We start from the raw sequence: 56,083 nt of genomic DNA on the forward strand, positions 1-56,083 counted from the left end.
CGCCGGAGCGCTTGACCACCATGAGCGAACACGTCTCCACCGTGGTGAAACGGCGGGCGCAGTCCGTGCACTGCCGGCGGCGTCGGATCGACGTGCCGTCATCGGTGGTGCGACTGTCCACGACCCGGCTGTCGGGGTGCCTGCAGAAGGGGCAGTGCATCGGTTACGACCCTCTTCCTCACGGCACGACTGAACAGCCTCGCGCGGCCCGTCAAGGCCCTCGAAGCGACCACCAGCATAGGCGATGGCAGGAGCCCCGGCAGACCGGGGACCACTATCCCTGGGTGGCCGATGACATCCAACCACTAGATCTTGGGTTGGGGCCGGTGCGACGCCCCCGCGTGTCGCGGGGACCCCGGAGCCGCGCCCGTGCTCCGCGGATGGGAGACTGGGAGGGCGCGCCGGGACCTGGGAACCCAGCCGCGAAGGCTACCGTAAGGGCGGCTCCCGCCTCCGGGGGCCTGCTCCCCATACACCCCCACCCGCACACCCGTAAGGCAATCTGCGGATTTTCACTCGAACGTGTGTTTGGCGCAACCTTTCGAAAGCTACTACCGTTGTGCCAGCCAGGGAGACCATTCGAGAGGGGCCGACGACGTGACCACCACCGCAGACAGCGCCACCATCACCGCCCAGGACCGCTCCCAGGGCCGACTCGAGCCGGTGCACGCCATGACCGACACAGCCATGAACGGCGAGGAGCCCGGGCGCCCCGCCCGCGCCCTCCCCGGACGGCCTCCAGGCATCAGGGCCGACAGCTCCGGCCTCACCGACCGCCAGCGGCGGGTCATCGAAGTCATCCGCGACTCGGTCCAGCGGCGCGGCTACCCGCCGTCGATGCGCGAGATCGGCCAGGCGGTGGGCCTCTCCAGCACGTCGTCGGTGGCCCACCAGCTGATGGCCCTGGAGCGCAAGGGCTTCCTCCGCCGCGACCCGCACCGCCCCCGGGCGTACGAGGTCCGCGGCTCCGACCAGCCGAGCACCCAGCCGACCGACACCACCGGCAAGCCGGCGGCGTCGTACGTGCCCCTGGTCGGCCGGATCGCCGCCGGTGGTCCCATCCTGGCCGAGGAGTCCGTCGAGGACGTCTTCCCCCTCCCCCGGCAGCTCGTCGGCGACGGTGAGCTCTTCGTCCTCAAGGTCGTCGGCGACTCCATGATCGAGGCCGCCATCTGCGACGGCGACTGGGTCACCGTCCGCCGCCAGCCCGTCGCGGAGAACGGCGACATCGTCGCCGCCATGCTCGACGGCGAGGCCACGGTGAAGCGCTTCAAGCGCGAGGACGGACACGTCTGGCTGCTGCCGCACAACGCCGCGTACCAGCCCATCCCCGGTGACGAGGCCACGATCCTCGGCAAGGTGGTCGCCGTTCTGCGACGGGTCTGACCCACCTCGCCGGCTCCGACCGGGCCCCGGGATCCACTGCGCCGGTCCCGGGGCCCGCTCCACGTCTCACACATCTGGCTCGCCTCGGCCCCGGCACCCGCCGGGGCCGAGGCGCGTCCGCACCCGGACGACGTCAGGCGCCGTCCGCCTTGGCCGCCGCGTCGATCGCCGCCAGCGACCTCCGGACCTGGTTGCGGTCGGTCGTGTACCAGAAGTCGGGCATGGACGCCTTCAGATAGCTGCCGTACCGGGCGGTGGCGAGCCGCTGGTCCAGCACGGCCACCACGCCCCGGTCGCCCGTCGCCCGGACCAGACGGCCCGCGCCCTGGGCCATCAGCAGCGCCGCGTGCGTCGCCGCCACGGCCATGAAGCCGTTCCCCCCGGCCTCCTCGACCGCCCGCTGGCGGGCGCTCATCAGCGGATCGTCGGGACGCGGGAACGGGATCTTGTCCATGACGACCAGCTGGCAGCTGGCCCCCGGCACGTCCACGCCCTGCCAGAGCGACAGGGTGCCGAAGAGGCACGTCTTCGGGTCGGCCGAGAAGTTCTTGATCAGCTCGCCCAGGGTGTCCTCGCCCTGGAGCAGGATCGGGAACTCGGGGATACGGCTCCGCAGCTCCTCCGCCGCCAGCTGGGCCGCCCGCATCGAGGAGAAGAGGCCCAGGGTCCGGCCGCCGGCCGCCTGGATCAGCTCCGTCAGCTCGTCCAGCATGTCGGCCCGGTCGCCGTCCCTGGCCGGCTTGGCCAGGTGCTTGGCGACGTACATGATCCCCTGCTTGGGATAGTCGAACGGCGAGCCGACGTCGATGCCCTTCCAGACCGGCAGGTCGTCGCCCGTGGTGCCCTCGGGCGCGAGCCCCAGGGAGGCGCCCACCCCGTTGAAGTCCCCGCCGAGCTTGAGCGTGGCCGACGCGAGGACGACGGAGCGCTCGGTGAAGAGCTTCTCCCGCAGCAGCCCGGAGACAGAGAGCGGCGCGACCCGCACCGAGGCGCCGAAACGGTCGTGGCGCTCGTACCAGACGACGTCGTACTCGGAGCCCTGGGTGATCCGCTCCGCCACGCCGTGCACGGTCTCCACCGAGGCCATCGCCTGCTTGCGGACCGCGTCCTCGTCCTGCACGGAGCGGTCCCGCGTGTTCCCCAGCGCGGTGATCACGGCGCGGGCCGCGTCGCGCAGCGCCCCCAGCGCGTACGCCAGGTCCTCCGGAAGCTTCTCCAGCCGGCCCGGCAGCGCCAGCTCCATGACCCGTTCGAAGCCCTCCGCGGCGGTCTGGAGCTGGTCGGCGACCTTCTCGTCCACGAGCTTGGCGGCCCGGCGCACCGCCCGGTTCACCTGGCCGGGCGTGAGCTCCCCGGTGGCGACGCCCGTCACCCGGGAGACCAGCTCGTGGGCCTCGTCGACGATCAGGACCTCGTGCTGGGGCAGCACGGGGGCGCCCTCGATCGCGTCGATCGCCAGCAGGGCGTGGTTCGTGACGACGACGTCCGCGAGCTTGGCGCGCTCGCGGGCCGCCTCGGCGAAGCACTCCGCGCCGTACGCGCACTTGCTCGCGCCGAGACATTCCCGGGAGGAGACCGACACCTGGGCCCAGGCCCGGTCGGAGACGCCGGGCGTCAGGTCGTCCCGGTCGCCGGTCTCCGTCTCGTCCGCCCAGTCGCGCAGCCGGATCAGGTCCTGGCCGAGCTTGCTGGTCGGCGCGGCGGCCTCGAAGGGGTCGAACAGGCCGTCCTCCTCGTCCTGCGGCACCCCCTCGTGGAGGCGGTGCAGGCACAGGTAGTTCGACCGGCCCTTGAGCATGGCGAACTGGGGGCGGCGGCGCAGCTGCGGGTGGAGCGCGTCGACCGTCCGCGGCAGGTCGCGCTCGACGAGCTGGCGCTGGAGCGCCAGGGTGGCCGTGGCCACCACCACCCTCTCCCCGTGCGCGAGCGCCGGCACGAGGTAGCCGAGCGACTTCCCGGTGCCGGTGCCCGCCTGGACGAGCAGGTGGGAGTTGTCGTCGATGGCCTCGGCCACGGCCTCGGCCATGGCGACCTGGCCGGGCCTCTCGGTGCCGCCGACGGCGGCGACGGCGGCGTGGAGGAGGTCGGGGAGGGATGGCTTCGTCATAGCGTTCCCAGCCTACGGGGCCGCACCGACAGCGGGAGCACTCCCGGAGATCACGCGAGGGGGTTGGGAACGGTCCCGTGGACGGCGGCGTGCGGGCGGTCGGCGCGGTCCCGGTAACCGTCCAGGTGCAGCCGGTTCCGGTTGAGGCAGAGCCGTTCGATCCTCGGGGTGAGCAGGTCGAAGAGCTCGAACCGTTCCTTCAGCTCGGGGAACCGCTCCTGGTGGCGCAGGATCTCGGCGCGGACGAGGCCCCAGAAGTCCGCCTCGGGCACGTCGAGTTGCTCCTCGCACAGCGGGGCGAGGTAGCGGAAGACGCCGACGAAGAGCCCCGAATGGATGAACTGGGTGAGGAACTCCGGCTCCTCGGTGAGGAGGACGGCGCGGACGTCGTCGGGCATCGACGCGTGCTCGGGGAGCGGGTGGGCGCTGATGTTGACGTCGTCGACGAAGTCCTTGATCGCCAGGCGGACGGGGACGTCCTGCTCGTCGTAGACGACGATCGCGTTCTCGCCGTGCGGCGAGAAGACCGTGCCGTAGCGGTAGAGGAAGTGGAGCAGCGGGGGCAGCAGGGCGGCGAAGAGCCGCCGCAGCCAGGTGGCGGGGGCGAGGCCGGAGCGCTCGACGAGCTCGGCGACGAAGGCGCGGCCGTCGGGGTCGGTGTGCAGCAGCGAGGCGAGGGTGCGGGCGCGTTCGCCGGGGGGCAGGCGGAGCGGTTCGCGCCAGATCGCGCCGAGGAGTTCCTTGTACTGGTACGGGACTTCGGGCAGCCGGTCGTAGAGGGGGTGCTCGACGGTGACGGAGGCGACCTCGCCGAGGAGGATCACGCCGCACTCGCGGTGGAGGAAGGGGTCGGCGTCGCGCAGGCCGTGGACCCAGGCGGTGACGGCCGGGGCGGCGAGGGTGCGCTCGGTGGGGAGGCCGCGCCAGACGAGGGTGTTGAGGACGGAGAGCGGCAGTTTGACGGTGTGCCGGTCGGGGCGGCTGGTGTTGAGGAAGGTGCGGATGGACTGCTGCGGCAGGCGGAGGTCTCCGTCGGCGGGCAGGGGGACGATCTCCGCGGCGGCGACGGCGGGGGCGTAGAGGGGGAGGAGGATCTCGTCCCACTGCCAGGGGTGGACGGGCAGCAGCAGGTACGCGTCGGGGTCGAGTCCGCGGGCGGTGAGTTCGGCGCGGAACGCCTCCCGGACGGGCGGGTCGAGCTCGCGGGCGTAGAGGAGGTCGGGGGTCTCCAGTCCGGTCACGCCGCGGTAGGCGGCGAGGCGGTTGCTGACGGCGATCCACGGGAGGCGGGTGGCGTTGCGGGCCTCGGGGGCCCAGCGGGCGGCGTCGCCGGCGGAGAACCCGATGCGGCCCTTGTTGAGGACCAGCCAGGGGTGTCCGGTCTGGTGGCCTTCGAGCGCGGCGTACGGGAGGTCGGCGAGGCGGTGCGCGGGGAGCGCGGTGTGGTCGAGCCGCGCCTCGGCGGCGAGGGTGGCGGAGAGTTCGCGGATGAGGTGGCCGAGGGTGGCGCCGTCGAGTCCGAGGAGGCGGCGGGCGCGGACGAGGAAGGCGAGGGGGTCCGTCAGCGGCCGGCCGTCGAGGGTGATCGTGTCGGGGGCGACGCGCCAGCCGCCGTAGGCGCCGCGGCGGGCGGTGAAGGCGAGGGGGGCGCCGTCGTCCAGGGTGAGGACGTACCGGTCGGGTGCGTCGCCGCCGGCCGGTACGGGGGCGAGGATCTCCTCGTACGCGAACTCGCCGAGGGCCTTGGCGAGGGTGCGGGCGGAGGCGCGGGTCCAGGCGGCGGGGTTGAGCTCGGGGGGCGCGAGCAGGACGGGGGCGGCGGTCGCCGCCGGTCGTGCGGAGTCGTGGGGTGCGGGGGACATCGTCACAGAAAGACTCCTCGAAGGGGGAACCGCTGTGGGTCGAGCGGTGTATCAAAGACAGAGAACGGTCACAGGGCGTGACGAAGGAACCGGTCGCGGATCATGAGCGCGGCCCGTTTGCCGGGCAGTTCGATCTCTTCCGCGTAGCGGAAGCCGGCGCTGAGGAACGCGGAAACGGAGGGGGTGTTGCGGATGTCCGGTTCGGCGAGGACGCGGGTGCAGCGGGGACGGTGGGCGAGGACGAGGTCGGCGACGGCGCGCAGGAGTGCGGTGCCGACGCCACGGCCTCGGTCGGTGGCGCCTCCGAGGAGGAGGTGGATACCCGTGTCGTGCGGACGGGCCTCGTAGGCCCGGGCGAGCGGGTCCAGGTCTGCGCGGTAGAGCTCGAAGTAGCTCATCGGGGTCGAGTCGAGCACGCCGACGCAGGGGACGCTGCGGCCGTCGCCTTCGAGCTGGGCGCGGAGGTGGTCGGCGGTGACGGGCTCGGGTCCGGCGAGTTCCCAGAAGGCCGCGACGGCGGGGTCGTTCATCCAGCGGGTGAGCAGGGGCAGATCACGTGCCGGCTGGACGGGGACGAGGCGGAAGGAGCCGAAGGGGGTGTCCGCCGGCGGCCAGGAGGCGACCGAGTCGAGCAGGTCGCCGTCGTGGTGGCCGGCGGAGGGGCGGGGTCTGTGGTCCGGAGGTATGGACATGGAGTGGGTCTTCCGGGGTCGGGGCGTCCCCGCGGTGGGTGGACGGGGGACGTGCGGAGGGACGCGGGCCGGGGGCGGCGGTGGTGGGCCGCCCGCGGGGGTCAGGGGCGGAGCGGGTTGGTGATGGTGACGTAGACGGACTGGGTGTCGACGGGGCCGACGAGTTCGTCGAGGCCGTGGAGGCGGGTGAGGAGGTTGGCCTTGCTGCGGAGGGTGGCCGCTTCGAGGAGGCGGTGCGGGAGCGGGGAGCCGAGACCGGTGGCGGAGGTGAGGAAGGAGCGGAAGGCGGCGAGCAGGATCCGCTCGTCGGCGAGGTGCTGGGCGCCGAAGGCGCCGATCAGGCCGAGGACGTTGTTGATGCCGAGGTAGTAGGCGAAGCGCTCGTCCGTGACCTGGTCGGAGACGAAGGTGTCGCTGTGGGCGCCGATGCCGGGGAGGCGGGCCTCCAGCTCGGCCCGGTGGGACTCGCGGAAGTAGTAGCCCTGGTTGTCGCGGTACCGGCCGCCGACGGGCCAGCCGTCGGGGTCCAGGAGGACGAGGGTGTTCTGCTGGTGGGCCTCCAGGGCGATGCCGGCGTGGCCGTCGAGCCAGAGGACGGGGCGGACGACCTGGTCGAGGTAGCGGAGGAACCACTCGGCGGAGACGGCGGCTGCGGGGCGGCCGGTGCGGGCGGCGAGGCGGCCGATGAGGTCGGCGAGCCGGGAGCTCATGCCGGCGGCGCCGGGCCACGGGCGGGGCGCGGTGAGGGCGGCGAGGCAGACGGCGTCGTCTCCGGGGCCGAAGGGGTTGTGCCGGATCATCAGGTCGAGCCCGGGGACGGGGGTGCCGTCGGGGGCGTCGACGGCGAGCCAGGCGGGGTCCCGGACGATGTCGAAGCCGGGGTGGGCGGCCTGCCACTCGTCGACGAGGCCGGTCCGCAGCAGGCGGTGGACCTCGACGCCGCGGTGGAGTTCCTTGCGGAGGTTCTCGCGGCGGGAGTTGGTGATCCGCAGGCCGAGGGAGAGCTTGAGCATGGCGCGGGCGCCGGGCCGGTGGACGGTGCGGACCGAGGAGGTGGGGTGCCAGTGGCTGCCGTGCGGGCCGAGGTCATGGAGGAGGCCCCGGTCGAGCAGGACGCGGACGTCGGGGCGGTGGAGGAGTTCCCGGGCCTGCCAGGGGTGCAGGGGCAGGGGGGTGGTGCCGGCGGGGTGGGCGAGCCCTTCGGCGAGGCCGGTGGCGAGCTGTTCGGCGGTGACGGCGCGGCCCTGTTCCGTCCAGGCCGAGTCGGAGACGAGGAGGGAGTGGTCGACGGCGAACCAGTGGAGGGGGAAGGAGCCGTGGAGTTCGGGCGAGTAGAGGCGGCCCTCGGCTTCGGAGAGTCCTTCGCGGCTCTTGGGGGTGGGGTGCAGCGGGTGGCCGAGGAGGAGGGACTGTTCGGCGGCGAGGAAGAGGTCGGCGTCGGGGTGGGGCCGGGGGTCGCGGCGGCGGGCGGCGAGGAAGTCGGCGGTGCGGCGGGCGGAGTCGGCGACGCGGCCGACGAGTTCGGTGGCCTCGGGGCGGCCGGTCTCGCGGCTGAGGAGGGCGGCGAGGGTGACGGCGTCGACGGCCGGGGCGGTGGAGGGCAGGCCCTCCAGGGTGGGGGTGCCGAAGCGGTGCCAGCCGGTGGGGGACCAGTAGCGGACGGGGACGAGGAGGGCGGTGCCGCTGGCGTCGAGGGGGACGCGGAGGGTGGCGGTCTCGGGGGCGGGGAGGTTCTTCTCCCGGACCCAGCAGCGCAGCAGGTTCTCGACGGCGGCGGTGTCGGCGGCCCGCTGGGGGTCGGGGTCGTCGAGCGGGTCGGCGGCGGGGGTGCCGGGTCGGTGCGGGCCGGCGGCCGGGGCGGTTCCGGAGTGGGCCGGCCGGAGGGGGGCGGGACCGGTGTGCTGGCGCGGGACCGTGTGCTCCTCGGTGTCGGGGTGGGTCTGGGTCTCGGGCACCTGGGAGGTGGGGGTGGCGTTCACGCGGGATTCCTTGGAGAGGGGGCCGGAGGCGGTCCGGGTCAGTGGGACGGGCCGGGGGCGGGCCGGTGGGGGGCGGGCGGCCCGGAGTGGTGGGCCCGCTCGGCGGCGGCGAGGGCGTCGGCGAACCGGTCCAGGACGGCGGTGGCCTGCTCGTCGGTGAGGGTCAGCGGCGGGAGGAGACGGACGACGGCGGAGTGCCGGCCGCCGAGTTCGACGATGAGTCCGCGGTCCAGGCAGGCGCGCCGGACGGCGCGGGCGAGGGCCGGGGCGGCGGGCGGCACGGTGTCGTCGGGGCCCGCCGCCCCGGGGTCGACGAGCTCGACGCCGATCATGAGGCCCCGCCCGCGGACGTCGCCGACGCAGGGGTGGGCGGCCTGGAGGCCCTGGAGCCGGGCGAGCATCCGGGCGCCGAGGGTGGCGGCGCGTTCGGCGAGCCGGTGCTCGCGGACGTACGCGAGGGTCGCGGTGCCGGCGGCCATGGCGAGCTGGTTGCCGCGGAAGGTGCCGGCGTGGGCGCCGGGCTTCCAGGCGTCGAGCCCGGAGCGGTACACGACGACGGCGAGGGGCAGGGAGCCGCCGATGGCCTTGGAGAGGACCATCACGTCGGGGACGACGCCGCTGTGCTCGACGGCCCAGAAGGCGCCGGTGCGGCCGACGCCGGTCTGGACCTCGTCGACGACGAGGGGGACGGAGTGCCGGGCGGTGATGTTCCGGAGGCGGCGCATCCAGGCGTCGGGGGCGGGGAGGACGCCGCCCTCGCCCTGGACGGCCTCCACGATGAGGCCGGCGGGGGTGGGGACGCCGCTCTTGGGGTCATCGAGCAGGGTCTCGGTCCAGCGGGCGGAGAGTTCGGCGCCGCGCTCGCCGCCCACGGCGAAGGGGCAGCGGTACGACTGGGGGTACGGCAGCCGGGTGACGCCGGCGTCCTCGGCTCCGCCCGAGACGGCGAGGGCGCCGGCGGTCATGCCGTGGTAGGCGCCGGTGAAGGCGAACAGGCCGCGCCGGCCGGTGGCGGTGCGGACGAGCTTCAGCGCGGCCTCGACGGCGTCGGTGCCGGCGGGGCCGCAGAACTGGACGCGGGCGTCGGCGGCGAGTTCCGGAGGGAGGGTGGCGAACAGCTCGGAGGTGAAGGCGTCCTTGACCGGGGTCGCGAGGTCGAGGACGTGGAGCGGCGCGCCGGAGTCGAGGACGCGGTGGATGGCTTCGAGGACGACCGGGTGGTTGTGGCCGAGCGCGAGGGTGCCGGCGCCGGACAGGCAGTCGAGGTAGCGGCGGCCGTCGGCGCCCTCGATGGTGAGGCCGCGGGCGCGGACCGGGACGATCGGCAGCGAGCGGGCGTAGGTGCGGGCACTGGACTCGCGCTGGGCCTGGCGCCGCAGGATCGCCTCGTAACCGCCCCCGGCCACCGTGCCGTAGCCGCGCCGGGTCGCGGCGGCCGGCCTGCCGGCGGGCTCCCCCGCCGGCGCGCGGCCTCCGGTGCGCTCCCCCGCGACCGCGTCGGCCTCCGGGGCGGCTGGAGCTGAATCGGTCACGGCCACAGCTCGGTGTCCTCCCGCGATAACAGTTGCGTTGCACATCGGCGGGCCGCCGGGCCGTGTCCAAAGGCCGCTCCGGGCGCCGCCGTTGTGTCCCCGTCCGTACCTAACGACGGGAACTGCCGGGGAACACGGGCCGGAGGCAAGATCCTTGGCGTGTCGCGGATCACGGCATGGCAACGGCCGTACCGGCTCGGGAACCGGGTCCTGGGCGCGTACCGTCCCCTCCGGCACCGGCATAGTGGGGGCCGTCGTTCCCGTGTCCCTCCGGACAGGGGTGCGACCGAAGCTCAGACATGCACAGTCGATGGAGTCCCAGGGGGATCACGAGATGCGATCGATTCGTCCGCTGCTGATGGCGGCGTCCGCCGTCGCGGCGCTGACGCTGACCACGGCGGCCTGCGGCCCGACCGAGGAGAACGCGGGAGACAAGCCCAGCGCGCCGGTGAACGAGAACCCGGTCGACAAGATCAAGATCCCGGAGGACCTGAAGCAGCGGCTGAAGGACCACGGGATCGACATCGACAAGTGGCGCGACGGCGAGTGGCGGAACTGGGACAAGGACAAGTGGCTTCGCGAGGCGAAGGACTTCGTCAACCCGATCATCGAGGACCTCTGGGACCCGGACCGGATGCGGGACGCGGAGCGTCCCGAGCGGCCGGTCGAGGAGGAGGACATCTCGGGTGACGAGGGTGTCACCGACCCGACGCCCGACCCGGTGAAGGCCAAGGCGGTGCCGGCGAAGTACCACGACAACTCGCCGGCGTCCGGCAAGGTGTTCTTCGACGGGCCCGACGGTTCGATGGTCTGCTCGGCGACCGTGGTGAAGGACCCGGCGCACCCGGGCAAGTCGAACATGGTGTGGACCGCCGGTCACTGCGTCCACAAGGGCAAGGAGGGCGGCTGGTACCGCAACATCGCCTTCGTCCCGTCCTACAACGACGCCGCGCTGGAGACCGCCGCGCTGGAGAAGGCGTCGCGTGAGCAGATCGCCCCGTACGGCGTGTGGTGGGCGGACTGGGTGAAGACGTCGGACCAGTGGATCGCGCAGGGCGCGTCCACCGGTGGCGCGGGCGCCCCGTACGACTTCGCGGTCATCCAGGTGACGCCGGAGAAGGGCTCGTCCGGCAAGTCGCTGGAGGAGACGGTCGGCGCTGCCCTGCCGGTCGAGTTCAACGCCCCGGCGGTGCCGAAGATCGCGTCGATCACGGCGACCGGTTACCCGGCGGCGCCGCCGTTCGACGGCCAGAAGATGTTCCAGTGCGCGGACAAGCCGGGCCGGCTGTCGCTGAAGGCGGAGCAGCCGACGATGTACCGCATCGGGTGCACGATGACGGCCGGTTCGTCCGGTGGCGGCTGGGTCGCGCAGGGCAAGGACGGGCAGCCGGCGCTGGTGTCGAACACCTCGATCGGCCCGTCGACGGCCGGCTGGCTGGCGGGGCCCCGACTGGGTCCGGAGGCCAAGGCGATCTTCGACGAGGTCAGCAAGAAGTACGCCGGCCAGTAGGCCGGAGCGTGCGGGCGCACGGCGCCCGCGCAGGAGAAAGGCGCCGGCCCCCTCCCGGGAAAGGGAGGGGGCCGGCGCCTTCGTGCGGGGTCGTGCTCAGTGCGCGGCGGGGACGTACGGCGCGAGCGCCGCCGCCAGTTCCTCGTGCACCCGGGCCTTGACCAGGGTGCCCTCCGGGGTGTGCTCCTCGGAGAGCATCTCGCCCTCGGCGTGGACGCGGGAGACGAGACCGCCCTGCGTGTAGGGCAGGAGGACCTCGATCTCCACCTCCGGGCGCGGCAGCTCGCGGTCGATCAGGGCGAGCAGCTCCTCGATGCCGGCGCCCGAGCGGGCGGAGACGGCCATGGAGTGCTTCTCGACGCGGAGCAGGCGCTGGAGGACCAGCGGGTCGGCCGCGTCGGCCTTGTTGACGATCACGATCTCCGGCACGTTCACCGCGCCGACGTCCCGGAAGACCTCGCGCACGGCGGCCAGCTGCTCCTCCGGGGCGGGGTGCGAGCCGTCCACCACGTGCAGGATGAGGTCGGCGTCGGCGACCTCCTCCATGGTGGAGCGGAACGCCTCGACCAGATGGTGCGGCAGGTGCCGGACGAAACCGACGGTGTCGGCCAGGGTGTAGACCCGGCCGGACGGCGTCTCGGCCCGGCGGACGGTCGGGTCGAGGGTGGCGAACAGCGCGTTCTCCACCAGGACGCCTGCGCCCGTGAGGCGGTTGAGCAGGGAGGACTTGCCGGCGTTGGTGTAGCCGGCGATGGCGACGGACGGCACCTTGTTGCGGCGCCGCTCCTGCCGCTTGACGTCGCGGCCGGTCTTCATCTCCGCGATCTCCCGGCGCATCTTCGCCATCTTCTCGCGGATGCGGCGCCGGTCGGTCTCGATCTTGGTCTCACCGGGGCCTCGGGTGGCCATGCCGCCACCGCCGCCGCCACCCATCTGCCGGGACAGCGACTGACCCCAGCCGCGCAGGCGCGGCAGCATGTACTGCATCTGCGCGAGGGCGACCTGTGCCTTGCCCTCGCGGGACTTGGCGTGCTGGGCGAAGATGTCGAGGATCAGCGCGGTCCGGTCGACCACCTTGACCTTGACGACGTCTTCGAGGGCGATGAGCTGGCCGGGGCTGAGCTCGCCGTCGCAGACCACGGTGTCGGCACCGGTCTCGATGACGATGTCCCGGAGCTCCTGGGCCTTGCCGGAACCGATGAAGGTGGCCGGGTCGGGCTTGTCGCGGCGCTGGATCACGCCGTCGAGGACGAGGGCGCCCGCCGTCTCGGCGAGGGCAGCGAGCTCCGCGAGGGAGTTCTCGGCGTCCTGCACGGTCCCCGAGGTCCAGACGCCGACGAGCACGACGCGCTCCAGGCGCAGCTGCCGGTACTCGACCTCGGTGACGTCCTCGAGCTCGGTGGAGAGGCCGGCGACGCGGCGCAGCGCCGCACGCTCGGAGCGGTCGAACTGGTCGCCGTCCCGCTCTCCGTCGATCTCGTGGCTCCAGGCGACGTCCTCTTCCATCAGGGCATCGGCCCGAAGGCTCTCGGTGCGGCGCGACTGCGCGAAGCTCTGCTCGTCCTGGGAAGGGGAAGAAGAGGAGGTCATTGGATCCTTACGTAGGTCGGAACGATGGTGTCGGTTACAACGCGCGGCGGCCCCGGATGATTCCCTCGCGGGGATTCCCTCACGGGTCCCGCCGGCCGCGTCGCCGACCTGACGATGGTGACACGGCCGCGCGGCGCCCGTCACGCGGGTTTCCTCAGCGCTCGGCGTCCGCGGGCGGGAGGCTGCGCCAGTCGGGTTGGCCGGGCATCGGCGGGGTCTTCTCGCCGTACAGCCAGCCGGTGAAGAAGGCGTCGAGCTCGCGTCCGGAGACCTCTTCGGCGAGGGCGGTGAAGTCGGCGGTCGAGGCGACGCCGTCGCGGTGCGCGGCGACCCAGCGCCGCTGGAGGCGGTCGAAGGCGGCGGTGCCGATCTCCTGCCGGAGGGCGTAGAGGACGAGCGCGCTGCCGTCGTAGACGACGGGCCGGAAGAGGCTGAGCTTGGCGCCGGGGGCGGCCGGGCGGGGGGCCGCGGGCGGTCCTCCGGCGGCGCGCCAGCCGTCGGAGGCGGCGTACGCGGCCTTCATGCGCTTCTCCAGGGACTTGCCGGCCGTCTCGTCGGCGTACAGCGCCTCGTACCAGCTGGCGTGTCCCTCGTTGAGCCACAGGTCGGACCAGGTGCGGGGGGAGACGCTGTCGCCGAACCACTGGTGGGCGAGTTCGTGGACCATGATCGCGTCGACGTACCAGGCAGGGAAGCGGGGGTCGGTGAAGAGCCGCCGTTCGAAGAGGGAGAGGGTCTGGGTCTCCAGCTCGAAGCCGGTGGTGGCGTCGGCGACCAGCACGCCGTACGTCTCGAAGGGGTACGGGCCGACCTTGCGTTCCATCCACTCCAGGTGGGCGGGGGTGCGGCGCAGCCAGGGCTCCAGCGTCTCCCGGTCCTGGGCGCGGACGACGTCCCGGACGGGGAGGCCGCGCGGTCCGGTGCGGTGCAGGACGGCGGAGCGGCCGATGGAGACCTGGGCGAGTTCGGTGGCCATGGGGTGGCGGGTGCGATAGGTCCAGGTGGTGGTGGCGCCGTGGGCGACGCGGCCGGCGGGGAGGCCGTTGGCGACGGCGGTCAGCTCGCGCGGGGCGGTGATCCGGAAGGTGAAGGCGGCCTTGTCGGAGGGGTGGTCGTTGGAGGGGAAGACGCGGTGGGCGGCGTCGGCCTGGTTGGCCATGGCGAGGCCGTCGGAGGTGCGGACCCAGCCGCCGTTCTGGGCGGGGCCGCGCGGGTCGCTGGTGTGGCGGACGGTGACGGTGACGGGCTCGCCGGCGTCGATGGGGACGACGGGGGTGATGACGAGGTCCTCGCCGCTGGTCTCGTACGCGGCGGGCAGGCCGTCGACGGTGACGGCGGAGACGGTGCCGTGGGTGAAGTCGAGGTGGAGCCGCTCGAGGTCGGCGGTGGCGAGGGCGTCGACGCGGGTGACGGCAGCGAGCGGTTCGGTGTTCACCCCGGAGTAGGTGAGGGCGATGTCGTAGGCGAGGACGTCGTAGCCGGGGTTGCCGAGGTGGGGGAAGAGCGGGTCGCCGATGCCGAGGGGGGCCGGGGCGGGCTGGGCGGCGGCGACGAGCGCGGCGGAGGCCGCGACGAGCACGGCGGACCGCAGCCACCGCCGGCGGGCGGGCCGCGCGGGGCGGCCGGCGTCGGGCGAGGCGGGCGTGCGGGCGGTGTCCGGACGGACGGGGCGGGAGGTGAGCGGCATGGGCCAGGGCTACCAGGGGCCGCCCCGCCCGCGGTGGCCGACGCGCGCACCCGCCACCCGAAGGGGGCACGTCGTGTGATCACCGGTACGCGCTCCGCACGCGCGCGCGTGCCGCGCCCCGGGCCCGCCGGGTCTCAGAGCCGGTGGGTGCGGCTCACGTCGTAGACGCCGGGGACGTCGCGCATGGCGCGCATGAGGGTCGGGAGCTCGGCGGCGTCGGCGAGCTGCAGGGTGTACGTGTGGCGGACCCGCTGCTCGCTGGGCGGTTCGACGGTGGCGGCGACGACTTCGGCGCCGGCGGTCGCGATGGCCTCGGTGAGGTCGGCGAGGAGGCCGGGGCGGCCGAACGATTCGGCGACCAGGGTGACCCGGCAGTGGGCGGCGTTCCCCCAGCGCACGGGTACGGCGTCCCGGCCGAGCCGCCGCATGACGTCCACGGCGGGACAGCCGGAGCGGTGGGCGGTGACGGCGCCGCCGCGGACCCGGAAGCCGGTGATCGCGTCGGGCGGGACGGGCGTGCAGCAGCCGGCCGGGCGGACCGGGGCCGGCGGGCCGTCGCCGAGGTCGGCGTGCAGGTCGGCGCCGGAGCCGCGGTCGGCGGCGACGCTGAGCGGCGGGCGGGGGGCGGCGGCGGGCTGCTGGGCGGCCTCCGGGTGGGCCTGGAGCCAGCCGGTGATGGCGATCCGGGCGGCGGGGGTGCGGGCGTGGTCCAGCCACGCCGGGGACGGCCCGGAGCCGGCGTCCTGGGCGAGCAGCAGCTGCACGGTGTCGCCGTCGGAGAGGACCGTGCTCAGCGGGGCGAGCCGGCCGTTGACGCGGGCGCCGAGGCAGGCGTGGGCGGCGGCGCCGTGCTGGGCGTAGGCGGCGTCGACGCAGGTGGCGCCGGCGGGCAGCCCGAGGGTGCCGCCGTCGGCGCGGAAGACGGTGATCTCGTGGTCCTCGGCGAGGTCGGCGCGGAGCGAGGACCAGAAGGTGTCGGGGTCGGGCGCGGACTGCTGCCAGGCGAGGAGGCGGGCGAGCCAGCCGGGCCGGGTGGGGTCGGTGCGCTCGGTCTCGTCGGCGGGCGGGGCGGCGGGGTCCGGTTCCTGGCCCACGTGGGGGTTGCCGAGGGCGACGACCCCCGCCTCGGCGACCTTGTGCATGCGGTGGGTGCGGATGAGGACCTCGGCGACGCCGCCGTCGGGGGCGGCGATCGCGGTGTGCAGCGACTGGTAGAGGTTGAACTTCGGGGCGGCGATGAAGTCCTTGAACTCCGAGATGAGGGGGGTGAAGCAGGTGTGCAGCTCGCCGAGGACCGCGTAGCAGTCGGCGTCCTCGGCGACGAGGACGAGGAGCCGCCCGAAGTCGCAGCCGCGCAGCTCGCCGCGCTTGAGCCGGACGCGGTGGACGGAGACGAAGTGGCGGGGCCGGACGAGGACTTCGGCGGCGATGCCGGCCTCACGCAGCACGGTCGCGACCTGGTCGGCGACGGCGGCGAGCGCGTCCGGCGATCCGGAGCCGGTGGCGCCGGCGATGAGCGCGCGGGTGGTCTCGTACTCCTCGGGGTGGAGGATCGCGAAGACCAGGTCCTCCAGTTCGGTCTTGAGGGCCTGGACGCCGAGCCGTTCGGCGAGGGGGATCAGGACGTCCCGGGTGACCTTGGCGATGCGGGCCTGTTTCTCGGGGCGCATGACGCCGAGGGTGCGCATGTTGTGGAGCCGGTCGGCGAGTTTGATCGACATGACCCGCACGTCGTCACCGGTGGCGACGAGCATCTTGCGGAAGGTCTCGGGTTCGGCGGCGGCCCCGTAGTCGATCTTCTCCACCTTGGTGACGCCGTCGACCAGGTACGCGACCTCGTCGCCGAACTCGCGGCGCACCTGATCGAGCGTCACCTCCGTGTCCTCGACGGTGTCGTGGAGGAGAGAGGCGGTCAGGGTCGTGGTCTCGGCGCCGAGTTCGGCGAGGATCAGGGTGACGGCGAGCGGATGGGTGATGTACGGCTCGCCGCTCTTGCGGAACTGGCCCCGGTGCGAGGACTCGGCGAGCACGTACGCCCGGCGCAGCACCGACAGGTCGGCCTCGGGATGGTGGGCCCGGTGCGCCTCGGCGACGTGGCTGATGGCGTCGGGCAGCCGGTCGCGCGGTGCGGGGCCCGCGGTGGCGCCGAGCAGGGCGGCCCGGCCGAGCCTCCGCAGGTCCAGCCGGGCGCGTCCGCGCCTGCGGACGCCCGTGTCGGTGGCCGCGGCCTCGGCCGCGCTCACGGGGTTCGTGGCCTCTGCGCTCATGGGGCACCTCCGGCGACGTCGACCGGCGGTGGACGGGCGGGGAGAGCCCGGAGGGCCGGTGCTTGATGCTACCGACCCCACCACGTGGCGCAGTCACGCTCTCGCCCAGCGTGAATCGGATCACCCATTCGAGCGACGCGCGAGTCGTTGACTGTTTCGATTACGCCCTCCGGCCGCGCCCACGGCACCGCCCGGAGAGCGCCCGGCCCCGCTGTTTCAGGCCTGCGCGAGCCAGGAGGGCTCCAGGGTGCCCTCGGCGACGATGACGGCCGGTCCGGTCATCTCGATCTGTCCGTCGGGGTGCTCGGTGATGACGAGGGTGCCGCCGAGCACGTCGACGGTGTACGTGACGGGGGCGCCGGTCTCGGCGGGGTCCGCGCCGTCGCGGCGGGCGGTGGCGACGGCGACGGCGCAGGCGCCGGTGCCGCAGGAGCGGGTCTCGGCGGCGCCGCGCTCGTGCACCCGCATGGCGACGTGGCGGGGGCCCCGGTCGGCGACGAACTCGATGTTGACCCCGTCGGGGTAGACGGAGGCGGGCTCGTACGGCGGCTCGTCGTACAGGGTCCCGGCGTGCGCGAGGTCCTCGACGAAGGCGACCGCGTGCGGATTGCCCATGTTCACGTTCCGCGCGGGCCAGCTGCGCCCGTCGACGGTGACCGTGACGCCCTCGTCGGGGAGCACGGCCCGGCCCATGGCGACGGTGACGGAGCCGTCCTTGTCGAGGTGGACGTGCTTGACGCCGCCGCGGGTGGCGACGGCGACCTCGCCGGCGGTGACGTGGCCGGCGTGCTCCAGGTAGCGGGCGAAGACCCGGACGCCGTTGCCGCACATCTCGGCGACGGTGCCGTCGGCGTTCCGGTAGTCCATGAACCACTCGGCCTCGCCGGCCATGGCGCGGGCCTCGGGGTGGGCGGCGCTGCGCACGACGTGCAGCACGCCGTCGCCGCCGAGGCCGGCGCGGCGGTCGCAGAGCCGGGCGACGAGGGCGGGGGGCAGGTCGATCTCGTTCTCCGCGTCGGGGACGATCACGAAGTCGTTCTCGGTGCCGTGGCCCTTGAGATAGCGGAGCGGGGTGGTCTGCGTGCTGGTCACGCGATCAACTGTACGGTGCCGCGCGGACCGGGGTTCCGGTTGTCCACAGGGTGGCTCAGCGGAGCCGGGCGACCCGCCAGACCGCCAGCGCGACGAGGGCCGCGATGCTGGTCACGTACAGGGTGAGGACCCGCCAGTCCGGCCGCTCGCCGGAGCCGCGCTTCGGCAGCCCCGGCCAGGTGTAGCCGACCTTGCGGGCGGCCATCATGCCCCAGCCGGCGGCGCAGAAGCTGATCAGCAGTCCCAGCATGGCGACGACCGCGCCACCGTCGCCGGAGCCGAAGGCCAGCGGGAAGGCGAACATCAGGGAGCCGACGGCGGCGAGGCCCACGATCGGGGCGAGCTGCCAGATCCGCAGCAGGCGCCGGGGGCGCAGCTCGACCTCCACCTCGCCCGCGTCGACCTCGACCGCGGAGCCCTCGGCGTCGTCGGGCCCGTCGGGCGTCAGCCCCGGGGCAGCCCCGGGCACCGACTCGTGCTGTTCTCTGTCGCGAGGGCCGGCCTCCATCGCCACGCGCCCTCCCCACTCGGACTCCACTTGGTCGATCGATGCTCGATGATGGCACGCTCCCGACCGTCGAAATGACGGGCAGGGCGTCCCGATGCCATCACGTGATCAGGCTGTAACCGCTCGTTCGACCAACGACAGCGCCTCCCGCGGGAGTTCCCCGCGGTCCGCGGCGGCGCCGCTGAGCCAGTGGACCCGCGGGTCGCGGCGGAACCACGAGTCCTGGCGGCGGGCGAAGCGCTTGGTGGCGCGGACGGTCTCGGCGCGCGCCTCGTCCTCGGTGCACTCCCCGGCGAGCGCCGCGAGCACCTGCTGGTAGCCGAGCGCGCGGGAGGCCGTGCGCCCCTCGCGCAGTCCGACCGCCTCCAGGGCGCGGACCTCGTCGACGAGCCCGGCCTCCCACATGCGGTCCACGCGCGTGGTGATCCGCTCGTCGAGCTCGGGCCGGGCCACGTCGACGCCGATCTGCACGGTGTCGTAGACGGACTCGTGGCCGGGGAGGTTGGCGGTGAAGGGCTTGCCGGTGATCTCGATGACCTCCAGAGCCCGGACGATCCGGCGGCCGTTGCTGGGGAGGATCGCGCGCGCCGCCTCGGGGTCGGCGGCGGCCAGCCGGGCGTGCAGGACGCCGGAGCCGCGCTCGTCGAGCTCCGCCTCCAGACGGGCCCGGACGTCGGGGTCGGTGCCGGGGAACTCCAGGGCGTCCACGGCGCCGCGTACGTACAGGCCGGAGCCGCCGACGAGGACGGGGGTACGGCCTTCGGCGAGCAGGCGGTCGATCTCGGCGCGGGCGAGCCGCTGGTACTCGGCGACGCTGGCGGCCTCGGTGACGTCCCAGATGTCGAGGAGGTGGTGCGGGACGCCCCCGCGCTCCTCCGGCGTCAGTTTGGCGGTCCCGATGTCCATCCCGCGGTAGAGCTGCATCGAGTCGGCGTTGACGACCTCGCCGCCGAGCTGCTGGGCCAGGTACACGCCCAGATCGGACTTTCCGGCCGCCGTGGGGCCGACGACGGCGATGACCCGCGGTGCGGGAGCTGCGCTTCTCACCGTCCCAGTCTCGCAAACCTCGGGAGGGGTCCCCGAACGAGCGACGTGACAGGGGGGTCGGGGGCTCGTTGCCCGGGAGTGGTTCCGGCCGATGTTCCGTGGTGTTCCGGCCGTGTTCCCGCCGCCGCTCCCCCGCGCGGCACCCCCTGACGAGTACGCTGAGGAGTGAATATGGACGTTTTCGCTATGTTTCGCCGGAACCGGAAGAGGAAGGGCACGGCGGAGGACGGGCCCGAGGCCGCCGCGACGGCCGCGGTGGCGGTCGCGGTGACCGAGACCGGTGTGACGGAGGAGACCGCTGTGACGGACGAGTCCGGGGCGGCGGAGAGCGGCGGGACGGAAGGGCCGGTGACCCGGATTCCGGTCGCGGGCGTGACCGTCCCGGCGGAGTCCGGACCGCCGGAGGCCGCCGCCGAGGCGGACGCCGACGGGGCCGGGGCCGACGCGGAGGTCGCGGAGGTCGTGGAGATCCCGCGGCAGCAGTCGACGGCGACGGCCGTCGGCGGCGAGACCGGCGAGGCCGCCCGCAGGTAGGCAGGACACGGACACGGAGAGGTGCCCCATGGGTCTCATGGATTCACTGAAGGCCAAGCTGGGCCCGGCCAAGCACAAGGTCGCCGACCTCGCGCAGCAGCACGGGGACAAGATCGACCAGGGCCTGGACAAGGCCGCGCGGATGGTCGACGAGAGGACCAAGGGCAAGTACAGCGACAAGATCCAGTCCGGTACCGGCAAGGCCAAGGACGCCCTCGACCGGATCGGGCACAAGGACGACGGCACGCCCGGCGACGGCACGCCCGGACGGGGCACGCCCGGCGACGGCACTCCCCCGCCCGCGCCTCCGGCCGCCTGAGCCGGGCCCGTGAGGGCGGTGGCCGCGGAGCACGTCTCCGCGGCCACCGCCCTTTCCCGTGGCCGGGTCCGCGTCAGGACCAGACGGCGACCAGGTACCCCACGCCGTACGGGGCGTCCTCGTGCAGGAGCCGCCCCGCCAGTCCCGCGCCCTCGGCCGCGCCCGCGAGGACCTGCCACGGCGCGCGCCCGGCCGCCTTGAGCTCGTACGCGAGGGAGGCGTCGAGCGCGAGGACGCCGGGCACGTCGGCGGCGCCCAGGGCCCGGGCGGCCTCGGCGTCGAAGCCGGCGGCGCGCTCGTCGAGGTAGCCGGGGGCCTTCACGGTCCGGCAGGCGCTGCCGTCGCCCAGGACGAGCAGCGCGACCCGCTCTCCGGCGCCGGCCAGCAGCCGGCCGGTCTCCGCGCACTCCTCCGTCCCGGCCCGCTCGGCGATCCCGAGCCCTTCGACGGGTACGTCGGAGCGGGTACGGGAGAGCAGCCAGGCGCCGACGGCGAGCGGGGCCGGCAGCGCCCGCCCCCCGGGGCCGTCGCCGAGCCGCACGGTGAGGTCGACGCCGAATCCGGCGAAGGAGCCGGCGGAACCGGCCGGGAACGCGCCCGTGGCGCCCTCCGGGGCCGGCCCGACGACGACGAGCCGGTCGGGCCGGGCGGCGGCGAGCACCCCGAGGGCGTCCGCGCAGTGCTCGCGCACGGCGTCCAGCTCGGGGGCGGCGCCGCCGGCGACCTCGGGCACGAGGAGCGGCGGGCAGGGGCACACGGCTGCGGCGACAAGCATGATCCGCAGCCTACTGCCCCGGCAGCCGGGCGCACGGCGTCGCCGACCGGCTCCTCCGGGCGCGGGTCTCGGTCAGTGCCCCGGCCGCCCGGGGCGCGGTCTCAGTGTGTCGCGCTCAGTGTGCCGCGCCGCAGGCCGGGGTCTCGGCGGCCGGGAGCGGGTCCGGGACGCCGATCTTCGGGAGGCCGAGCAGCACGCCGGCCGGCTTCGCGGCGGCGGCCGCCTGGCGCTTCTCCCAGGCGTCGCCCGCGCGGGTGCGGCGGACGGCGGTGGTGGGGCCCTCGGCGAGGAGGTGGTGCGGAGCGGCGTAGGTGATCTCGACGGTCACCACGTCGCCGGGGCGCACGTCCTGCTCGGGCTTGGTGAAGTGGACGAGCCGGTTGTCGGGGGCGCGGCCCGAGAGGCGGTGGGTCTCGCCGTCCTTGCGGCCCTCGCCCTCGGCGACCATGACCTCCAGGGTGCGGCCGACCTGCTTCTTGTTCTCGTCCCAGGAGATCTCCTCCTGGAGGGCGACCAGGCGCTCGTAGCGGGCCTGCACGACCTCCTTGGGGATCTGGCCGTCCATCTCGGCGGCCGGGGTGCCGGGGCGCTTGGAGTACTGGAAGGTGAAGGCGTTCGCGAAGCGGGCCTCGCGGACCACGTGCAGGGTCTGCTCGAAGTCCTCCTCGGTCTCGCCGGGGAAGCCCACGATGATGTCGGTGGAGATCGCCGCGTGCGGGATCGCCGCCCGGACCTTCTCGATGATCCCGAGGAAACGCTCCTGCCGGTAGGAGCGGCGCATCGCCTTGAGGACCGTGTCCGAGCCGGACTGGAGCGGCATGTGCAGCTGCGGCATCACGTTCGGCGTCTCGGCCATGGCGGCGATGACGTCGTCGGTGAAGTCGCGCGGGTGCGGGGAGGTGAAGCGGACCCGCTCCAGGCCCTCGATCTCGCCGCAGGCGCGCAGCAGCTTGCTGAACGCCTCGCGGTCGCCGAGGTCGGAGCCGTACGCGTTCACGTTCTGGCCGAGCAGGGTGATCTCGGAGACGCCCTCGGCGACCAGCGCCTCGATCTCGGCGAGGATGTCGCCGGGGCGGCGGTCCTCCTCCTTGCCGCGCAGGGCGGGCACGATGCAGAAGGTGCAGGTGTTGTTGCAGCCGACCGAGATGGAGACCCAGGCCGCGTACGCCGACTCGCGGCGGGTCGGCAGGGTGGAGGGGAACGCCTCCAGGGACTCGGCGATCTCGACCTGCGCCTCCTGCTGGACGCGGGCGCGCTCCAGCAGGACCGGCAGCTTGCCGATGTTGTGGGTGCCGAAGACCACGTCGACCCAGGGGGCCCGCTTCACGATGGTGTCGCGGTCCTTCTGGGCCAGGCAGCCGCCGACGGCGATCTGCATGCCGGGGCGGGCGGTCTTCATCGGGGCGAGGTGGCCGAGGTTGCCGTACAGCTTGTTGTCGGCGTTCTCGCGGACCGCGCAGGTGTTGAAGACGACGACGTCGGCGCCGTCGGAACCCTCGGGGGCGCGGACGTAGCCCGCCTCCTCCAGCAGACCGGAGAGCCGCTCGGAGTCGTGGACGTTCATCTGACACCCGTAGGTGCGGATCTCGTAACTCTTGGTCGCTTGGACGTCCACTGCGGGGCTCCGGTCGCTGCTGATGGTCATGGTTCAAGAGTAGGCGGTCCCGGAGACCCCGACGGCCGCCCGCTCCCGCCCCGGCCCTCCCGCCGCGCGTGTCCGGATGTGACAGGGAATCGTCATTGCCGTCACCCGGCGGCGCGGGCGAAGGTGGGGGCATGTCCGAGACGCACTCCACCCCGGCCCCCGGCGGGCAGCCCGTCCACCGGGTGGTCGTCGCCGTCTTCCCCGACGTGGACCTCCTCGACGTCACCGGACCGGCCGAGGTCTTCGCGCTGGCCAACCGGGAGGCGGGCGGCCCCGACCGCTACCGGGTGCGGCTCGCCGCGCCCGGCGGCGCCGGGGAGGTGCGGACCTCGGCGGGGGTGCGGCTGCTCGCGGACCTCGGCTTCGACGAGGTCGGCGCGGACGTGGACACGCTCCTCGTGCCGGGGGCGGTCGACCCGGCGCCGGACGGCGGGGTCGTCGCCCGGCTCGACCCGGAGGTCGTGGACTGGGTGCGGGCGACCGCGCCGCACGCCCGCCGGGTGGCGTCGGTCTGCGTCGGCGCGCACGTCCTGGCGGCGGCCGGCCTGCTCGACGGCAGGACCGCGACGACCCACTGGTCGACGGCCGCGCAACTGGCGGCGGCGCACCCGGAGGTCGCCGTCGACCCTGATCCGATCTTCGTCCGGGCGGACCGGGGACGGCTCTGGACCGGGGCCGGGATCAGCGCCTGTCTCGACCTGTCCCTCGCCCTGGTGGCGGAGGACCTGGGCGAGGAGACGGCGCTCGCGGTCGCCCGGCAGCTCGTGATGTATCTGAAGCGGCAGGGCGGGCAGAGCCAGTTCTCGGTGCCGCTGAGCCGTCCGGCGACCGGCCGGAGGGACATCGACGAGCTGCGGCTGTGGATCGCGGACCACCTGGACGGCGACCTGTCCACGGAGCGGCTGGCCGGCCGGATGTGCCTGAGCGAGCGGCACTTCGCCCGGGTCTTCGCGCAGGAGACGGGGTCGAGCCCCGCCGCCTACGTGGAGGCGGCCCGGATCGAGGCGGCCCGGCGCCATCTGGAGACCTCGGACGCGCCGCTCGCGGAGGTGGCGGCGCGGGCGGGGCTCGGCTCGGTGGAGACCCTGCACCGGGCGTTCCGCCGGCAGCTCGCGACCACGCCCGCGGCGTACCGCCGCCGGTTCCGCACCGGGGCCCGCTGACCCGGACGTCTTCCGCCCGTACGCCGGAGCGGTGACCCTCCACCTTTCCCACGCACACCCCTTTTGCCCTCATTCGCCTCTTTTCTCTCACGAAAGGCTCGACATGACCGTCGCTCCCTCCACTCCCCTGCGCTCCCTCTCCGGCCTGTCCGACGAGCCGGCCCGGCTCTCCGAGGCGGTGCTGATCCTCATCGACGTCCAGAACACCTACCGCTCCGGCGTGATGGCGCTGGAGGGCGCCGAGGAGGCCGTCGCCGAGGCGGCGCGGCTGCTCGCCCGGGCCCGGGCGGCCGGCACCCCGGTCGTGCACATCCAGCACGACAGCGGCGAGGGATCCCCGTACGACCTCACCGCGCACGTCGGCGCGATCAGCGACGAGGTCGCGCCGGCCGACGGCGAGCCGGTCGTGGTGAAGAACTTCCCGAACGCCTTCCACGCCACCGACCTGGAGAAGGTCCTCACCGGCCTCGGTTTCGCGGCGGGCAGCGGCAAGGACCTGGTGCTCGCCGGGTTCATGACGCACATGTGCGTCAACTACACCGCCCAGGCGGCGTTCAACCTGGGCTACCGGCCGACCGTCGTCGCCGAGGCCACCGCCACCCGGGCGCTGACCGCGCCGGACGGCACGGTCGTGCCCGCCGCTGAGCTCAAGCGGGCCGCGCTGACCGGGCTGACCGACGTGTTCGCCGTGGTGGTGCCCACGGCGGCGGACCTGCCGGCCTGAGCCCTCCGGCGCCCTGCGGTTTTCCGCAGGGCGCCGGGCGGGAAGGCGCATACCGCCTCCGAGCAGCCGTTCCTAGCGTGGGGAAGGTCCCCCGGCACGTCCGCCGGGGGCCTTCCCCACTGCCATGGAGGGCTCATGACGCCGTTCCCGACCGCTCTCGCCCAGGAGCCCGCCGGCGGCATCGCCGGCTGGGCGGCCGGCCTCGTCGACTCGCTCGGCGGGCCGGGCGCGGGCTTCGCCATCGCGCTGGAGAACCTCTTCCCGCCGCTGCCGAGCGAGGTGATCCTGCCGCTGACCGGCTTCGCCGCCGGGCAGGGCGTGCTGAGCCTCGCCTCCGCCCTGTTCTGGACGACGCTCGGCTCGGTGGTGGGCGCGCTGGCCCTGTACGGCATCGGCGCGCTCTTCGGCCGCGACCGGATGTACGCGCTGTGGGCCCGGCTGCCGCTGGTGAAGGTGACGGACCTGGAGCGGACCGAGGCGTGGTTCCGGCGGCACGGCACCAAGGCGGTCCTGCTCGGCCGGATGGTGCCGATCTTCCGCAGCCTGATCTCGGTGCCCGCGGGGGTGGAGCGGATGCCGGTCCCGCTGTTCGTGCTCCTCACCACCGTCGGCAGCCTGGTCTGGAACAGCGTCCTGGTCGGGGCCGGCTACGCCCTCGGCGACCGCTGGGAACTGGTCGAGTCGTACGTGGGCGTCGCCTCCAAGGCCGTCGTCGTGCTGGTCGTCGCCGCCGCCGCGACCTGGCTCGTCGTACGCCTCCGGGGGCGCGGCGCGGAGCCGCGGCACCGCCGCGCCTAGGGTGGGCGGCGTGCAGCGACGGGAAGACGGCCGGGGCCGGTTCGGGGCGCGCCGGGCGGCGGGGGTGCTGGCCGGGTGCCTGACGGCGCCGGTGGGGCTGCTGTACCTGCTGGTGGCCGGGGTCGCGCTCGGCGGACCCCTGTTGTGGCCGCGGACGCGGACGCGCTCCCTGGAGCTGCTCGGCGCCGGGGCCCGGCGGCTCGCGGGCCTGGAGCGCAGGCGGCGGGAGCGCTTCTTCGGCGACCGGTTCCCCGAGGCGTACGCGTACGGGAATGAGGGCGCTTACCGGAGCGAGGGCGCGGGTGCGGCCGGCGCGGTGCGGTATCTGGCGGTCCGGTCCTGGACGGGGCTCGTCTGCGCGGTCGTGCTGGCGCTGCTCGGCTTCGGGCTGGTCCTCGCGGTGCTGCTGGCCGGCGGTGTGGCGCGCGGCGCGTTCGGGCCCGGCGAGCTGCTGGCGCAGGTCGTGCTCGGCGGCGTGCTGCTGTTCCTGGGGCTCCAGGGGCTGTACGCGCTGACCGCGCTCGACGCGCGGCTGGCGCGGGAGCACTTCGGGCCGTCGGAGCGGGAGTTGCTGCGGCGCCGGATCGACGAGCTGTCGGTCAGCCGGGCGGCCGTCGTCAAGGCGGTGGACGCGGAGCGGCGGCGGATCGAGCGGGACCTCCACGACGGGGTGCAGCAGCGGCTCGTGGCGCTCGCCATGCTGATCGGGCGGGCCCGCCGGGGCGGTGCCCGGGACCCGGAGCGGGCGGCGGACCTGCTGGGGCAGGCGCACCGGGAGGCTCAGGAGGTGCTGGCCGAACTGCGCGAGGTGGCCTGGCGGGTGTACCCGTCGGCGCTGGACAGCCTCGGCCTGGAGGAGGCGCTCGGCGGGGTGGCGCAGCGGTGCGCGCTGCCGCTGCGGATCGCGTACGAGGTGACGGGGCCGCTGCCCCGCCCGGTGGAGACGGCCGCGTACTTCGTCGTCTCCGAGGCCGTCACCAACGCGGCCAAGCACGCGGACGCCTCCGCCGTCTCCGTACGGGTCGCGGCGGCGCCCGGCGGTCCGCTGACCGTGCGGATCGAGGACGACGGCCGGGGCGGCGCGGACCCGGCGGGCTCCGGCCTGACGGGGCTGCGCGGGCGGGTCGCCGCGCTCGACGGCGTCCTGCGGATCGACAGCCCCCTCGGGGGACCCACCACCATCGTCGCGGAGCTGCCGTGCGTGTGATCCTGGCCGAGGACTCGACCCTGCTGCGGGAGGGACTGGCCCGCCTGCTCGCGGAGGAGGGGCACGAGGTCGCCGGAGCGTTCGGCGACGCGGAGACGCTGGTCGCGGAGGCGGAGACGCTCCGGCCCGACGTGGTCGTGGTGGACATCCGGATGCCGCCGACCCACACCGACGAGGGCCTGCGGGCGGCCGTGGAGATCCGTGAACGGCTTCCGGGGACGGGCGTCCTGGTGCTCTCCCAGCACGTCGAGCGCAGCTACGCGGCCCGGCTGCTTGCGGCCGGCGCCGAGCGGGTCGGCTATCTGCTGAAGGACCGGGTGGCGCAGGTCGAGGAGTTCCTGGACGCGCTGGAGCGGATCCACGCGGGCGGCGCGGCGATCGACCCGGAGGTCGTCCGGCAGCTGGTGGTCCGCAGCGCGCACGCCGATCCGCTGGCCCGGCTGACCGCGCGGGAGCGCGACGTGCTCCAGGTGCTGGCGGAGGGGTACACGAACGCGGCGATCGCACGGCGGCTGCACCTGTCGCTGAGCGCGGTGGAGAAGCACCTCAACGCGGTCTTCGACAAGCTGGAGCTGCGCGGGACCGAGGGCCACAGCCCCCGGATCCTCGCGGTGCTGCGCTATCTGGAGGCGTGACCGGCGGCCGGGGCGCCGGTGAGCAGGGCGTGCAGGCGCAGCAGGGTGCGGTCGTCGCCGAAGCCGCCGGCCTTGATGACGACCGGGACGGGGGCGAGGCCGGCGGGTCCGGCGAGGGTGCCGCGGGCGATGCCGGGTTCGGGTTCGTCGTGGAGGTCGATGCCGTGGGCGCCGAGCGCGCGCAGCACGGCCTCGGCGGTCTCGCCGCCGGTGAGCACCAGCCCGTCGAAGGGCGCCCGGTCTGCGAGGGCCGCGACGGAGGCGGCGAGCCCGCGGGTCAGCTCGGCGGGGTCCGCCCGGCGTTCGTGGGGCGTGTGGAGGACGCGTACGGGCGTGTCGGCGGCCCCCAGCGGCGCGGCGGTGTCGGCGCTGACCGCGCCGGGCGCGGCGGCGAGCAGGTCGAGCTGGCGGCGGGTGGCGGGGTTGGCGCTGCCGACGGCGACCAGCGGGCGTGCGGCGGGCGGGAGTTCCGCGGTGGCGCTCAGGGGGCCGGTGGGGGCGTGGTGGCGGGCGAGGGCGGCGGCCAGGCCCGGGGAGCCGACCCACAGGACGTCCCCGTGGTCGGGCACGGCGGCGACGATCCGGTCCAGGTCGGCGTCGGTGGCGGCGGAGCAGACGAACAGCCCGCCGTCCGCGAGGAGTCCGGGCAGCGCCCCGGTCCGGTCGGGGTCGACGAGGACGGCGTCCGGGAGGATCCGGGCGAGGTCGGCGGTCCGGACGGGGTGGGCGGGGTCGCGGGCGAACTCGCTCGCGTCGACGCGCACCCCGCGCACGTACTGGACGCCGGCGCGCGTCGTGCGCCCCTCGGCGGGGAACGCGGGGGCGATCACCACCGACCGCCGGCCCGCGCCCTCCCGCGCGGCGCGGATCTCGGCGGCCACGTGGCCGCGCAGGGTCGAGTCGACGGTCTTGAGCAGCAGCCCCGCACCGGCCAGGGCGCGGGCCGCCTCCCGGGTGCGGTCGGCGGCCCCGTCCTCGTCCAGGAGCCGGGTGCCGAGGTCCACGGCGAGGACGCCGTCCTCCTGCCCGTGCCCGGCGAGCGGGCTGCCGGACAGCAGGACCCGCGCCCGGTGCCCGGCCCGCCGGAAGGGCGCCGCCCCGTCCCCCGCGCTGGTCAGGTCGTCGGCGAGGACGGCGACGCGCGGCGGGGCGACGGGCGGGACGACGGGACGGACGGGGCACATGGGCGGCTTCCTCGGGTCGTACGGGAGCGGGCGGACGGGCGACTGGCGGTGGCGGGCGGTGCGGCGAACGGGACCGGCATCGGTGACGTACCAACCCACCCCGCCCCGGCTCCACCCTCCCCCGCCCCGGCCCGCCCGGTCCAGCGCCCGCGGGCCACCGGCCGCGGTCGGGCGCCCGTGGTCCGGCGCCCGCTCCCCGGCGCACGCGGGCGTGCCGAAGCTCCCGGGGGACTGGGGGTCGGCCGCTCGGCGGGGGCCAGGGGCGCGGCCGGGGAGGCCGGGCGGGCAGGGGAACCGCCGTCAAGATCACCGAGCGTTGTCCGACGCTAACCGGGCGGACCCCGCCGCCCCCGCAGGACACACGCCGCGGCACCCCTCCGGCGCTCCGCTCACCACTTCGGCGGAGCGCGGTCCGCAGCGCGCGGACCCGTGCCGGGTGGCGCACCGTGCCGCCCCCGCCTCCGTCCGCCGCCGGGCACTGCCGCGCCGCGCACGTCACAGCCGCCGGGGCCCGGCCGCCCTGGCCAGGGGCGCGGCCCACCTGGCAGGATCGCAGACATGGCCCCCTCGCTCACCCGCTCCGCCCGCCGCCGCGCCCTCGCGCTCGCGGTCGCGCTGCTCGCGGTCGTCGGGGGCGTGCTGTGGTGGCTGGCGCCCTTCGGGACCTCGACGCCCAGCGGCTCGATCACCTTCAGCACCGGCGTCCGCTCCGGGGTCTACCAGCACTACGGCGAGCTGCTCAAGAAGGCCATGGCCGAGGACCTGCCGGACGTGACGATCACCCTCCAGGACAGCGAGGGCTCCCAGCAGAACCTGGCGCGGGTCGCCTCCGGGGAGGCCGACTTCACCGTCGCGACCGCCGACGCCGTGGCGCAGTACATCCGCGACCGCCGGCCGGGCTTCGAGCGGCTGCGCGGGTGCGCCCGGCTCTACGACGACTACGTGCAGGTCGTCGTGCGCAAGGGGTCGTCGGCCCAGACCGTCTCCGACCTGCGGGGCCTGCGGGTCGGCGTCGGGCAGGACGGCTCGGGCGTGCGGCTGATCGCGGACCGGGTCCTCGCGGCGGCCGGGCTGACGCCGACGCGGGACGTGACGGCGGTGCCGGTCGGCATCGACGCCATGCCGGAGATGCTGGAGCGCGGCGAGCTCGACGCCTTCTTCTGGTCCGGCGGGCTGCCGACGCTGGCGGTGCAGAAGCTGTCGGAGCGGACCCCGGTCCGGCTGGTCCCGATGGACGCCCCGCTCGTGGACGCGCTGCGGGACGTCGGCGACTCCACCCGGCACTACCGCTCCGCGACGATCCCCGCCGACGCCTACGCGGCCGCGCAGGACGGGCAGGAGGTGCAGACGCTGGCGGTGGCGAACCTGATGGTGACGACGGCCGACGCCGACGCGGACCTGGTGGAGGGGTTCACCCGCTCGGTGATCGCCAGCCGGGACAGCATCGGCAGCCAGGTGCACCCGGCGCAGCTGGTGGACCTGCGGACGGCCGTCTACACCGAACCCCTGTCGCTCCACGAGGGCGCCCGCCGCTACTACCGGTCGGTCAAGCCCTGAGGACCGTACGCCCGGATCTCACGCGTCGGTGGGTTCGTACCGCGGCACGGTGACCGTCACCCGCAGTCCGTGCGGCTCGTTCGGGGCGAAGGCGATGGCGCCGCCGGTGGCGGTGAGCAGCACCCGGGCGATGGAGAGGCCGAGCCCGGAGCCCTTGACGTTCTGGTGCCGTCCGGAGCGCCAGAAGCGGTCCCCGACCCGGCTCAGCTCCTCCTCGGTGAGGCCGGGGCCGCTGTCGGCGACGACGACCTCGACGGTGTCGCGCCCGGGGAGGACCCGTACGGTGACCTGCTCGCCCTCCGGCGTGAACTTGAGCGCGTTGTCGACGACCGCGTCCAGCGCGCTGGACAGGGCCACCGGGTCCGCCCAGCCGGTGGCCGCCCCGCACTCCCCCACCAGGCGGACGCCCTTCTCGTCGGCGACCGGCCGCCAGGAGGCGATCCGCTCGGCGGTGAGGGCGCCGACGTCGGTGAGCCGCAGGTCGGCGGAGGCGTGCTCGGCGAGGGCCAGGTCGAGCAGGTCGTCGAGGACCCGCGCGAGCCGCTTGCCCTCGGTGCGCACGGAGGCGATCTCCTCGTTGCCCTCGGGGAGTTCGAGGGCGAGCAGTTCGATGCGGAGGAGGAGCGCGGCGAGCGGGTTGCGGAGCTGGTGGGAGGCGTCGGCGACGAACGCCCGCTGCTGTTCGAGGGCTTCCTCGACGTGGTCGGCCATCTCGTTGAAGGAGCGGGCGAGGCGGCGCAGTTCGGGCGGTCCGCCGGCCTCGGCGACCCGGGAGTTCATCCGTCCGGTGGCGATGTCGTGGGTGACGCCGTCGAGGACCCGTACCGGGCGCAGCACCCAGCCGGTGAGGCGGAAGGCGGCGCCGACGGCGAGCAGCATGGCGGCGGCCTCGCCGGCGAAGATCACCAGCCAGCCGCGCAGGATGCGGGCGCGGAGCTCTCCGGTGGGCGAGTCGGTGACGACGACGGCGATGACGTCGCCGTCGCGGACGACGGGCGAGGCGATGATGAGGCGGGCGTGCGGCTGCCAGGGCCAGACCTGCGGCGGGTCGTGGCTGCGGCGGCCGAGCAGGGCCTCGTTGAAGGCGCGGCGGCCCTCCCCGTCGTACGGGACGACCCAGTCCTCGGGGGCGGCGGCCATGGCGCGGTTGTCGCGGTAGAAGATGCCGGCCCGGATGCCGTAGACGTCGTGGTAGCTGGCGAGCTCGCCGCGCAGCGTGGTGCGGCGCTCGTCGTCGCCGGTGGCGGGGTCGCCGACGTACTGCCCGAGGGCGGCGAAGCGGGCGGCGTCGTCGAGGCGGTCGACGACGGCGCGCTGCTGCTGGGCGGCGGCGAGGCTGGCGGCGAGCGGGAACCCCAGGGCGAGCAGGACCCCGGCCATCAGCACGATGAGCAGGGGGAGGAGTCGGGTGCGCACGGGCGGGGCGGCCGGGGGTTACGCGGCCGGGGCGACCAGGCGGTAGCCGACGCCCCGCACGGTCTCGATCAGGGCGGGCATCCGCAGCTTGGCGCGGAGGGAGGCGACGTGCACCTCCAGGGTGCGGCCGGTCCCCTCCCAACTGGTCTGCCAGACCTCGGAGATGATCTGCTCGCGGCGGAAGACGACGCCGGGCCGCTGGGCGAGGAGGGCGAGCAGGTCGAACTCCTTGCGGGTGAGGGCGACGGGCCGGCCGTCGACGCTGACGCGCCGGGTGGGCAGTTCGACGGCGACGGCGCCGAGGTGCAGCACGGCGCCCTCGCCGGCGGAGCCCGTACCGGCGCCCTGGTCGTCGGCGGCGCCGGGTCCGGTGGTGCGCCGGGAGACGGCGTGGATGCGGGCGAGCAGTTCGCCGGTGTCGTAGGGCTTGACGACGTAGTCGTCGGCGCCGAGATTGAGGCCGTGGATGCGGGAGCGTACGTCGGCGCGCGCGGTCACCATGATCACCGGGGTGGCGGTGAGCTTCCGGATGCGGGCGCAGACCTGGTAGCCGTCCTGGTCGGGGAGGCCGAGGTCGAGCAGGATCACCCCGTACGAGGGGCGCTCGCCCTGCGCCGTGGGGAGGACGGCCTGGAGGGCCTCCTCGCCGTTGCGGGCGTGGGTGACGGCGAAGCCGTGCTTGGCGAGGATCGCGGAGAGGGCCGCGGCGACGTGGTCGTCGTCCTCGACGAGCAGCAGTCGCATGGTCTTCTCCTCTCGTTCGCCGGGGGTGCACCGGATCGGGGCATGAACGCCCATGAACGCCGATCGGCGTCCCCACAGTCAAGTGTCCCCCGGCGGAGGGTCCGCTTCCGTTATTCACCCGGTACGGCCCCACAGGTCACCTTCACCCAGGGTGTCCGTTTGTAGCCTTATCGTTATCCTCAATTTCCGCTCAGATGTGATGACGGTGTTCCGGGCGTGTCTCTAGTGTCCTCCCAACCGAGGAGGACGGAGCAAGAGGCCGATGAGCGGAGTGGCAGTGTCCAAGGACCACGAGGACTCCCCCCGGGCCCAGGAGGATCTGGTCGTCCTGTCCGGAGTGAACAAGCACTTCGGCGCGCTGCACGTGCTGCAGGACATCGACCTCACGATCGGCCGCGGTGAAGTCGTCGTCGTCATCGGGCCGTCGGGGTCCGGCAAGTCGACGCTGTGCCGCACGATCAACCGCCTGGAGACGATCGACGCCGGGACGATCACGATCGACGGGAAGCCGCTGCCCGCGGAGGGCAGGGAACTGGCCCGGCTGCGGTCGGACGTCGGCATGGTCTTCCAGTCCTTCAATCTCTTCGCGCACAAGACCGTGCTCGAGAACGTGATGCTGGGTCAGATCAAGGTCCGCGGCACGGAGAAGAAGGCGGCGGAGACCAAGGCCCGCGCCCTGCTGGAGCGGGTCGGCGTGGCCGCGCAGGCGGACAAGTACCCGGCGCAGCTCTCGGGTGGGCAGCAGCAGCGCGTGGCGATCGCCCGCGCGCTCGCCATGGACCCGAAGGTGATGCTCTTCGACGAGCCGACCTCGGCCCTGGACCCCGAGATGATCAACGAGGTCCTGGAGGTCATGCAGCAGCTGGCCCGGGAGGGCATGACGATGGTGGTCGTCACGCACGAGATGGGCTTCGCCCGCTCCGCGGCCGACCGGGTCGTCTTCATGGCCGACGGCAGGATCGTCGAACAGGCCACCCCCGAGGAGTTCTTCAGCAACCCGCGCAGCGACCGGGCGAAGGACTTCCTCTCCAAAATCCTGCACCACTGAGCGAGTCGGCGACCTAGTCTTCGCAACTCACGCCTACCCAAGGGACGTTCAACCATGAAGCTTCGCAACGCCTCCGCGGCCGCCGCGGCCGCCGTCGTCCTCGCCCTGACCGCCACCGCCTGCGGCTCCGGCTCGGACTCCGGCAGCAACGGTGACAAGATCACCATCGGCATCAAGTTCGACCAGCCGGGTCTCGGCCTGAAGACCCCGGACGGCTCGTACGCGGGCTTCGACGTCGACGTCGCCCGGTACGTCGCCAAGGAGCTCGGCTTCCCCGAGGACAAGATCACCTGGAAGCAGGCCCCGTCGGCCGAGCGCGAGAACCTCATCAAGAACGGCGACGTCAAGTTCGTCGTCGCCAGCTACTCGATCAACGAGAAGCGCCTGAAGGAGGTCGACTTCGCCGGCCCGTACTTCCTGACCCACCAGGACCTGCTGGTCCGCGCCGACGACACCTCGATCACCAAGGTCGAGGACCTCAACTCCAAGAAGCTCTGCTCGGTCACCGGCTCGACCTCCGCGCAGAACGTCAAGGAGAAGCTGGCCCCGAAGGCCGACCTCCAGCAGCTCGGCGGCTACTCCGAGTGCCTGACCGGCCTGGAGAACAAGCGCGTCGACGCCCTCACCACGGACGCCTCCATCCTCGCGGGCTACGCCTCGCAGAAGGAGCACCAGGGCAAGTTCAAGCTGGTCGGCCTGTCGATGAGCGACGAGAACTACGGCATCGGCATCAAGAAGGGCGACTCCGAGCTCAAGGGCAAGATCAACAAGGCCCTGGAGAAGATGGTGTCCGACGGCACCTGGGACAAGCTCGTGAAGCAGCACTTCGGCCCCTCGGGCTACAAGAACGAGCCGGCCCCGAAGATCGCGGGCTGACCGAGCGGGCCGCCGTGACGGCCGCCGCCCCACCGGCGAGCGGCCGTCACGGCCCCACCGGCCGCTGCCGACGCACCGGCCGTCCCACCGACCGACCACCAGGGGAGAGCGCGGGGCATCGTGTTCGACTTTCTTGATTCCGGGCAGTACGACCTGCTCGGCGCCTTCTGGGTGACGGCGCAGCTCGCCCTCTACTCGGCGATCGGCTCGCTGATCTGGGGCACGGCCCTGGTCGCCATGCGGGTCAGCCCGGTCCCGCTGATGCGCGGCTTCGGCACGGCGTACGTCAACCTCGTCCGCAACACACCGCTGACCGTCGTCATCGTGGCCTGCTCCTTCGTCCTCGACCAGACCCTCGCGGTGACGCTCGGCGGCGAGAACTTCAAGGAGATCGGCTTCCGCCTCGCGATCCTCGGCCTCACCGCGTACACCGGCACCTTCGTCTGCGAGGCGCTGCGCTCCGGCATCAACACGGTCCCGTCCGGCCAGGCCGAGGCGGCCCGCGCGCTGGGCATGAGCTTCACCCAGGTGCTGACGCTGGTGGTGCTCCCGCAGGCGTTCCGCGCGGCGATCACCCCGCTCGCCAACGTCCTCATCGCCCTCACCAAGAACACCACGGTGGCCGCGGCGATCGGCGCCGCCGAGGCGGCCCTGCTGATGCGGGAGATGATCGAGAACGAGGCCCAGGCACTCTTCACGGTCTTCGCCCTCTTCGCCTTCGGCTTCATCGTCCTGACCCTCCCCACCGGCCTCTTCCTGGGCTGGGCGGCCAAGCGACTGGCGGTGAAGCGATGAGCTCCGTCCTCTACGACGTCCCCGGCCCCCGGGCCAAGCGGCGCAACGTCCTCTACACCGTCGTCTTCCTCGCCGTCCTCGGCCTGGTGGCCTTCTGGGTGCTCTCGGCGCTGGCCGACAAGAAGCAGCTGGAAGCCGCCAAGTGGAGCCCGTTCGTCACCGACGCGCAGGTCTGGACGACGTACCTGCTGCCCGGTCTGACGGAGACCCTGAAGGCCGCCGCCCTCTCCATCGTGATCGCCCTGCCGCTGGGCGCGGCGCTGGGCATCGGCCGGCTCTCCGACCACCGCTGGGTGCGGGTCCCGGTCGGCGCGGTCGTGGAGTTCTTCCGGGCCATCCCGGTGCTGCTCCTGATGGTCTTCGCGAGCGCCCTCTACTCGCAGTACTCCTCCGTCAGCTCCGACTTCCGCCCCCTGTACGCGGTCGTCACCGGCCTGGTGCTCTACAACGCCTCCGTCATCGCCGAGGTCGTCCGCGCCGGCGTCCTCTCGCTCCCCCGGGGCCAGGGCGACGCGGCCGTCGCGCTCGGCATGCGCAAGGGCCAGACCATGCTGTACGTGCTGCTGCCGCAGGCCGTCACGGTCATGCTGCCGGCCCTGGTCAGCCAGCTCGTCGTCATCGTGAAGGACACCGCGCTCGGCGGCGCTCTGCTCGGCTTCAACGAACTGCTCAGCCAGAACCGGCAGATCACCGCCAATTACGGCGCCAACACCATCGCCACCTTCACCGTCATCGCCCTGATCTACATCGCGCTCAACGCCCTCCTCACCTACCTCGCCGCCCGCCTGGAGCAGCGGCTCCGCCAGGGCCGCAAGGCCGCCGCGGTGAAGGACACGGCCCCCGCCGCGAACGTCGAGATGGGCGGGGCGAGCACCAGCGGCGCCTGACCACCCGCCCGCACGACCACCACCCCGACCGGCCGGATTCCCCAAGGTTCGCGCCCGTCCACTTCCGGCCCCGTCGCCCACCCCCCGGACCGCCTGCATCCGGGACGGGCGACGGGGCCGGAGGTTCTGCCGGGACGGAAAGCGATACGCGGGACACCCGCCGCGCCCGGAAACGCGCCTGACCGCACATCAGCCGCACCACGCCCACCACGTCACTTGACGCAAAACACCCTGACTGGGTTGCATACGGTCTGTGATCAAGCACCGGGACCGTGACACACTCTGCTGTGCTGCCCCCATGACTTTCCGGCCTTTTGGAGCCGCGCCGTGGACCCGGTGATCATCGTGGGCGCGGGGCCGGTCGGCCTCGCGCTCTCCCTCGCGCTCGCCGCGCAGGGCGTGCCCAGCGTCGTCCTCGACGAGACCTCCGGCCAGGAGGAACCGCGCCCCGCGCGGACCGTCGTGCTGCGCGCCGACATGGCCGCCCTGGTCGAGCGCCTGGGCTGCGCCACCGTCCGTGACGAGGGGCTGCGCTGGGTCGGCTGGCGCGGGATGCAGCGCCGCCGGCAGCCCCGCGAGGTCGCCTTCGACCTGGGACTGGGCGGCACCGAGGAGTGGTCCGAGGACCCCGGCGCCCCCGCCCCTCCGGCCGCCCCCCTGCACATCCCCCAGCACGCCCTCGCCCGCGGCCTGCGCGACGCCATCGCCCGCGAACCGCTCGTCCGGCTCGTCACCGACGCCCGGCTGGACACCGTCGAGCAGGACCGCACCGGGGTCGTCGCCCACACCCGCGGCCCCAAGGGCACCTGGTGGCGGGGCAGCCACCTGGTCGGCTGCGACGGCGCCCGCTCCACCGTCCGCAAGCTGCTCGGCGTCCGCTTCCCCGGCCGCACCGCGGTCGAGCGGCACGCGGTCGCCGCCCTGCGCACCGAACTCCCCTGGCCCGGCGCCGCGGTGCTGCACCGTCAGCCCCCGTGGCGCGGGGTCGCCGACGAGATCAGCGCCCGCTCGCTGCCCGACGGCGTCTGGCGGCTCGACTGGCTGCTGCCGCCGCGCGGCGAACTCGTCACCCCGGACGCCCTCGTGGCCCGGATCCGCGAGACCCTGGCCGGCTGGTGCGACGGCACCACTCCCCCGTACGAGCTCCTGGACACCGGCGTGCACACCCTGCACCACCGGCTGGCCCGCCGCTGGCGCGTCGACCGGGTGCTGCTCGCCGGCGACGCGGCCCACCTGCTGGGCGCCATCGGCACCCAGGGCCTCGACGAGGGCCTGCGGGACGTCGACAACCTCGCCTGGAAGCTCGCCCTCGTCTGGCACCGCGCCGCCCCGGACGCCCTCCTGGACAGCTACCAGAGCGAGCGCAGGACCGCGATCGCCGCCCGCCTCCGCGCCGCCGACCAGGCCCTGCCCGCGCTGCGCGGCGGCGGCGGGGGGCTGCGCGCCTACCTGCCGGGCGTGATGCGCGGCCACGACGCCCTGCTGACCGACGGGCACCTGGGCCGGGGCCCGCTCGGCGCCTCCCCCGCGTACCCGCACTCGCCGCTCGCGGCGCCGCTCAGCGAGGGCATGATCCCGGTCGGCACCCCGCTCGGCGCCCCGGTCGAGGACGTCCGGGTGACGGCCCCCGACGACACGACGGTACGGCTCCGGGACCGGCTCGGGCAGTCCCGCTTCCTGGTCCTGCTCGTCGCCCCCGGCTCCGGGGTGTGGGAGCGCCGGCACTGGCGGACGGCAGGGCTGATGCCCCGGCTGGAGGAGGCCGCCGAGGCGCTGCCGGTGACGGCGGAGGTCCTGGTGACCGACGCGTACCCGGGCGCCCCCGCCCACGCCGTGCTGCTGATCCGCCCCGACGGCCACCTGGTCGCCGCCTTCGCCGGGGTCCGCCCGGAGGAGCTGCGCGCGGCGGCGGAAGCCGCCCGCGGCAACGCCCCGGCCGACGGCGACGAGGACGGCCGCCCGAAGGCCCTCCCGGCCGGACGCGCGGCGGCGGACGCCGACCGTCCCGCGAAGGCCGCCCTCCCAGCCGGCCCGGCGGAGGCCGACGGGCCCGCCGGCGCCGAGGTCCCGGAGCCGGCCGAGGCGGCCCTGGGACACGACCGGACCGCGGACGTCCATTGATTCACGGGGGCGGGCGTGGTGTACTCCGGAGCGTGACCGACACCGATGTACGCCTGTGGCGGAGGGTCCACATGGACCTGATCCGCTACGCGGGCTGCGTGTGTCGCCCGTCCCACTGAACTCGCCCCCTTCCCCCGCGCGCCCCGCTCACCGGCGGGTCCTGCCTGCACCGCCCTGCCTGCACCGGCCCGGTTGACCGGGAGTCTCCAGGCCGGGCCGGCCTACTGGGTCCCTCGGGCCTCTTGGGTCTCTTGGGCCCCCTGGGTCCATCCGGTCCTGGACGGCCGGCGGGTGCGGTGAGGGTCGGCCCCTCGTCCGGCGGTTCGTCCGGACCCCTCGCCGGTCCTGCAGTGTGGCGCGCACCCCAGCGATTCCAGGACGGTCACCCGTGCCCGCTTCTTCTGTCACTCCTACCCCCTCCCTCTCCGCTTCCCCCGTCACCACCCGTCCGGCCTCGGCGCCGCCGACGGCGGCCGAACTGCTCGACTTCGCCCGCCGCACCGCCGCCGACCAGGCCCTTGTCGACTCCCTGCCGCTCGACCCGGAGGGCCGTACCTGGGTCCGTCTGGACGGTCCCGGCGGCAGCGAGGCGTGGCTCATCGGCTGGCCGCCCGGCACCGGCACCGGCTGGCACGACCATGCCGAGTCCTTCGGCGCCTTCGCGACCGCCCGCGGCAGCCTGACCGAGCACTCCCTCGCCGTCCGCCTCCCGGCGGGCGGCTGGAAGACCCTGGAGCTGGCCGAGGGGCTCGACCGCTCGCGCCGGCTCGACGCCGGCGACGGCCGCGCCTTCGGCCGCGACCACCTGCACGAGGTGCTGAACACCTCCCCCGACACCCACGCCGTCTCGGTCCACGCCTACTACCCGCCGCTCCCGCTGATCCGGCGCTTCAGCCGGACGGGCGCGGTGCTCCGCCTGGAGCAGGTCGAGCGCCCGGAGGACTGGCAGTGAGCGGGGAACGGGTCGGCATCGACGAACTGCTGGAGCGGGTGCGGGCCGGCCTCGACCGGCTCGACGCCCGCACCGCGTACGAGGAGTACGCGGCGGGCGCGGCGCTCCTGGTCGACACCCGCTACGCGGCGCTGCGCGACCGGGATGGCCTGGTGCCGGGCGCGCTGGTCGTGGAGCGGAACGAGCTGGAGTGGCGGCTCGATCCGCTGGGCAGCCACCGGTCCCCCCGGGCGACCGGCCACGACCTGCGGGTGGTGGTCTTCTGCAACGAGGGCTACGCCTCGTCGCTGGCGGCGGAGTCCCTCCGCCGGCTGGGCCTGCACCGGGCGACGGACCTGATCGGCGGCTTCCAGGCATGGAGGGCGGCGGGCCTCCCGGTCCTCGTCCCCCCGACGAGACCGACCCCCTGAGGCACACCGAACCGCCGCATACCGCCCCGGCAGAGCCCCGCGAATGCGCACCGCCCGCCGGAGCCCCCCGAACCGGGGGCCCGACTCCGCGTCGGCCCGGCTCCGTGCCGGCCGACCCCGCGTCGGCCCGCTCGCGCCGGCCCACTCCCGTCGGCCCGCACGGCTCGGCCCGCCCCGGGTTAGTAGCCCTCGTCCAGGCCCTCGGTGGACTCGCCCTCGTCCTCCAGGGCCTGGCGGACCACCCGCAGGGCCATGCCCTCCGGGTATCCCTTGCGGGCGAGCATGCCGGCGAGCCGTCTGAGCCGGCGGTCGCGGTCGAGACCGCGGGTGGAACGGAGCTTCCGCGCCACCAGCTCCCGGGCGGTGGCCTCCTCCTGCTCGGAGTCCAGCTGTCCGACGGCCTCCTGCACGAGGCCGGGGTCGATGCCCTTGGTGCGCAGCTCGCGGGCGAGGGCCCGGCGGGCGAGGCCCCGCCCGTGGTGCCGGGACTCCACCCAGGCGTCCGCGAAGGCGGCGTCGTCGATGAGGCCGACGTCCTCGAACCGGGCGAGGACCTCCTCGGCGACGTCGTCGGGGATCTCCCGCTTGCGCAGTGCATCGGCCAGCTGCTTGCGCGTGCGGGGGTTTCCGGTGAGCAGGCGCAGGCAGATGGCCCGCGCCCGCTCCGCCGGATCCTGGGGTGACAGCTCCTTCTCGGCCCTCGACGAGTCGGGGCTGTCACCCGGCCATTCGGTGCGACCGGTCACCGGTTCAGCTCTTGGCCGCGGTGGCCTTGGTCGCCTTGACGGCCTTCGCGGCCGTGGCCGGGGCGGCCTTGGCGTCGTCCGCGCCGGCCGCGTCCGCCGCGGCCGCCGTGGCGGTGTCCGCGTCGGCCTTCGCGGCGTCGGGACGGACGCCGACGCCCAGCTTCTCCTTGATCTTCTTCTCGATCTCGTTGGCGAGGTCGGGGTTGTCCTTCAGGAAGTTGCGGGCGTTCTCCTTGCCCTGGCCGAGCTGGTCGCCCTCGTACGTGTACCAGGCGCCGGCCTTGCGGACGAAGCCGTGCTCCACGCCCATGTCGATCAGGCCGCCCTCGCGGCTGATGCCCTGGCCGTAGAGGATGTCGAACTCGGCCTGCTTGAACGGCGGCGCGACCTTGTTCTTGACGACCTTGACGCGGGTGCGGTTGCCGACCGCCTCCGTGCCGTCCTTGAGGGTCTCGATGCGGCGGATGTCGAGGCGCACCGAGGCGTAGAACTTCAGCGCGCGGCCACCGGTCGTGGTCTCCGGCGAGCCGAACATCACGCCGATCTTCTCGCGGAGCTGGTTGATGAAGATCGCGGTGGTCTTGGACTGGTTGAGGGCGCTGGTGATCTTCCGGAGGGCCTGGCTCATCAGGCGGGCCTGGAGACCCACGTGGGAGTCGCCCATCTCGCCCTCGATCTCCGCGCGCGGCACGAGCGCGGCGACGGAGTCGATGACGATGAGGTCGAGGGCGCCGGAGCGGACCAGCATGTCGACGATCTCGAGGGCCTGCTCGCCGTTGTCCGGCTGGGACAGGATGAGGTTGTCGATGTCGACGCCGAGCTTCTTGGCGTACTCGGGGTCGAGGGCGTGCTCGGCGTCCACGAAGGCGACCTGGCCGCCGGCCTTCTGCGCGTTGGCCACGGCGTGCAGGGTCAGGGTCGTCTTACCGGAGGACTCCGGGCCGTAGATCTCCACGACACGGCCACGCGGCAGACCGCCGACGCCGAGGGCGACGTCGAGGGCGGTCGATCCGGTGGAGATCACCTCGATCGGCTCCTGGGTGCGGTCGCCCATGCGCATCACGGCGCCCTTGCCGAATTGGCGTTCAATCTGTGCGAGCGCGGCGTCGAGCGCCTTCTCGCGGTCGGTTCCTGCCATGGGTTCCACCCGGTTTGCTTGAGTCGATCGCTTCATGTGAAAGACGCTAACCCCTGCCACTGACAATGGGGTCCCGCGTCTCTCCGACCTGTGGACAACTCGCCGAGATGCCCGCGATTCCAAGGGCCGGAACCTTCATAAGAATAGATGTTCGATTTTCGTGTCAAGCGCGCCACGCGCTGCCTGTGGACAACTCTCCGTCGCCGCGCCACCCCCCTCCCGCCCGGAGGCTAGTCGCCGTCCTCGTCCCACCCCGGGTCGAGCCCCAGCTCCCGCGCCCACCCCTCCTCCGCCTTCCGGTCGGCGCGGGTGAGCGTCTCGCCGATCATGCGGGTGGCGAAGTCGACGTCGCCGGCGATCCGGTTGATGTGCTCGGCCAGCAGCAGCGCGGTGGCCTCCAGGGCGGTCATCTCCTCCTTGGTCCAGTCCCCGTACTGACGGCGCCAGAGGCTGGGGCTGAGGCCGGTGCCCGCCGCGATCACCAGGCCGGCCATGGTCGGGATCGCCTCGGGCCTGACGCTCCGGGGCATCATGCGCAGCGTGGTCACGAGGCTGGGGACCACGTACTCGAGGACGTCCCGCTCGTGCTCCTCGTGGACCTGGCGCAGCCACCGCATGAACATGAAGACGAGCGTGCAGGCGCCGTCCAACAGGTCGTGGACGCCCCGCAGGTCCAGGGACGCGGTGTACTGGTCGAGCAGCCGCTGCTGTTCGGGGTCGGTCCCGGTCCTGCCGTCGTGGACGGCCTTGAGCCGGGAGTCGATCACCATCAGCGCCCCGTCCACGTCTCCGGCGGGGGCGTAACGGGGGTCGCAGGACGATGACACAGGCTTCCTCCTCGTAGGACCGCGTCGGCACGGTCAGTCCGTACGGTAGGAGGCTCATCGGACGGGTTTCCGGAGATCGCCGGAAACGACCTTCAGACGACTGAACCGGACCCGGTGCGTTGACCCGCGAAGGGCGCGCCGGGCGCGCTCCGGCGCGTTCGCCGCCCCACGCGCGCCGACGCCCGGGTCCCGCCTATCCCAGCCGGAGGAGGTCGGGCCGCTTGGCGACCCGGCCGTCGCCGGAGGACCGGCCGCGCACGCGGCGCGCGATCCAGGGGCCGAGGAAGGAGCCGGCCCAGACGAGTTCGCCGGCGGCGGCGCGCAGGCCGGTGGGGACCGGCCGGGGCGGCAGCGGCCGGGTCCAGCCGTCGTCGCTGCCCGGCAGGCCGAGCGCGTCGGCGACCGCCGCCGCGATCCGCGCGTGCCCCAGCGGCGAGGCGTGCAGCCGGTCCGCGCTCCACAGCCGGGGGTCGGTGACCACGTCGTGGTGCGCGGTCTCGGCGACGGTCACGCCGTACCGCCGGGCGGCCTCCCGGATCCGGGCGTTGAGGGCGTGGACGCGGGGCGCGAGGGGGCGGGCCAGCGGGGTGATCCGGCCGACATCGGGGAAGGTGAGGGTCGCGACCCGGGCGCCCTGGCCGGTCAGGGCCGCGAAGACGGCGTCCAGGTGACCGGCCGTCTCGTCGGCGTCGAAGCCGGGCCGGAGGAGGTCGTTCACCCCGGCGACGACGGTGGCGAGGTCGGGCCGGAGCGCGAGGGCCGCGGGGAGCCGCTCCGCGCGCACCGCGCCGGCCAGCCGGCCCCGTACGGCGAGGTTGGCGTACCGGAGGTCCGGCTCGGTGCGGGCGAGGTGCTCGGCGAGCCGGTCGGCCCAGCCGCGCAGCCCGGTGCGGTCGTCGCCGTCGCCGACGCCCTCGGTCTGGCTGTCGCCGAGCGCCACGTACCGCCGGTATCCGTGCGCGTCCATCGTCCGGCCGCCTTCCCCTACCACACGCTTCACCTATTCAACTTTTTTACTATAGGTCAACGAGCGGCCTCCAGTCCCCCTCCCGCCTATCCTTCGACCCATGCGCCTCCCGCCCCGGACCGCCGACGCCCTCGTCGCCGGCCTCGTCCTCCTGCTGGTGACGGTCTGGACGCTGGTCTCCGGGTGGCAGGCGCAGGAGTCCGGTCCGCGCGCCGTGCTCGGCTGGGCCCTCGTGGTCACCGGCTGCGGCGCCCTCGCCCTCCGGCGGACCTGGCCGGTCGCCGTCGCCGTCGTCACCCTCCTCTGCTGCGTCGCCTACTACCCGCTCTCCGCGCAGGACGGGCCGCTCATGATCGCCTTCGCCCTCGCGCTGTACACCACGGCGGCCGAGGGCCGCTTCGCCGCCGCCGTCGCGCTCGCCGCGGTCACCCTGCTCGCCGTCGGGATCGGCGAGGTCCGCCAGCGGCCCGGCCACCGCCAGATCGACGAGACCGCGCTCGCCATGCTCGCCGGCTGGCTGATCAGCCTGGTCGCGGTCGGCCGCGCCCAGCGCACCCGGACCGCGTACCTCCACGAGGTGGAGCAGCGGGCCCTCGCCGCCGAGCGCGAACAGGAGGCCCGCGCCCGCCAGAGCGCCACCGAGGAGCGGCTGCGGATCGCCCGCGAACTCCACGACGTCCTCGGCCACACCGTCTCCCTCATCAACGTGCAGTCCGGCGCCGCCCTGCACCGGCTCGCCAAGCGCCCCGACACCGAGGCCGCGCTCGCCACCGCCACCGAGGCCCTGACCGCCGTCCGCACCACCAGCAAGGACGCCCTGCGGGAGCTCCGCGCCACCCTCGGAGTGCTGCGCGGCGCCGACGAGGCCGCGCCCACCGCCCCGCCCGCCTCCGGCCTGGCGCTCCTCGGCGACCTGACGGCCCGCGCCCGCGCCGCGGGCCTCGACGTGCGCACCCGGGTCACCGGCACGCCCGTCCCGCTGCCGCCGCCCGTGGACCTCGCCGCGTACCGCATCGTGCAGGAGTCGCTCACCAACGTGACCCGCCACTCCGCCGCCTCGACCGTCACCGTCACCCTGGACTGGGAGGCGGAGCGCGGCACGGTACGGATCCGGATCGCGGACGACGGCGGGCCGCCCGGCGCGCCGGTCACGGTCCCCGCCGGCGGCGGCACCGGCCTCCGGGGCATGACCGAACGGGCCCGCGCCCTCGGCGGCACGCTCACCGCCGGACCGGACGGCGGCGGATTCCTCGTCGACGCCCGCCTACCCACGACCCTCACCCCGCAGGAAGGGAAGCAGCGATGATCCGCGTCGTGCTCGCCGACGACCAGACCCTCGTCCGGGCCGGCTTCCGGTCCATCCTCGCCGACGAGGACGACATCGAGGTCGTCGGCGAGGCCGGTGACGGCGAGCAGGCCGTGGCGCTCGCCGCCGGACTCGGCCCGGACGTCGTCCTCATGGACATCCGTATGCCCGTCCTCGACGGCCTGGAGGCCACAAGGCGCATCACCGCCGACCCCGGGCTCGACGCGGTGAAGGTCGTCATCCTCACCACTTTCGACGAGGACGAGCACGTGTACGGGGCGCTGCGCGCCGGCGCCTCGGGGTTCCTGGTGAAGGACACCGAGCCGATGGAACTGCTGCACGCGGTGCGGGTGGTGGCGCGGGGCGACGCCCTGATCGCCCCGGCGGTGACCCGCCGGCTCATCGCCGAGTTCGCCGTCCGCGCCGACCCGGCCGGCCGCCGCCCCGACCCGGCGCCGCGCCTGGAGGCCCTCACCGACCGCGAGCGCGAGGTCCTGGGCCTGGTGGGGGCCGGCCTGTCGAACGACGAGATCGCCGGCCGGCTCGTCCTCTCCCCCGCCACCGCCAAGACGCACGTCAGCCGGATCATGACCAAGCTGGAGGTCCGCGACCGCGCCCAGCTCGTCGTCCTAGCGTACGAGTCGGGGATGATCACCCCCGGCTGGCTGGCCTGACGCCGCCGCCGGGCCCGCCGCCTCAGGGCCTCCCCTAAGGGCCCGGGCCGGCCCCGATCAACTTTCGTGGTACGCCACGCCGGTGCGGCGCCCACCGAAGGAGTACAGAACCGGCGGTCGATTGTCACCCCAGGTCAGATGTGGTGGCCGGGTCCCTCCGAGCATCCTGGCGGAGTGCATCAGGACGTACTCGATCTCGCTCGGCTCCAGTTCGGCCTCACCGCCGCGGGCCACTTCCTCTTCGTCGCTCTCACCCTGGGCCTCGGGACGATCGTGGCCGTCCTCCAGACCCGCGCCACCGTCACCCGGCGCCCGGAGGACGGCCGCCAGGTCCGCTTCTGGGGCCAGCTGTACGTGATCAACTACGCGGTCGGCATCGTCACCGGCCTCGTCATGGAGTTCCAGTTCGGCATGGCCTGGAGCGGCCTCACCCACGAGGCGGGCAACATACTCGGCGCGTCCCTGGCCGTGGAGACGCTCGTCGCGTTCTTCGTCGAGTCCACCTTCCTCGGCCTGTGGATCTTCGGCTGGCACCGGCTCGGCCGCTGGGCCCACCTGGCGACGATCTGGGTCGTGGTCCTGACCGCGTACCTCTCCGCGTACTGGATCCTCGTCTCCAACGGCTTCCTCAACCATCCGGTGGGGTACGGCTCGGAGGACGGCGAGCTCGTCCTCACCGACCCCGGCGCCGTCCTCACCAACCCGGCCGCGCTCCTCCCGCTCGCCCACATCCTGGCCGGAGCGCTGCTCACCGCCGGCTTCTTCATGGCCGGGGTGAGCGCCTACCACCTCTTCCGGCGCACGGCGGAGACGGACTTCTTCCGGCGGAGCCTGCGGACGGGCGTGTTCGTCGCGGCGCCGGCGCTGATGGCGGCGGCGGTCAGCGGCGGCCTCCAGTTCGCGTCCCTCGCCTCCTTCCAGCCGATGAAGGCGGCCGTCTTCCGGGGGCAGGCGGCCGAGATCGCCCGGGTGCAGGCCGAGTTGACGACCCTGTTCGGCCCCGGCGACTACATACCCTCCGAGGGCCTCACCCGGGGCGGCGGGCTGGTGATGCTCATCAGCTTCGGCCTGATGATGTACCTCTGCCTCGCCGGGGTGGTCCTCGCCGCGTTCCGCAAGGCCGTCCTGCGGTTCCGGCTCTGGCACCTGGTCCTCATGGCCTCCGTGCCGCTGCCGTACCTCGCCATGACCGGCGGCTGGGTCTTCCGTGAGGCGGGCCGCCAGCCGTGGGTGGTGTACGGCCTGCTGCGGACCGAGGACGCCGTCTCGGACCTCTCCCCCGGCACGATGCGGCTCTCCCTGGCCGTGTTCGCCACGCTGTTCCTGCTGCTCGCCGTCCTGAACTTCTGGTTGCTGGCCCGGCACGCCCGCCGCGGCCCGGTCGAGACGGCCCTCGGCCGGGACGAGCGCGTCCCCGACGACTCGCCGCCCGCCACCGCCGCACCCCTGCCCCGCTACTGACCGGCCCTTTCCGTCTCCGGCCCGTCCCGCTTGCGCCGCACCCCTATTCCGACCCGTTCCGTTCCGGCCCGAGGAGAACCGTGGAAACCCTCGCCGTCGCCCTGCTCGCCCTCTTCACCAGCGGCTGGTTCGTGCTCGCCGGCACGGACATCGGCAGCGGCATGCTGCTGCCCTGGCTCGGCCGCGGAGACGCCGAACGCAGACTCGTCCTCGCCTCCTTCGCCCCCTTCTTCCTGGGGAACGAGGTGTGGCTGGTCGCCACCGCCGGAGTCCTCGTCGGCTGCTTCCCCGCGCTGGAGGGCGAGCTGATGAGCGGTCAGGCGCCGGTGCTGGTGGCGCTGCTGGCCGGATGGATCGTGCGGGACGCGGGCCTGTGGTCGCGGGGCCGGGGCCCGGGGCGCGGCTGGCGTGCGGCGTGCGACGCCGCCGTGACGGCCGGCAGCTGGACGCTCGCGCTGTCCTGGGGCCTGCTGCTGGCGGCCCTCCTCACCGGCAGACCGTACGAGCCCGCCAGCGGGCCCGTCGCCGTCGTGGCCGCGGCCGCGGTCGCCGCCCTGTTCGCGGCGCACGGTCTCGGCTTCGCCTCGCTGCGGCTCACCGGCGCCCCGTACCAGCGGGCCCGGCGGCTGGTCGGCCGGGCCGGGCGGCCCTGGCATCCGCTCGCGCTCACGGCGGTCCTGCTGGGCGGGCTGCCGCTCTGGGCCGGCAGTGCCCTGCCGCTGGCCGAGCGGGCGGCGGCGCCGGGGACGCTGGCCCTGCTGGTCCCCGCGCTCGCCGTCGTCACCCCACTGCTCGCCGCCGTCCAGGGATGGGTCTGGTACGCGTTCCGGGGCCGCGTCACCGGCCCCTCGTACCTCTGAACCCCGCGGCGGCGGGGAGGGTGCGCCGCTGTCACCCGTTCCCGGCGCCTCCCTGGTTCTCGTGGTTCTCCGCGTCCTCGTGGTCCTCGTGGTTCTCCTTCTTGGAGTGGAGGGCCTTCTGGAGCCGGGCCACGACCGCCTCGCCGTACCTGCGGTAGCCGTGCACCCGGGGGTCGTCCGTGACGTCGTACCGCTTCACGTACGCCCCGAGGAACGCCTGGAGGGTGGCCACGGCCGGGATGGCGATCAGCGCGCCGACCGCGCCGAGCAGCGCGGTGCCCGCGATCACGGAGCCGAAGGCCACCGCCGGGTGGATGTCGACCGTCTTGGAGGTGAGCTTCGGCTGGAGCACGTAGTTCTCGAACTGCTGGTAGACGACGACGAAGCCGAGCACCCACAGCGCGTACCAGGGGTTCACGGTGAAGGCGATCAGCATCGGCAGCGCGCCGGCCAGATAGGTGCCGATGGTGGGGATGAACTGGGAGACCAGACCGACCCAGACCGCGAGCGCGGGGGCGTAGGGGACGTCCAGGATCTCGAAGAGCACGAAGTGCGCGACGCCGGAGATGAGGGCCATCAGACCGCGCGAGTAGAGGTAGCCGCCGGTCTTGTCGACGGCGATCTCCCAGGCGCGCAGCACCTCGGCCTGGCGGGCGGGCGGCAGGACGGAGCAGAGCGCGCGGCGCAGGCGCGGCCCGTCGGCGGCGAAGTAGAAGGCGAAGAGGAAGATCGTCAGCAGCCGGAAGAGCCCGCCGAGGACGGTCGCGGAGACGTCGAGGACACCGGTGGCGCTGTTCTGCACGTACTTCTGCAGCCAGTCCGACTTGAGCACGCTGTCCTGGACCTCGACCCGGGAGAGGTCGGTGTGGAAGGTCTGGTTGAGCCAGTTGATCAGCGAGTCGAGGTACTGGGGGAAGTTCTCGACCATGTCGACGATCTGCCCGGCGAGCATCGAGCCGAGCAGGACGACGAAGCCGATGCCGGTGGCCAGGACGCCGAAGAAGACGAGGAAGGTGGCGAGTCCCCGGCGCATTCCGCGCGCCGCCATGCGGCCGACGGCCGGTTCGATGGCGAGCGCCAGGAAGAAGGCGAGGAGGATGTTGACGAGCAGGCCGACGAGTTGGTGGAAGGCCCAGTCGCCGAGGAGGAAGCAGGCGTACAGGGCGAGCGCGAGGACCATCGCGCGCGGCAGCCAGCGGGGCATGTGGGCCCCGGACGCCGCGGGGGTGGCGACGGCTTCGGCGGGTGGCCGCCCGCCGGAGCCGGGGCCGGCGGCGGCGTCGCCCGGGACCGGGCTCGCCTCGGGCGCCGTGCTCCGGGCGGCGGGCGCCGCGGGTGTCTGCGGGCTGGTCTTCTCGGTGTCGTCAGTCGGGGCCACCCCGCCAGTCTCGCGCACCCGTCGGACGTTCCGCCCCGGTCCCGGCGGATCGCCGCCGCCCCGTGGCTCAGCGCTTCTCGGCGGGCACGTCCATGGCGGCGCAGACCGCCCGCCACACGTCCTTCGCCTCCCAGCCGGCGTCCAGCGCCTCGTGGACGGTCCGGCCGCCCAGTTCGGACAGCACGTGGTCGCGCGCGAAGGAGTCCGCGTACGCGGAGCCGAAGTGGTCGGCCATCCGCTCCCAGAAAATCGTCAACCGCATGACTCCAGTATCCCGCTCCCAAGAGTGCAGCCCGTCCGCCGGGGCTTGCCAGCGGGCCGTTCCGCCCTACGGTCGGAGCATGGCCGAAAAACCCCTCTCCTCCCCGATCTCCCCTCCGGCGGCTCCCGGGTCGCCACTCGCCCGCGCCGAGCGGTTCGTCTGGCTGACGGCCCGGGTGCTGGAACAGCGCCGTTTCGCCTACCACTTCCTGCGCGGCGGCGCGGATCCGGTGGAGGCGGCCCTGACCGCGTACCTCGACGAGGACGGCGGTTACGGCCACGGGCTCGAACCGGATCTGCGGGGCCCGGTGAGCCAGCCGCTGCACACCGCCCACGCGCTGCGGGTCCTCGACTCGATCGGGCGCTGCGGCGGGCTGCGGGTGGAGCGGATCTGCCGCTATCTGACGGCGGTGTCCACGCACGAGGGGGCGCTGCCGGCGATCCACCCCTCGCAGCGCGGCTATCCGTCGGCGCCGTTCGTGCCGGTCGTGGACGACCCGCCCGGGGAGCTGCTCTCCACGGGCCCGGTGGTGGGGACCCTCCACCGCAACCAGGTCTGGCACGCCTGGCTGTTCCGGGCGACCGAGTTCTGCTGGGCGGCGGTGGAGTCGCTGGAGAAGTCGCATCCGTACGAGGTGCAGGCCGCGGTGGCCTTCCTCGACTCGGCGCCGGACCGGCCGCGGGCCGAGGCGGCGGCCGACCGGCTCGGGCGGCTGGTGCGCGAGCAGCGGCTCGCGGTCCTGGACCCGGACCGGCCGGAGGACTTCCCGGTGGCGGACGGGTACGCGCCGGGCGAGCACCACTATCCGCACGACTACGCGCGCGTGCCGGACTCGCTGGCCCGGGGCTGGTTCACCGACGAGGAGCTGTCCCGCTCGCTGGACTTCCTCGCGGCGGAGCAGGCCGAGGACGGGGGCTGGCCGATCCGGTGGCGGGCCTGGGCGCCGGGCTCTGCCCTGGAGTCGCGGCCGATCGTCACGATCGAGGCCCTGCGCACGCTGCGCGCGTACGGACGCCCGCTGGACGCCTGACCGGGCCACGCGCGCGCGTGGGGCCCGGCCCGGCCGTCCGGCGAGGGGGGCGGTTCAGCCGCCCAGGGCCCGTACGCCCGCGGTCACGGCGACGGCGGCGCCGACCACGACCAGGAACGGCGCGCGCAGCACCAGCGCGAGCGCGGCGGCGCCGACGCCGGCGGCCCGGGCGTCCAGCACGAGGTCGGTGCCGGTGCCGAAGGTCTGCTGGGCGGTGAGCGCCGCCAGCAGGGCGACGGGAAGCAGTGCGGCGAGCCGCTGGACGAGGGGCCGCTCCAGGGTCTGGGCGGGCACGAGCAGGCCGGTGAGCTTGACCAGGTAGCAGCCGGCGACGGTGAGGCCGATCGCGATCCAGACCTGGGTGCCGTTCAGGGCGTTCATCGGGTGGTCTCCTCGTCCGGTGCGGTGGTCTTGCGGGCCCGGCGGCCCTGGAACCAGAGGACGGTGGGGGCGGCGAGCGCCGCGACGAGCACGGGGACGCCGGCCGGCAGCACGGGCAGCAGGCCGAGGCCGAGGACGACGGCGACCCCGGCGGTGGCCCGCTCGGTCGCGGAGGTCAGCATCGGGGCGAGCAGGGCGAGGAAGACGGCCGGCCCGGCGGCGTCGAGTCCCCAGGCGGCGGTGTCGCCGATGGCCTCGGCGCCGAGTGCCCCGAGCAGGGTGGTGAGGTTCCACAGGACGTAGAGGGTGAGCCCGGTGACGGTGAACCCGATCCGGGCGGACCTGCGGTCCGGCTGCGCGAGGGCGACGGCGGTGGTCTCGTCGATGACCCACTGCGCGGCGAACGGCTTCGCGAGCCTCGGCAGGGCGAGGAGCTGGGAGAGACGCAGTCCGTAGAAGGCGTTGCGGGTGCCGAGGAAGAAGGCCCCGGCGGCGGCCGTGAACGGGTTCCCGCCGCCGGCGAGGGCGCCGACGAGGGCGAACTGCGAGGCGCCGGTGAAGACGAGGAGGCTGAGCGCGCAGGTCTGGAGGAGGGTGAGTCCGGCGCCCGCCGAGGTCACGCCGAAGGCGAAGCCGGAGAGCCCGACGGCGACGCCGACGCCGAGGGCGTCCCTGACCACGGCCGCGTCGGGCTTCCCGGCGGCGGGCCCGGCCTTACCGGCGGGCGGGTTGTCACGTATGTCCCGCGTGGCGGGGTGTGCTGTCTGTTCTGCCACGCCGCCGACGTTACGGAGCGGCCGGCGGCGCGTCTTGTACGTTCTTGCGCCGCAGCCCGCGGGCGCGCTGGTAGGCGCCGGGCGGGACGCCGACGCTCCGCGTGAAGTGCCGGTTCAGGTGCGGCTGGTCCGTGAAGCCGACGGCGACGGCGGCCTCGGCGGGCGACGTGCCGGCGTCCAGCAGCCGCCGGGCCCGGCGGACCCGCGCGTCGGTGAGCCAGGTGTGCGGCGGCATGCCGTACGCGGCGCGGAAGGCCCGCAGCAGGGCGAACGGGCTGGTGCCGAGGTCCGCGGCGAGCCGTTCCAGGGTCGGCGGCTCGGCCATCCGCTCCTCCAGGACGGCACGGGCCCGCGCCGCGTCCCTGGCCCCCGCGCTCCGCGGCGCCAGCGGGCGGAGCCGGCCGCCGTGGCTGCGCAGCATCCGCGCCGTGACCAGGCGCAGCAGGCTGTCGGCGGCCAGCGCGTTGCCCTCCTCGGCGGCCCGGTGGACGCCGACGACGAGCTGGGCGGCGTACGGGTCGTCGACGACGGGCTGGGTGAAGCCGACCGGGCCGCGGACGGTGAGCACGTCGGCGGCGATGGACCGGACGAGTTCCGCGTCCGGGTAGATCGTGCGGTAGGTCCAGCCCTCCGGGACGCCCGCGTGACCGGTGTGCGGGGTGTCCGGGTTCACCAGGGCTATCTGCCCCGGTCCGGCGTGCACGAGGTCGTCCTTGTAGTGGAACGCCTCGACACCCTCGGTGATCGCGGCGTAGACGAAGGTCTCGTGGGTGTGCCGGGAGAAGGCCTTCTCGATGTAGCGGGCGTGCAGCAGGTCGACTCCCGGCAGCTCGGCGTACTGCCAGTACCGTGCCCGTTCGCCCCTCGTCATGCCTCCATTCTGCGTCCGCCCAGGTCCGGGCCGCGAGAGCGGGTCCACTCGTGGGGGTGAGGGTGAGCACCGGCCGGGCCGGGTTGTCCACAGGTCGCGGCGGTTGTCGGTGGCGGGGTGCACGATGGGGGGCATGGTCACGTCCGCGCTCGAAGACTTCTCCCCGGCCACCCGCGGGTGGTTCACCGGGGCGTTCACCGCGCCCACCGCCGCCCAGGAGGGCGCCTGGCGGGCCATCGGCGCGGGCTCCGACGTGCTCGTGGTGGCACCGACCGGCTCGGGCAAGACGCTGGCCGCGTTCCTCGCCTCGCTGGACCGGCTGGCGTCCTCGCCCGCGCCCGCCGATCCCAAGAAGCGCTGCCGGGTGCTGTACGTGTCGCCGCTGAAGGCGCTCGCGGTCGACGTGGAGCGGAACCTCCGCTCGCCGCTGACCGGCATCCGCCAGGAGTCCGTCCGGCTCGGGCTGCCCGAGCCGGACGTGCGGGTCGGCATCCGCTCCGGCGACACCCCGGCGGCCGAGCGGCGCGCGCTCGCCACCCGGCCGCCGGACATCCTGATCACCACCCCCGAGTCGCTGTTCCTGATGCTGACCTCGGCCACCCGGGAAGCGCTGGCCGGAGTGGAGACGGTCATCCTGGACGAGGTCCACGCGGTCGCCGGCACCAAACGCGGCGCGCACCTCGCCCTCACCCTGGAGCGGCTGGACGAGCTGCTGCCCCGTCCCGCGCGCCGGATCGGCCTGTCGGCCACGGTCCGCCCGGTCGACGAGGTCGCCCGCTTCCTCTCCCCCGGCCGCCAGGTGGAGATCGTGCAGCCGCCGTCGGGCAAGGAGTTCGACCTCTCCGTCGTCGTGCCGGTGGAGGACATGGGCGAACTGGGCGGCTCCCCCGCCTCGGAGGGCAAGGAGGGCGGGGACAAGCCGTCGATCTGGCCCCACGTGGAGGAGCGGATCGCGGACCTCGTCCAGGCCCACCGCTCCACCATCGTGTTCGCCAACTCCCGGCGCCTCGCCGAGCGGCTCTGCAACCGCCTGAACGAGATCGCCTACGAACGGGCCACCGGCGAACCCGTGCCGGAGGGCGCCCCGCCCGCCGAGATCATGGCCCAGTCGGGTGCGGCGCAGGGCGCGCCGCCGCTGCTCGCCCGCGCCCACCACGGCTCGGTGTCCAAGGAGCAGCGCGCCCAGGTCGAGGAGGACCTGAAGGCGGGGCGGCTGCCCGCCGTGGTCGCCACCTCCAGTCTGGAGCTCGGCATCGACATGGGCGCCGTCGACCTGGTGGTCCAGGTCGAGTCCCCGCCGTCCGTGGCCTCCGGGCTCCAGCGCGTGGGCCGCGCGGGGCACCAGGTCGGCGCGGTGTCCACCGGCGTGGTCTTCCCGAAGTACCGCGGCGACCTGGTGCAGGCCGCCGTGGTCACCGAGCGCATGCGGTCCGGGGCCATCGAGTCGCTGCGGATCCCGGCCAATCCGCTGGACGTGCTGGCGCAGCAGCTGGTCGCGATGGTCGCCCTCGACACCTGGCAGGTGGACGACCTGCTGACGGTGGTGCGCCGGGCCGCGCCCTTCGCCTCGCTCCCCGAGTCGGCCTTCACCGGCGTGCTGGACATGCTCGCCGGCCGCTACCCCTCGGACGCCTTCGCCGAGCTGCGCCCGCGCGTGGTGTGGGACCGGGTCGCGGGCACGGTCACCGGCCGGCCGGGCGCGCAGCGGCTCGCGGTCACGTCGGGCGGCACGATCCCGGACCGGGGCCTGTTCGGGGTGTTCCTGGCCGGGTCCGACCCGAAGAAGGGCGGCGGCCGGGTCGGCGAGCTCGACGAGGAGATGGTGTACGAGTCGCGGGTCGGCGACGTCTTCACGCTGGGCACCACGTCCTGGCGGATCGAGGACATCACACGTGACCGGGTCCTGGTGACCCCGGCGCCGGGCGTGCCGGGCCGGCTGCCGTTCTGGAAGGGCGACCAGCTGGGGCGCCCGCTGGAGCTGGGCAGGGCGGTCGGCGCGTTCCTGCGCGAGCTGGGCGGGCTCGGCGAGGAGGACGCCCGGCTGCGGCTCCTCACGGCGGGCCTGGACGGCTGGGCGGCGGACAACGTCCTGGCGTATCTGAAGGAGCAGCGGGAGGCGTGCGGCCACGTGCCGGACGACCGCACCATCCTGGTGGAGCGGTTCCGCGACGAGCTGGGCGACTGGCGGGTCGTGATCCACTCCCCGTTCGGCGCGCAGGTGCACGCGCCGTGGGCGCTGGCGCTGGGTGCCCGGCTCTCCGAGCGGTACGGCATGGACGCGCAGGTGATGCACGCGGACGACGGGATCGTGCTGCGGCTGCCGGACGCCGATCTGATGGGCCTCGACATGGGGCTCGACCTGCTGGACCACGAGCCGGTCGACCCGAGCCGGCACCAGGACACGGCGTACGACGCGGACCAGGCGCCGGTCGGCGCCGCGGACGCCGTCTTCGACCGGGGCGAGGTCGCGCAGATCGTCACCGACCAGGTGGGCGGCTCCGCGCTGTTCGCGTCCCGGTTCCGCGAGTGCGCCGCCCGGGCCCTGCTGCTGCCGAAGCGGAACCCGGGGAAGCGGACCCCGCTCTGGCAGCAGCGGCAGCGGGCCTCGCAGCTGCTCCAGGTGGCGAGCGAGTTCGGCTCCTTCCCGATCGTCCTGGAGGCCGTCCGCGAATGCCTCCAGGACGTCTTCGACGTCCCCGGCCTGACCGAGCTGATGGGCGACATCGAGGCCCGCCGGGTCCGTCTCGTCGAGGTCACCACCCCCGAGCCGTCCCCCTTCGCCCGCTCGCTGCTCTTCGGCTACGTGGCCCAGTTCCTGTACGAGGGCGACTCCCCGCTCGCCGAGCGGCGGGCGGCGGCACTGTCCCTGGACTCCCGGCTGTTGGCGGAGCTGCTCGGCCAGGCCGAGCTGCGGGAGCTGCTGGACCCGGAGGTGCTGACGGAGCTGGAGCGGGAGCTCCAGTGGCTCACCGAGGAGCGGCGGATCAAGGACCGGGAGGGCGTCGCGGACCTGCTGCGGGTCCTCGGCCCGCTGACCGACGAGGAGCTGGCCGCGCGCGGCGCCGACGCGGACTGGGCGCGCGAGCTGGCCCGGTCCCGCCGCGCGATCGCGGTGCGGATCGCGGGCACGGAGCACTGGGCGGCGGTCGAGGACGCGGGCCGGCTGCGGGACGCGCTCGGCACGGCGCTGCCGGTCGGCGTGCCGGAGGCGTTCACGGAGCCGGTAAAGGACCCGCTCGGCGACCTCCTCGCGCGGTACGCCCGCACCCACGGCCCCTTCACCTCCTCGCAGGCGGCGGCCCGTTTCGGCCTGGGTGCCGCGGTCACGGACGGCGCGCTCCAGCGGCTGGCCGCCGCCGGCCGGGTCGTGCAGGGCGAGTTCCACCCGTCGGGGATCGGCCAGGAGTGGTGCGACGCGGCCGTGCTGCGCCGACTGCGCCGCCGCTCGCTGGCGGCGCTGCGGCACGAGCTGGAGCCGGTGCCGCCGGCGGCTCTGGGCACCTTCCTGCCGCAGTGGCAGCACCTCGGGGGCAGCAGTCTGCGCGGCATCGACGGCCTGGCCCGGGCGGTGGAGCAGCTGCAGGGCGCGCCGGTGCCGGCGTCGGCGCTGGAGAAGCTGGTCCTGCCGTCCCGGGTCCGGGACTACTCCCCGGCGATGCTGGACGAGCTGACCACGACCGGCGAGGTCGTCTGGGCCGGGGCCGGCGCGCTGCCCGGCAAGGACGGCTGGGTGTCGCTCTATCTGGCGGACGCGGCCCCGCTGCTGCTGCCGCCGCCGCACCCGCTGGAGCTGACCGCGCTCCACGAGTCGGTGCTGGCGGCCCTGTCCGGCGGGTACGGCCTGTTCTTCCGGCAGATCGCCGACCAGGTCCGGATCACCACCCATCCGGACGCCACGGACCCGCAGCTCGCGGACGCCCTGTGGGACCTGGCCTGGTCGGGCCGGCTCACCAACGACACCGTGGCGCCCCTGCGCGCCCTGCTCGGCTCGGGCCGCACCGCCGGGTCGACCGCCCACCGGGCCCGCCGCACCGTGCCGCGCGGACGGTTCGGGGCCCTGGGCACCAGCCGCCCGGCCTCGCGCTCGGGCCCGCCGACTGTCTCGGGCCGCTGGGCGCTGCTGCCGCCCGCGGAGCCGGAGCCGACGCACCGGGCCCACGCCCTGGCCCGCACCCTCCTGGACCGGCACGGGGTGGTGACCCGCGGCGCGGTGGCCGCCGAGGGCGTCGAGGGCGGCTTCTCGGCGGTCTACCGGATCCTGTCGGCCTTCGAGGACAGCGGGCAGGCCCGGCGGGGCTATGTGGTGGAGGGACTGGGAGCGGCCCAGTTCGCGATGGACGGGGCCGTGGACCGGCTG

General features: G+C 74.3%; 50 protein-coding genes (2 of these 50 running past the window's edge). 24 read left to right on the top strand and 26 right to left on the bottom strand.

Annotated elements, in window-relative coordinates; all coding sequences use genetic code 11:
* On the bottom strand, nt 1-160 hold the beginning of the coding sequence (gene nrdR / locus ACFVQZ_RS11755; RefSeq protein WP_030495087.1) for a transcriptional regulator NrdR. 347 nt of this gene lie to the left of the window's left edge; only the first 160 of its 507 coding nucleotides appear in the window; the start codon lies at nt 158-160; the stop codon falls past the left edge of the window.
* A 437-nt stretch (nt 161-597) separates the two neighbouring features.
* Between nrdR and lexA the strand changes: the two genes are divergently transcribed.
* Nucleotides 598-1,386: a transcriptional repressor LexA gene (gene lexA / locus ACFVQZ_RS11760; RefSeq protein WP_030495086.1), complete on the top strand. Its 789-nt coding sequence runs from the start codon at nt 598-600 to the stop codon at nt 1,384-1,386.
* Nucleotides 1,387-1,519: 133 nt separating this feature from the next.
* On the opposite strand, the gene ACFVQZ_RS11765 is transcribed toward lexA, so the two are convergent.
* The 5 genes from ACFVQZ_RS11765 to ACFVQZ_RS11785 all read right to left on the bottom strand — a co-directional run bounded on the left by ACFVQZ_RS11765 (nt 1,520) and on the right by ACFVQZ_RS11785 (nt 9,564).
* Nucleotides 1,520-3,493, bottom strand: coding sequence for an ATP-dependent DNA helicase (locus ACFVQZ_RS11765; RefSeq protein ID WP_030495085.1), 1,974 nt, complete (start codon nt 3,491-3,493; stop codon nt 1,520-1,522).
* Nucleotides 3,494-3,543: 50 nt separating this feature from the next.
* Nucleotides 3,544-5,355 carry an IucA/IucC family protein gene (locus ACFVQZ_RS11770; RefSeq protein ID WP_383621369.1) on the bottom strand — a complete coding sequence of 604 codons (1,812 nt, stop codon included), beginning with the start codon at nt 5,353-5,355 and terminating at the stop codon, nt 3,544-3,546.
* A 68-nt stretch (nt 5,356-5,423) separates the two neighbouring features.
* Nucleotides 5,424-6,047 (bottom strand): GNAT family N-acetyltransferase, encoded by a 624-nt coding sequence (locus ACFVQZ_RS11775; RefSeq protein ID WP_383621300.1) that lies wholly within the window; start codon nt 6,045-6,047, stop codon nt 5,424-5,426.
* 101 nt (nt 6,048-6,148) lie between these two features.
* Nucleotides 6,149-8,026 (bottom strand): IucA/IucC family protein, encoded by a 1,878-nt coding sequence (locus ACFVQZ_RS11780; RefSeq protein ID WP_383621302.1) that lies wholly within the window; start codon nt 8,024-8,026, stop codon nt 6,149-6,151.
* 38 nt (nt 8,027-8,064) lie between these two features.
* Entirely contained in the window at nt 8,065-9,564 is a 1,500-nt protein-coding gene (locus tag ACFVQZ_RS11785) for a diaminobutyrate--2-oxoglutarate transaminase family protein (RefSeq protein ID WP_383621304.1), read from the bottom strand.
* A 328-nt stretch (nt 9,565-9,892) separates the two neighbouring features.
* Here ACFVQZ_RS11785 and ACFVQZ_RS11790 point away from each other — a divergent pair, with 328 nt between their 5' ends.
* Entirely contained in the window at nt 9,893-11,068 is a 1,176-nt protein-coding gene (locus ACFVQZ_RS11790) for a hypothetical protein (RefSeq protein WP_030495080.1), read from the top strand.
* Nucleotides 11,069-11,164: 96 nt separating this feature from the next.
* Here ACFVQZ_RS11790 and hflX read toward each other — a convergent pair whose 3' ends face one another.
* From hflX to miaA, 6 genes are all read right to left on the bottom strand, one after another.
* Nucleotides 11,165-12,658, bottom strand: a complete 1,494-nt coding sequence (hflX, locus tag ACFVQZ_RS11795; RefSeq protein WP_030495079.1) for a GTPase HflX — start codon at nt 12,656-12,658, stop codon at nt 11,165-11,167.
* Between the two features lie 154 nt (nt 12,659-12,812).
* Nucleotides 12,813-14,345, bottom strand: a complete 1,533-nt coding sequence (locus ACFVQZ_RS11800) for a M1 family metallopeptidase (RefSeq protein ID WP_383621306.1) — start codon at nt 14,343-14,345, stop codon at nt 12,813-12,815.
* Nucleotides 14,346-14,479: 134 nt separating this feature from the next.
* Complete coding sequence (locus ACFVQZ_RS11805; protein WP_030495077.1) at nt 14,480-16,612, bottom strand: bifunctional (p)ppGpp synthetase/guanosine-3',5'-bis(diphosphate) 3'-pyrophosphohydrolase; 2,133 nt, start codon at nt 16,610-16,612, stop codon at nt 14,480-14,482.
* Between the two features lie 216 nt (nt 16,613-16,828).
* The gene (gene dapF / locus ACFVQZ_RS11810; protein ID WP_030495076.1) at nt 16,829-17,704 is read right to left on the bottom strand and encodes a diaminopimelate epimerase; all 876 of its coding nucleotides are present in this window, start codon (nt 17,702-17,704) and stop codon (nt 16,829-16,831) included.
* Nucleotides 17,705-17,759: 55 nt separating this feature from the next.
* Entirely contained in the window at nt 17,760-18,212 is a 453-nt protein-coding gene (locus ACFVQZ_RS11815; RefSeq protein ID WP_030495075.1) for a hypothetical protein, read from the bottom strand.
* A gap of 108 nt (nt 18,213-18,320) precedes the next feature.
* On the bottom strand, nt 18,321-19,259 hold the full coding sequence (gene miaA, locus ACFVQZ_RS11820; RefSeq protein WP_030495074.1) for a tRNA (adenosine(37)-N6)-dimethylallyltransferase MiaA: 939 nt from the start codon (nt 19,257-19,259) through the stop codon (nt 18,321-18,323).
* 171 nt (nt 19,260-19,430) lie between these two features.
* On the opposite strand from miaA, the gene ACFVQZ_RS11825 reads away from it, so the two are divergent.
* The gene (locus ACFVQZ_RS11825) at nt 19,431-19,793 is read left to right on the top strand and encodes a hypothetical protein (RefSeq protein WP_383621309.1); all 363 of its coding nucleotides are present in this window, start codon (nt 19,431-19,433) and stop codon (nt 19,791-19,793) included.
* A 28-nt stretch (nt 19,794-19,821) separates the two neighbouring features.
* On the top strand, nt 19,822-20,112 hold the full coding sequence (locus ACFVQZ_RS11830; protein ID WP_030495072.1) for an antitoxin: 291 nt from the start codon (nt 19,822-19,824) through the stop codon (nt 20,110-20,112).
* A gap of 73 nt (nt 20,113-20,185) precedes the next feature.
* Here the strand turns inward: ACFVQZ_RS11830 and ACFVQZ_RS11835 are convergent, their stop codons facing one another.
* Complete coding sequence (locus ACFVQZ_RS11835; protein WP_030495071.1) at nt 20,186-20,887, bottom strand: class III extradiol dioxygenase subunit B-like domain-containing protein; 702 nt, start codon at nt 20,885-20,887, stop codon at nt 20,186-20,188.
* A 115-nt stretch (nt 20,888-21,002) separates the two neighbouring features.
* Nucleotides 21,003-22,532, bottom strand: coding sequence for a tRNA (N6-isopentenyl adenosine(37)-C2)-methylthiotransferase MiaB (gene miaB, locus ACFVQZ_RS11840; RefSeq protein WP_036414900.1), 1,530 nt, complete (start codon nt 22,530-22,532; stop codon nt 21,003-21,005).
* 131 nt (nt 22,533-22,663) lie between these two features.
* Between miaB and ACFVQZ_RS11845 the strand changes: the two genes are divergently transcribed.
* The 5 genes from ACFVQZ_RS11845 (at nt 22,664) to ACFVQZ_RS11865 (ending at nt 27,059) form a co-directional block, all read left to right on the top strand.
* On the top strand, nt 22,664-23,695 hold the full coding sequence (locus tag ACFVQZ_RS11845) for a GlxA family transcriptional regulator (RefSeq protein WP_383621311.1): 1,032 nt from the start codon (nt 22,664-22,666) through the stop codon (nt 23,693-23,695).
* Between the two features lie 103 nt (nt 23,696-23,798).
* A complete protein-coding gene (locus tag ACFVQZ_RS11850; protein ID WP_030495068.1) occupies nt 23,799-24,419 on the top strand; it encodes a cysteine hydrolase family protein in 621 nt (206 codons plus the stop codon).
* 135 nt (nt 24,420-24,554) lie between these two features.
* Nucleotides 24,555-25,217, top strand: a complete 663-nt coding sequence (locus ACFVQZ_RS11855; RefSeq protein ID WP_383621314.1) for a DedA family protein — start codon at nt 24,555-24,557, stop codon at nt 25,215-25,217.
* A 10-nt stretch (nt 25,218-25,227) separates the two neighbouring features.
* Nucleotides 25,228-26,424, top strand: coding sequence for a sensor histidine kinase (locus ACFVQZ_RS11860; protein ID WP_383621316.1), 1,197 nt, complete (start codon nt 25,228-25,230; stop codon nt 26,422-26,424).
* Nucleotides 26,415-27,059 (top strand): response regulator, encoded by a 645-nt coding sequence (locus tag ACFVQZ_RS11865; protein ID WP_383621318.1) that lies wholly within the window; start codon nt 26,415-26,417, stop codon nt 27,057-27,059. The genes ACFVQZ_RS11860 and ACFVQZ_RS11865 overlap by 10 nt, the downstream gene beginning before the upstream one ends.
* Here ACFVQZ_RS11865 and ACFVQZ_RS11870 read toward each other — a convergent pair.
* Nucleotides 27,044-28,243, bottom strand: a complete 1,200-nt coding sequence (locus ACFVQZ_RS11870; RefSeq protein ID WP_383621320.1) for a four-carbon acid sugar kinase family protein — start codon at nt 28,241-28,243, stop codon at nt 27,044-27,046. The two genes, ACFVQZ_RS11865 and ACFVQZ_RS11870, sit on opposite strands and share 16 nt — an antisense overlap.
* Before the next feature lie 558 nt (nt 28,244-28,801).
* Between ACFVQZ_RS11870 and ACFVQZ_RS11875 the strand changes: the two genes are divergently transcribed.
* On the top strand, nt 28,802-29,800 hold the full coding sequence (locus ACFVQZ_RS11875) for a TAXI family TRAP transporter solute-binding subunit (RefSeq protein ID WP_030495063.1): 999 nt from the start codon (nt 28,802-28,804) through the stop codon (nt 29,798-29,800).
* Nucleotides 29,801-29,818: 18 nt separating this feature from the next.
* Here ACFVQZ_RS11875 and ACFVQZ_RS11880 read toward each other — a convergent pair whose 3' ends face one another.
* A complete protein-coding gene (locus ACFVQZ_RS11880; protein ID WP_383621322.1) occupies nt 29,819-31,216 on the bottom strand; it encodes a sensor histidine kinase in 1,398 nt (465 codons plus the stop codon).
* A gap of 18 nt (nt 31,217-31,234) precedes the next feature.
* On the bottom strand, nt 31,235-31,960 hold the full coding sequence (locus tag ACFVQZ_RS11885) for a response regulator transcription factor (RefSeq protein ID WP_030495061.1): 726 nt from the start codon (nt 31,958-31,960) through the stop codon (nt 31,235-31,237).
* 262 nt (nt 31,961-32,222) lie between these two features.
* On the opposite strand from ACFVQZ_RS11885, the gene ACFVQZ_RS11890 reads away from it, so the two are divergent.
* From ACFVQZ_RS11890 to ACFVQZ_RS11925, 8 genes are all read left to right on the top strand, one after another.
* A complete protein-coding gene (locus ACFVQZ_RS11890) occupies nt 32,223-33,008 on the top strand; it encodes an amino acid ABC transporter ATP-binding protein (RefSeq protein WP_030495060.1) in 786 nt (261 codons plus the stop codon).
* A gap of 54 nt (nt 33,009-33,062) precedes the next feature.
* On the top strand, nt 33,063-33,884 hold the full coding sequence (locus ACFVQZ_RS11895; protein WP_030495059.1) for a glutamate ABC transporter substrate-binding protein: 822 nt from the start codon (nt 33,063-33,065) through the stop codon (nt 33,882-33,884).
* 120 nt (nt 33,885-34,004) lie between these two features.
* Nucleotides 34,005-34,679, top strand: coding sequence for an amino acid ABC transporter permease (locus ACFVQZ_RS11900; RefSeq protein WP_030495058.1), 675 nt, complete (start codon nt 34,005-34,007; stop codon nt 34,677-34,679).
* Nucleotides 34,676-35,566 carry an amino acid ABC transporter permease gene (locus ACFVQZ_RS11905; RefSeq protein WP_030495057.1) on the top strand — a complete coding sequence of 297 codons (891 nt, stop codon included), beginning with the start codon at nt 34,676-34,678 and terminating at the stop codon, nt 35,564-35,566. The genes ACFVQZ_RS11900 and ACFVQZ_RS11905 overlap by 4 nt, the downstream gene beginning before the upstream one ends.
* A 327-nt stretch (nt 35,567-35,893) precedes the next feature.
* Nucleotides 35,894-37,687 carry an FAD-dependent monooxygenase gene (locus ACFVQZ_RS11910; RefSeq protein ID WP_383621325.1) on the top strand — a complete coding sequence of 598 codons (1,794 nt, stop codon included), beginning with the start codon at nt 35,894-35,896 and terminating at the stop codon, nt 37,685-37,687.
* A 32-nt stretch (nt 37,688-37,719) separates the two neighbouring features.
* Nucleotides 37,720-37,806, top strand: a complete 87-nt coding sequence (locus tag ACFVQZ_RS11915) for a putative leader peptide (protein ID WP_383621371.1) — start codon at nt 37,720-37,722, stop codon at nt 37,804-37,806.
* A 269-nt stretch (nt 37,807-38,075) separates the two neighbouring features.
* Nucleotides 38,076-38,639, top strand: coding sequence for a cysteine dioxygenase (locus ACFVQZ_RS11920; RefSeq protein WP_383621327.1), 564 nt, complete (start codon nt 38,076-38,078; stop codon nt 38,637-38,639).
* A complete protein-coding gene (locus tag ACFVQZ_RS11925; protein WP_383621329.1) occupies nt 38,636-39,049 on the top strand; it encodes a rhodanese-like domain-containing protein in 414 nt (137 codons plus the stop codon). The genes ACFVQZ_RS11920 and ACFVQZ_RS11925 overlap by 4 nt, the downstream gene beginning before the upstream one ends.
* Before the next feature lie 179 nt (nt 39,050-39,228).
* Here the strand turns inward: ACFVQZ_RS11925 and recX are convergent, their stop codons facing one another.
* The 4 genes from recX to ACFVQZ_RS11945 form a co-directional block, all read right to left on the bottom strand.
* A complete protein-coding gene (recX, locus tag ACFVQZ_RS11930; RefSeq protein ID WP_030495054.1) occupies nt 39,229-39,795 on the bottom strand; it encodes a recombination regulator RecX in 567 nt (188 codons plus the stop codon).
* Between the two features lie 4 nt (nt 39,796-39,799).
* Nucleotides 39,800-40,933, bottom strand: a complete 1,134-nt coding sequence (recA, locus tag ACFVQZ_RS11935) for a recombinase RecA (RefSeq protein WP_030495053.1) — start codon at nt 40,931-40,933, stop codon at nt 39,800-39,802.
* A 230-nt stretch (nt 40,934-41,163) separates the two neighbouring features.
* Nucleotides 41,164-41,760, bottom strand: coding sequence for a hypothetical protein (locus ACFVQZ_RS11940; RefSeq protein WP_051787876.1), 597 nt, complete (start codon nt 41,758-41,760; stop codon nt 41,164-41,166).
* A 193-nt stretch (nt 41,761-41,953) separates the two neighbouring features.
* On the bottom strand, nt 41,954-42,727 hold the full coding sequence (locus ACFVQZ_RS11945; protein ID WP_383621332.1) for an SGNH/GDSL hydrolase family protein: 774 nt from the start codon (nt 42,725-42,727) through the stop codon (nt 41,954-41,956).
* 100 nt (nt 42,728-42,827) lie between these two features.
* On the opposite strand from ACFVQZ_RS11945, the gene ACFVQZ_RS11950 reads away from it, so the two are divergent.
* The 4 genes from ACFVQZ_RS11950 (at nt 42,828) to ACFVQZ_RS11965 (ending at nt 47,028) form a co-directional block, all read left to right on the top strand.
* The gene (locus tag ACFVQZ_RS11950; RefSeq protein ID WP_383621334.1) at nt 42,828-44,033 is read left to right on the top strand and encodes a sensor histidine kinase; all 1,206 of its coding nucleotides are present in this window, start codon (nt 42,828-42,830) and stop codon (nt 44,031-44,033) included.
* On the top strand, nt 44,030-44,707 hold the full coding sequence (locus ACFVQZ_RS11955; RefSeq protein ID WP_383621335.1) for a response regulator: 678 nt from the start codon (nt 44,030-44,032) through the stop codon (nt 44,705-44,707). Before ACFVQZ_RS11950 ends, ACFVQZ_RS11955 begins: the two co-directional genes overlap by 4 nt.
* Nucleotides 44,708-44,881: 174 nt before the next feature.
* A complete protein-coding gene (locus tag ACFVQZ_RS11960) occupies nt 44,882-46,168 on the top strand; it encodes a cytochrome ubiquinol oxidase subunit I (RefSeq protein ID WP_383621337.1) in 1,287 nt (428 codons plus the stop codon).
* A gap of 80 nt (nt 46,169-46,248) precedes the next feature.
* Entirely contained in the window at nt 46,249-47,028 is a 780-nt protein-coding gene (locus ACFVQZ_RS11965; RefSeq protein WP_383621339.1) for a cytochrome d ubiquinol oxidase subunit II, read from the top strand.
* Nucleotides 47,029-47,059: 31 nt separating this feature from the next.
* Here the strand turns inward: ACFVQZ_RS11965 and ACFVQZ_RS11970 are convergent, their stop codons facing one another.
* Both ACFVQZ_RS11970 and ACFVQZ_RS11975 read right to left on the bottom strand, forming a co-directional pair.
* Complete coding sequence (locus tag ACFVQZ_RS11970; RefSeq protein WP_383621373.1) at nt 47,060-48,232, bottom strand: AI-2E family transporter; 1,173 nt, start codon at nt 48,230-48,232, stop codon at nt 47,060-47,062.
* Between the two features lie 241 nt (nt 48,233-48,473).
* Entirely contained in the window at nt 48,474-48,668 is a 195-nt protein-coding gene (locus tag ACFVQZ_RS11975; protein WP_383621341.1) for a DUF3046 domain-containing protein, read from the bottom strand.
* Nucleotides 48,669-48,747: 79 nt separating this feature from the next.
* Between ACFVQZ_RS11975 and ACFVQZ_RS11980 the strand changes: the two genes are divergently transcribed.
* Nucleotides 48,748-49,698 (top strand): hypothetical protein, encoded by a 951-nt coding sequence (locus tag ACFVQZ_RS11980; protein ID WP_383621343.1) that lies wholly within the window; start codon nt 48,748-48,750, stop codon nt 49,696-49,698.
* Nucleotides 49,699-49,752: 54 nt separating this feature from the next.
* Here ACFVQZ_RS11980 and ACFVQZ_RS11985 read toward each other — a convergent pair whose 3' ends face one another.
* From ACFVQZ_RS11985 to ACFVQZ_RS11995, 3 genes are read right to left on the bottom strand one after another with little or no spacing between them, the layout of a single operon-like run.
* Nucleotides 49,753-50,079: an AzlD domain-containing protein gene (locus ACFVQZ_RS11985; protein WP_030495043.1), complete on the bottom strand. Its 327-nt coding sequence runs from the start codon at nt 50,077-50,079 to the stop codon at nt 49,753-49,755.
* On the bottom strand, nt 50,076-50,855 hold the full coding sequence (locus ACFVQZ_RS11990; protein WP_383621345.1) for an AzlC family ABC transporter permease: 780 nt from the start codon (nt 50,853-50,855) through the stop codon (nt 50,076-50,078). Before ACFVQZ_RS11990 ends, ACFVQZ_RS11985 begins: the two co-directional genes overlap by 4 nt.
* Before the next feature lie 10 nt (nt 50,856-50,865).
* On the bottom strand, nt 50,866-51,726 hold the full coding sequence (locus ACFVQZ_RS11995) for an AraC family transcriptional regulator (protein WP_036414894.1): 861 nt from the start codon (nt 51,724-51,726) through the stop codon (nt 50,866-50,868).
* 133 nt (nt 51,727-51,859) lie between these two features.
* Between ACFVQZ_RS11995 and ACFVQZ_RS12000 the strand changes: the two genes are divergently transcribed.
* Nucleotides 51,860-56,083 carry the 5' portion of a DEAD/DEAH box helicase gene (locus ACFVQZ_RS12000; protein ID WP_383621347.1) on the top strand. Its footprint extends 423 nt past the window's final position, so only the first 4,224 of its 4,647 coding nucleotides appear in the window; its start codon is at nt 51,860-51,862; its stop codon lies beyond the right edge, outside the window.

The organism is Streptomyces sp. NPDC057854 (genome assembly GCF_042797055.1).
In the GTDB taxonomy this organism is placed as follows: Bacteria; Actinomycetota; Actinomycetes; order Streptomycetales; family Streptomycetaceae; genus Streptomyces.

What these genes read in the sequence shown, in the direction of transcription:
- ACFVQZ_RS11765 (WP_030495085.1), bottom strand. Translation starts at nt 3,493, where the DNA reads ATGACGAAGCCATCCCTCCCCGACCTCCTCCACGCCGCCGTCGCCGCC.
- ACFVQZ_RS11770 (WP_383621369.1), bottom strand. Translation starts at nt 5,355, where the DNA reads ATGTCCCCCGCACCCCACGACTCCGCACGACCGGCGGCGACCGCCGCC.
- ACFVQZ_RS11775 (WP_383621300.1), bottom strand. Translation starts at nt 6,047, where the DNA reads ATGTCCATACCTCCGGACCACAGACCCCGCCCCTCCGCCGGCCACCAC.
- ACFVQZ_RS11790 (WP_030495080.1), top strand. Translation starts at nt 9,893, where the DNA reads ATGCGATCGATTCGTCCGCTGCTGATGGCGGCGTCCGCCGTCGCGGCG.
- hflX (WP_030495079.1), bottom strand. Translation starts at nt 12,658, where the DNA reads ATGACCTCCTCTTCTTCCCCTTCCCAGGACGAGCAGAGCTTCGCGCAG.
- ACFVQZ_RS11800 (WP_383621306.1), bottom strand. Translation starts at nt 14,345, where the DNA reads ATGCCGCTCACCTCCCGCCCCGTCCGTCCGGACACCGCCCGCACGCCC.
- ACFVQZ_RS11805 (WP_030495077.1), bottom strand. Translation starts at nt 16,612, where the DNA reads ATGAGCGCAGAGGCCACGAACCCCGTGAGCGCGGCCGAGGCCGCGGCC.
- ACFVQZ_RS11815 (WP_030495075.1), bottom strand. Translation starts at nt 18,212, where the DNA reads ATGGAGGCCGGCCCTCGCGACAGAGAACAGCACGAGTCGGTGCCCGGG.
- ACFVQZ_RS11825 (WP_383621309.1), top strand. Translation starts at nt 19,431, where the DNA reads ATGGACGTTTTCGCTATGTTTCGCCGGAACCGGAAGAGGAAGGGCACG.
- ACFVQZ_RS11830 (WP_030495072.1), top strand. Translation starts at nt 19,822, where the DNA reads ATGGGTCTCATGGATTCACTGAAGGCCAAGCTGGGCCCGGCCAAGCAC.
- ACFVQZ_RS11835 (WP_030495071.1), bottom strand. Translation starts at nt 20,887, where the DNA reads ATGCTTGTCGCCGCAGCCGTGTGCCCCTGCCCGCCGCTCCTCGTGCCC.
- miaB (WP_036414900.1), bottom strand. Translation starts at nt 22,532, where the DNA reads ATGACCATCAGCAGCGACCGGAGCCCCGCAGTGGACGTCCAAGCGACC.
- ACFVQZ_RS11845 (WP_383621311.1), top strand. Translation starts at nt 22,664, where the DNA reads ATGTCCGAGACGCACTCCACCCCGGCCCCCGGCGGGCAGCCCGTCCAC.
- ACFVQZ_RS11850 (WP_030495068.1), top strand. Translation starts at nt 23,799, where the DNA reads ATGACCGTCGCTCCCTCCACTCCCCTGCGCTCCCTCTCCGGCCTGTCC.
- ACFVQZ_RS11855 (WP_383621314.1), top strand. Translation starts at nt 24,555, where the DNA reads ATGACGCCGTTCCCGACCGCTCTCGCCCAGGAGCCCGCCGGCGGCATC.
- ACFVQZ_RS11870 (WP_383621320.1), bottom strand. Translation starts at nt 28,243, where the DNA reads ATGTGCCCCGTCCGTCCCGTCGTCCCGCCCGTCGCCCCGCCGCGCGTC.
- ACFVQZ_RS11875 (WP_030495063.1), top strand. Translation starts at nt 28,802, where the DNA reads ATGGCCCCCTCGCTCACCCGCTCCGCCCGCCGCCGCGCCCTCGCGCTC.
- ACFVQZ_RS11885 (WP_030495061.1), bottom strand. Translation starts at nt 31,960, where the DNA reads ATGCGACTGCTGCTCGTCGAGGACGACGACCACGTCGCCGCGGCCCTC.
- ACFVQZ_RS11890 (WP_030495060.1), top strand. Translation starts at nt 32,223, where the DNA reads ATGAGCGGAGTGGCAGTGTCCAAGGACCACGAGGACTCCCCCCGGGCC.
- ACFVQZ_RS11895 (WP_030495059.1), top strand. Translation starts at nt 33,063, where the DNA reads ATGAAGCTTCGCAACGCCTCCGCGGCCGCCGCGGCCGCCGTCGTCCTC.
- ACFVQZ_RS11905 (WP_030495057.1), top strand. Translation starts at nt 34,676, where the DNA reads ATGAGCTCCGTCCTCTACGACGTCCCCGGCCCCCGGGCCAAGCGGCGC.
- recA (WP_030495053.1), bottom strand. Translation starts at nt 40,933, where the DNA reads ATGGCAGGAACCGACCGCGAGAAGGCGCTCGACGCCGCGCTCGCACAG.
- ACFVQZ_RS11945 (WP_383621332.1), bottom strand. Translation starts at nt 42,727, where the DNA reads ATGGACGCGCACGGATACCGGCGGTACGTGGCGCTCGGCGACAGCCAG.
- ACFVQZ_RS11950 (WP_383621334.1), top strand. Translation starts at nt 42,828, where the DNA reads ATGCGCCTCCCGCCCCGGACCGCCGACGCCCTCGTCGCCGGCCTCGTC.
- ACFVQZ_RS11955 (WP_383621335.1), top strand. Translation starts at nt 44,030, where the DNA reads ATGATCCGCGTCGTGCTCGCCGACGACCAGACCCTCGTCCGGGCCGGC.
- ACFVQZ_RS11970 (WP_383621373.1), bottom strand. Translation starts at nt 48,232, where the DNA reads ATGCCCCGCTGGCTGCCGCGCGCGATGGTCCTCGCGCTCGCCCTGTAC.
- ACFVQZ_RS11975 (WP_383621341.1), bottom strand. Translation starts at nt 48,668, where the DNA reads ATGCGGTTGACGATTTTCTGGGAGCGGATGGCCGACCACTTCGGCTCC.
- ACFVQZ_RS11980 (WP_383621343.1), top strand. Translation starts at nt 48,748, where the DNA reads ATGGCCGAAAAACCCCTCTCCTCCCCGATCTCCCCTCCGGCGGCTCCC.
- ACFVQZ_RS11985 (WP_030495043.1), bottom strand. Translation starts at nt 50,079, where the DNA reads ATGAACGCCCTGAACGGCACCCAGGTCTGGATCGCGATCGGCCTCACC.
- ACFVQZ_RS11995 (WP_036414894.1), bottom strand. Translation starts at nt 51,726, where the DNA reads ATGACGAGGGGCGAACGGGCACGGTACTGGCAGTACGCCGAGCTGCCG.